This window comes from Altererythrobacter sp. (assembly GCF_050299635.1).
Classification (GTDB): Bacteria; Pseudomonadota; Alphaproteobacteria; order Sphingomonadales; family Sphingomonadaceae; genus Erythrobacter.
Genome location: NZ_JBNKWF010000020.1, coordinates 1 through 57671, shown reverse-complemented (window position 1 = coordinate 57671; position 57671 = coordinate 1). Strand labels below are relative to the sequence as shown.

The window sequence follows — 57671 nt, the reverse complement described above, 5'->3', positions numbered from 1 at the left end:
GGGTGGCGAAACGGACGCCAGTGAGGGGAACCGAAAATGCCGCGATCAGAACTCAAGCGGGCCTATGCGGCTCCCGCGGTCGAAAAGGCCTTTGAGGTAATCGAATACCTGGCCGCCCACCCTAAGGGGGCTCTAATTAGTGAAATTGCGGCTGACCTCGGGCGAACGGTAGGCGAGCTGTTCCGAATTGTCGTGGTGATGGAAAACCTCGGCTATCTGCGCAAGTCCCGCACAACCGACCGCTACACGGTCACCTACAAGCTCCTCGATGTCGCCTTCCGCGCAACGCCTTCGCAAGATCTTGTCCGTGCTGCTCTCCCCGAAATGCAGGCACTGGCGCTCGAGACGGGTCAATCCTGCCATCTGGTCGTACCAAGCAAGGGACACGGGATGGTCGTCGCTCGCGAGGAACAACCGGGCACGCGCGGCTTTTCCCTGAAAGTTGGCGCACGGGTCGATATCATCAACAGCTGTTCGGGTCAGGTTATCCTGGCCTTCTCCGATCCCATGCGGGTGGAACGGATCGTTGGCGAAGCCGAAGAAGAAGGAAGCCAGAAGGTCGATCTGGAGTGGCTGAACAAGAGGTCGGAGGCAATTCGCAAGGCAGGCTTCGACCGCCGGAAGAGCCCAATAACTTATGGCGTGACCGATATCAGTTTTCCCGTTTTCGGTTTCAAGCAGGACGTGCAGGCCGCCCTGACCATCCCCTTCATGTCCATGATCGACGGTTCGCAAAAGGTCGAGTTGGACGAGGCATGCGAAATCCTGCGCCGCACAACCGAGCGAATTTCAGACCGGCTAGGTTATCAGGCCTGACACCCGTCTCACAGCAGTTCGGCTGCAATCGTCAGTCGCAGTCGACGACCACCTGACGCTGGACACCAAGCCCGGCGATTCCCAATTCAACCACATCGCCCGGCACAAGAAAGCGCGGTGGGTTTAGACCCATTCCAACCCCGGCCGGCGTCCCGGTGGTGATCACATCGCCCGACTGCAAGCTCATGAACTGCGAGACATAGCTGACGATCGCAGCGCAATCGAAGATCATATTGGCACTGGTACCATCCTGGTACCGGGTTCCGTTGACCTCCAGCCACATATCAAGGTTGCCGGGATTGCCGACTTCGTCTGCAGTGACCAGCCAGGGACCGATCGGACCAAAGCTGTCGCAACCTTTGCCCTTGTCCCATGACCCGCCGCGTTCCAGCTGGAACTCGCGCTCGGACACATCGTTGCAAATACAGTACCCGGCAATCGCGGAACGCGCCGTTTCGACATCGGCGTAGGATATCGGCGAACCGATCACCAGGGCCAGTTCGACCTCCCAATCCAGTTTGGTGCTACCACGCGGCCGAATGATCGGATCGTTCGGACCGCTGACAGCGCTCGTTGCCTTGGTGAACATGATCGGCTCGCTGGGCGGAGTCGCGCCTGTTTCGGCTGCGTGATCGGTGAAGTTGAGCCCGATGCACAGGAACTTGCCGATGTTCCCGACGCAAGGGCCAAGGCGCGGGTCACCTTCAACCAGCGGCAGTTTCGACGGATCGAGTTCGGCCAGCCTGGCAAGACTTGATGGAGAAAGCACCGCCCCATCGATATCTTCGATCACGCCGGAAAGGTCGCGGATCCGGCCATCTGCGTCCAGCAGCCCCGGTCGTTCCGCGCCGCGATCCCCAAAGCGAAGCAATTTCATTCAATGTCCTTCCGCAAGTGTTCAGCCAGCATGAAGATGCACTCGGCTGGTTGCCATTTCACGCCTTCAGCAGCGGATGGAACGGGTTTCTGGAACCGGTCCATCTGCGCTTCCCAGGCCTGCGATTCCGCACTCCCGGTGCGGTCCTGCGGCTGGGCGTTCCCTTCAGTCTCGGTAATCATGACCAGCCGATCGCCGGTCCGATAGATCTCCATCACCAGATTGCCGGCATCGACGATATCCTGCAACACCCGCGCTGGAACGTTGCCCGGTCGATGCCATTGTTCGTACTCCTCGGCCAGCGTCTCGTCGCTGAGATCGAGCACATAGACCTGCCGCGCCATCAGGCAACCTCCCTCGATGTGTCGAGACTGACGCGGCGGCCAAAGTGTGCGACAACAAGGAAGCAGACCAGTGGCACGATCATCGCCAGGGAAAGTGATTGGAGCCGGTCGGCCAGCAGGCCTGTCAACGGCGGGAAGATTGCCCCGCCAATGATGGACATGACGATCAGCGAAGAGGCCATTCGTTTACTTTGCCCCAAGCCTGCAAGGCCAAGGGTGAAGATGGTCGGAAACATGATCGACATGAACAGGCTTGTCAGCCCCAGCGCGACCACCGCGACCATACCGCCAGCGACCATCGAAATGCCGCAGAGTACAGCTGCGATCAGCCCGTAAGCGGTCAAGAGCAGCGGCGCCCTTGCAAAGCGCATCAACCCTGCCCCCGCGAAGCGCCCGACCATGAACAGGAACAGACTGAATCCCAGCCATTGCGCGGCCAGTTTTTCGCCGATCCCGGTCAGGTCCTGGGCAAAGTTGATAAAGTAGCTCCACACCGTCACCTGCGCGCCCACATAAAAGAACTGGGCCAGGATTGCCGCGCGCAGGCGCGGGCTACGCAACGCTGCGCGCAAGCCGCCAACGGCCGGCCCGGAGCCCTCTTCCTCTGCAATTGCCGGGAAGCGGGTCAGCGCGACGATTGCGGCAAGAGTCAGCACCACGCCAGCAAGCGCCAGGTAAGGCAATCGCACCGCAAGCGCCTCAGTCGCGCGATAGGAATCTATTTGCTCGGGAGTCATGGCAGCCAGATCAGCCGCGCTATGATCGATGCCAGAAAAGATCAGTGCACCGCCAAGAAAGGGCGCGACCACACCGCCAAGGCCGTTGAAGCTCTGCGCAAGGGTCAGACGCTGCGCCGCACTTTCCTCGCGCCCCATGGCGGCAATCAGCGGGTTAGCTGCGGTTTCGAGAAAGGCCAGGCCCGCGGCGATGACATAGAGCGCAATCAGGAAGAACCCGAACTCACGCACTCCGGCCGCAGGCCAGAACAGCAAGGCGCCTACCGCATAGAGCCCCAACCCTGCGATGATCCCAGCCTTGTAGCCGCGCCTGGCGATGAACCACCCGGCGGGGAGAGCGAAAGTGAAATAGCCAAAATAGAATGCAGTCTGGATCAGGCCCGACTCCATTCGCGTCAATTCAAGCGCCTTCTGGAATTGCTTGATCAGGATATCATTGAAATTGTTGGCTATCGCCCACATGAAGAACAGGCTGGTGACAACCGCGAAGGCCACCAAAAAGCCGCGCTCCACCAATGGTGCCCGATCTTCTCCGGCGACTTGCGGCGCATCCGCTGTTTCGAAATGCGTGGGTGTCACTGCAATCCCCTCCCCTTTTAATGATCCGCAGCCATCAGGCGTTGGACCAGCCCCCGTCGATTACTTGGCATTGCCCCGTCACGAAGGCTGCAGCATCGCTGGCCAGCCACAGCACCACAGCCGCCACTTCTTCCGGCGTGCCGAGCCTTCCGAGCGGCTGGCGCGCAGAGAACCGGGCCAGCGCTGCTTCGAAATCGCCTGTCTCACGCAGTCGATCTTCCAGAGAAGGCGAGCGAACCGTGCCCGGACAGACCGCGTTGCAGCGGATCCCCTGGGTCACATAGTCCACGGCAACGGCCTTGGTCAGCCCGACCACAGCAGCCTTGGTCGTGTTGTAAACGAACCGATCGGGCACACCGATGATCGCACCTGCAACCGAAGCGATATTGACGATGGATCCGCCGCCCGCATCGATCATGCCCGGCAGGAGTGCGCGGATCAGCCGCGCCATAGTCGCGACATTGATCGAGAATGCCTCGTCCAGGTCGGCGTCGGCGCTGTCGAGCAGTGCGCCCCCATGGACCTTGCCGACGCTATTGACCAAGATCTGATAGGATGAACCGTCTTGCGGGACGAGCGCCGCGATTTGTGCAGGATCGGTCATTTCGACAATTTGGGTACGGCAACCGGTAAGCGCATCCAATGTCTCGGCATTGCGATCGACGGCGAGAACGTCCGCTCCCTGCGCGGCCAGCAGCTCGGCGCAGGCCTTGCCGATCCCTTGTCCGGCGCCTGTTACCAGCGCACGCTTGCCGGTCAGATCGAATGGGTTGGTGGTCATCTCTGGCTCCTGACCGGCAGGCAGGCCGGGCCAGCCGGTTCGAATTGCTTGTAAGTCAGGACGAATTCCTGATGGCCCATTTCCTCTGAAAGGCTACGCGCTCCGCCAGCGACATTGATGACGGCCTCGTAGATTTCTCCCGCGACCTGATCGAGATCGGCTACGCCGGTCAGAATGCGACCCGCATCGACGTCCATATCGTCGGCCATGCGGGCATAGGTTTCCGGGTTCGCACAAACCTTTATGACCGGGCTGATAGCCGATCCGACTACCGAGCCCCGGCCTGTGGTGAACAGGATCACGTGGCAACCGCAAGCGATCAGTTCGACGATTTCGGCATTGTCCGAGATATTGGGAAAGCCGAAACGGACCTCTCCATCGGGCACCACATCAAGCAGATAGAGACCGGGGCCGGGAGGCTGATCGCCAGGCTTGAGCAAGCCGGAAATCGGGCTGTCGCCGGATTTGGAATAGGCACCGAGCGACTTTTCTTCCTGCGTCGTAAGCCCGCCTTCGGCATTGCCGGGCGAAAAGCTGCCGTAACCCAGAACGGTATAATAGCGCTCGGCCTTCTCCACCGATTGCTCGATCAGCGCGCCCAGCTCGGGCGTGATTGCGCGATCTGCCATGACCTGTTCGCATCCGATCAGCTCGCCGGTTTCTTCGAAGATGCAAGTTCCACTTTCGGCGATCAGCCGGTCAAACGTGCGGCCCACGGCCGGGTTTGCAGTGATCCCGCTGGTCCCGTCCGATCCGCCGCAAATCGTTCCGACAACAAGATCGGCAACGCCCATGGATACTCGGGGAGTGTTCTCGGCGCTTATCGCCTGCAGCTCACGAACCTTGGCCACGCCAGCCTCGATCGTCTTGCGAGTGCCGCCCTGCTGCTGGATGACCAGCGTTTCAACCGGGCGGCCCGAGTTTGCAATGCGCTCTGCCAATCCTTCACGATCGAACCCTTCACAACCCAGCGAGAGCAACAGCACGCCACCCACATTGGGATGGGTCGCCAACCTTTCCATCATCGTATCGGCATAGACGCTGGGGAAGCATCCCGGGAACCCGATCAACTGGACATCGTCGTCAGCAATTTCGGTAACGATCCGGCGCGCCACGTGGTGCGCACATTCGACCAGATAGGCGACCAGAAACACATTGCGGATGCCCTTTCGCCCATCGGGACGGAGGTAGCCGTTCCATACGGCGAGATTTTCGTTCATTTCGTATCTCCGCCGCGCAGGACATCGCGTTCATGCGAAGGAATGTAGTCGCTGCGCAGATTGTGCCGGTGAACGTGTTCCCCGCGGGCTGCAGGGCTGACCATCGTTCCTATCGGGATGCCATGGCGCAGCACCTTGTCCCCGCACGCAAGATCGCGGCGCGCCAGCTTATGGCCAATGCCGATTGAACTGGCCGCGATCACTTCTTCGCCGTCGAACGCGACCCGCATTCCCGCCTCGACCGGCGCAATGCAGATAACCACGTTGTCAGCAGGGTGCAGGGCAATGGCCTGCGCGATATCAGTCATGGTCGATTCCGTAAAAGCGTGCAGCATTGCCGCCAAACACAGCGGCGCGCTGAGTGGAACTCAGATCATCAAACAGCGCCAAAGCCTGATCGAGCCAGGCCTGGTAGCTGCCAGCAAGGTTGAGGACCGGCCAGTCGCTGCCCCACATCAATCGCTCCTCGCCAAAGGCAGCGCGGACAGTGTCGACATATGGCTTGATCGCAGCCGGGGTGCAGTCTTCTCCCGCTTCGGTCCAGAGGCCGGAAACCTTGCAATGGACGTTGGGGTGTGCGGCAAGGTCCGTGATCGATTTCTGCCATTTCGCAGGATCGCTCTCGGCAATCGCCGGCTTGCCGCAGTGGTCAAGAACGATCGGCAAATCAGGATGGCGCGCGGCCAGCGCGGCGATATCGCCGATCTGGTCTTGGCGGACCAGCGCATCGAAGCGCAGGCCGACGGCAGTCATCGCTTCGAAGACAGGCTCAAAAGAGGTCTGCAAGATCCAGCCCGGTTCCGGCTCGCTCTGGATCATCGGGCGCAATCCCTTGAGCCATGGATTGTGCGAGAGTGTGCCCATCTGCTCGATCGCATCTGCGGCAGCGAAATCGATCCAGCCCACCACAGCTTTGACGTGAGCGGTTCGCTCGGCAAGTGCCAGAATATAGCGGGTTTCCTCAACTGCCGGAGCAGCCTGGACCAAAACGGTCCCGGTAACGCCGGCCTCAGCCAGCAGTGGCTCAAGATCAGCCGGACCGAAATCCCGGTGGATTGCCTCGAGATCTGAGGTCGGCCAATCGGCAAACGGATTGGCGAGAGACCAGAAATGCTGATGCGCGTCGATCATGCCGCATCAATCCTGCCGCGCGACAGGCGCCGGAACAGGCGCATTGTCCGCTATAATATGTTCGGACTTGAGCGAAGCCCAGAACGATTCCGGGATCGGCGTCCCAGCCAGAGCCAATGTGTGGTCGACCAGCTCCGCGCTACCCAGTCCCACCAGGGCCGTGGCCATGACAGGATGCGCCCGGGCGAATTGCAGAGCGGCGGCAGCCATTGGCACTCCGGCCTCGCTGCACAGCGCCTCTATCCTTTCGACCCGCGCAATGACTTCGGAAGGCGCAGGTTCATAGTTAAAATAGACCGGCTGACCCGTGCCTGTCCCCGTCGCCAGAATGCCGCTGTTGTAGACTCCGCCGGCCACGATCCGCGCGCCATGATCCGCAACTCGATCGAAGAAGCCGTTCAGCGGATCCTGCTCGAGCAAGGTGTAACGTCCGGCCAGCAAGAAACAGTCGAAACTTCCGATGGCCATGGCCTGGTCGATCACGGCAGTCTCATTGACACCAAGCCCGATCGCATCGACTGCGCCGCTGCTGCGCAGCTCGTCCATCGCCCGGTAGCCACTATCCGCAAACTGCTCGAAATAGTGCAGATGCATCTCGCCATGAGTCAAAGCCCCCAGGTCATGGGCGTAGAGGATCTCGATCCTGTCCACCCCCAGTCGGTGCAGGCTATCCTCAAATGATCGCATCACTCCGTCGTAGCTGTAATCAAGGCGCACGGTGTTCGGCAGGGGATCGGCAAAGCCGTCACGCATCTGAGGCAAGACTTCGCTGGTCGGGTCAAGCAGACGGCCTACCTTGGTCGAAATAGCGATGTCGCTGCGCGGCAGATCGCGCAGGCCTTCACCCAGCCGTTTTTCGGACAGGCCCATGCCGTAAAATGGCGCGGTATCGAAATATCGCACACCGCAATGCCAGGCACGGTGCACTGCCTCGATTGCTTCGGATTCTTCGATGGACTGGTAGAGATTGCCGAGTACCGACCCGCCGAAACCCACTGGCGCATGTCGTACGCGTCCCCACAGATCTCTGGCTTCTCCCATAGGCGGCACGTAGGATCATCCTTTCCATATATGCAAGTTCATTTTTGCATTAAACCATGAATATCTATCAGGCGACAGACAGAATCCGGGCTGCTCGACGAACCCGAATGGGGCGATGCAAATCGCATGCGATCTCGAGAACGCCAGACTCTTTTTGTATGAGTTACTGATTCGGGTCTCGTCAACAGTTATGCAGTCCAATCTCATCACCGGCAGCCTCAAAACCAAGGTTCTATACCATCGGTACCATACGCCGGCGATCTCCATATCCTGTTGTTTTGCAGTTGTTTGATGGGGAGTCTCAGCGAACCTCTGTTTGCGGGAATGCTTTTTCATTTTTACTTATAAAATATTCTTGTTAGTGGAGCTCTGAATCCCAGACAGACGTCACCCGTCCACCGGACCTCAACCACCGATATTCGGGGCGCCTGAGAATAGACCAAGACAAGGAGAGCATGCGTGAAGCTGGCGAGACGTGAGATTATTGTTTCGGCAATTGCATTGGCTGCCACTGGATGTGGCGGCGGTGAGGGATCGACCTCCTCCTCACCTCCACCTCCTCCGCCGCCTCCCCCTCCGCCGCCGCCTCCGCCGCCGCCTCCTCCGCCATCCAGCCTCTATCCGAGCTACAACACGGACCCGATCGCAGACATTTCCACGAACATGGGAACGGCCGTCGAGGTCGCCGGAAAGTTCACTCTCGGCTTGAACATCGGCAACACGCTGGAGGCCATCGGTGGCGAAACCTTCTGGGGCAATCCGATGATTACCCAGGCTTTCGTAGACAAGGCCAAGGCATTGGGATTTGACGCGATCCGACTGCCATGTTCGTGGGATCAATATTCGGACCAGGATACGGCCGAAATTCAGGCAACCTGGCTCGATCGCGTCAAGGAGGTGGTGCAGTACTGCATCAACGCCGACATGTACGTGTTCCTGAACATCCATTGGGATGGCGGCTGGCTGGAAAAGAATGTCACTGAGGACAAGAAGGACGCCGTGAGTGACAAGCAGAGGGCGTTCTGGGAACAGATCGCCACGCATCTGCGCGATTTCGATGAGCGCCTGCTGTTCGCCAGCGCAAATGAACCGAATTGCGATACGGAAGAGCAGATGGCCGTCCTGTATGAATATCACCAGACCTTCATCGACGCCGTCCGTTCGACTGGCGGGAGAAACGCCTATCGCGTCCTGGTTCTGCAATTGCCGAACACAAACATCGATCTGTCCAGTACGCTCTGGACCAAAATGCCCGACGACACAGTCCCTGACCGATTGATGGTCGAGCCGCACTTCTACTCGCCGCCGAACTTCTGCATTCTCACCGAGGACGCGAGCTGGGGCAAAATGTTCTTTTATTGGGGGAAGGACTACCACTCCACAATCGAACCGGATCGCAACGCCACCTGGGGTGAAGAGGACCACATCGACCAGCAGATGCAGCTGGCAAACGATCTGTTCGCCAGCAAGGGCATTCCCATGCTGCTTGGCGAATACGGGGCGCCGAGGCGTTCCAACCCGCTCGACCTTGATCTGCACCTGGCGTCGCGCGCGCACTGGATGAAGTATGTAACCCAGAAGTCTCTCGAGAATGGGCTGAAACCGTTCTTCTGGGACATTGGCGATCTGATCGATCGCAGCACCTTGGTGGTCAAGGACCAGCAGGGCCTCGATGCCTTGCTGGAAGGTGCCGGCAAGAAATAAGCAAACACTCCGCCGGGGTTGAGGGGCAGGTGGCGGGCGACCGGCACCTGCCTCTTCGTATCTGGGCATCAGATTCGTACCGCCACCGGGATTCAGACAACCTGAGTCCGGAAATTTCCTTTTTCGCAAGCCAAGAGTGAAATCCGCGCCTATGGGAGGCGGCAATCACCCAAACCGGATTGCGTCAGCGCTCCAATCCCGACCCGAATTGCGCAGTTCGCGCCAATTCGGCGCGCCCCTCTCAAATCAGGCTAATGCCATGAACTTTCCTCCCCTTCCCTCCAGCCTAGAAGCTGCCCTTGCCGAACGCGGCTATTCAACGGCCACCCCCGTGCAAGCTGAAGTCATGCAACCGGAAGCATCCGGCCGCGACCTGATCGTTTCCGCCCAGACCGGCTCAGGAAAGACGATCGCCTTCGGATTAGCCATGGCAAAGGAATTGCTTGGCGAAAGCGATACGATCGGGTTCTCGGAAAAACCGCTCGCCCTTGTCGTAGCGCCGACACGTGAACTGGCCCTGCAGGTAAGCCGGGAATTGGCCTGGCTCTATGGCAAGGCCGGCGGACGCATCGCGACTTGTGTTGGCGGCATGAACCCTTCGCAGGAGCGCAAGGCCCTGCGCAGCGGAGCAACCATCGTCGTCGGCACGCCTGGCAGGCTCCGTGACCACCTCGAACGTGGCGCCCTCGACTTGTCCAGCCTTGCAGCAGTCGTGCTCGACGAGGCGGACGAAATGCTCGACATGGGTTTTCGCGAGGAGCTTGAAGAGATCCTCGACGCAACGCCGGAAACACGCAGGACGCTGCTATTCTCCGCCACGATGCCCCGCCCGATCGAAGCGCTTGCCCGCCGCTATCAACGCGATGCCTTGCGTATCGCCACGATCAGCGACGGGCGCGGCCACGGCGACATTTCCTATCAGGCCGTCACCGTCTCGCCGCCCGAAATCGAGAATGCGGCTGTCAATCTCTTGCGCTATCATGAGGCCGAGACCGCCATCCTGTTCTGCGCAACCCGTGAGAAGGTTCGGCACTTGCACGCAACTCTGCAGGAGCGCGGCTTTGCAGTCGTCGCCTTGTCGGGAGAGCATTCCCAGTCTGAAAGGAACCAGGCACTTCAGGCCTTGCGCGACCGCCGGGCCCGCGTGTGCGTCGCCACTGACGTCGCTGCACGCGGCATCGACCTGCCATCGCTCAGCCTGGTCATCCATGTCGAGATTCCGCGTGATGCCGAAACCCTGCAGCACCGTTCAGGGCGGACGGGCCGCGCGGGCAAGAAGGGCACGGCTGTGCTCATCGTCCCGTTCTCACGGCGCAAGCGTGTCGAATCGATGCTGCGCCATGCGAGGATCGCAGCCGAATGGACCGATGCGCCTGATCGCGACGCCATCAAGGCGAAGGATCGCGGACGGTTGCTGGAAAAACTGCTGGAGCCAGTCACTATTGACGATGACGACCGCGAATTGGCTGAACGCCTCTTGGCCGAGCGCACACCCGCCGAAATCGCCGCCATGCTCGTGCAGGCTCATCGCGCGAAAATGCCGGAGCCGGAAGATCTGATCGCAAACACGCCCGAAGCGCGGCGAGAAGCGCAAAAGGAACGCCACCGGCCCGGTTTCGAGGATATTGTCTGGTTTCGAATGGACCTGGGCCGGCGCCAGAACGCAGATCCACGCTGGATCCTGCCGCTGCTCTGCCGCCGCGGGCACATCACGCGCAATGAAATCGGCGCAATCCGGATTGGACCTGACGAGACGTTCTTCCAGATTCCGCGACAGATCGCGGACAAGTTTGCCGATGCATCTGCGCGCTCAGCCCAAAGTGACGGCGACGAAGAGCCAGTTGCGATCGAACGATCGGAAAGCGGGCCGCGCGAAACCGCCCGCGTCAATCGCAAGCATCGCTCCGCGCGGAGCAATGCGGATGGGCCGCGAGTACGTGCAAAACCTGGCTTCAAGAAGTTCGACAAGAGCAAGGGCAAGAAGCGAGACGCTGGCAACAAGGCGAGCAGACCCCGCAAGAGCGGAAAGCCACCAGCTCACGACAAGCGCAAATAGCCAAGTGTACAAACCAAAGCGATGACGGCGCGGGAATGCGCTTTGACATAGCAATGCGCCCGCAATCGACAGCACTGGCCGTGAATGATGCAACTCCCATCGGGGCTTTCGCCCCCCATTTTGCGCTGATCCCTATCCTCAGGATCGATGAGTGGAGCGCTCGACCTGTTGCGCAGCCCCAAGTGCGCACCGACTGACATTTCGCGGGAAGCCATTGACATCCTGACATGACAATTTAGTCAGACAAATAAAATTGAAGGGATGAGCATGATCATAAGTCGGCGAGGTTTTATGGCAGTCTGCGGATTGGCGGCGCTGCCTTTCAAGCTCGGCGCAACCACGCGGCCCGGCGCTCTGGACCTGATTTACGGCAAGCCAGCGGGCGAATGGGTCGAAGCGCTGCCCGTGGGGAACGGCCGGATAGGCGGAATGGTCTTCGGCGGCGTTCTGCAAGAGCGGATACAGCTCAATGAAGACACGCTTTGGGCAGGCTCGCCCTACGACCCGAACAACCCCGATGCTGCGGAAAATCTCGCCCGGGTAAGGGAGCTGATCGATCGCGGCGAGTTCAAGCAGGCCGCGGACCTGACGGCTGCGGCACTCATGGCGAAGCCGCTGAGGCAGATGCCTTATGGTACGGCGGGAGATATTTTGATCGATCTTCCCGGCACGGAAGCCCCGCGCACTTACGAGCGCGGCCTTGACCTGCACGAGGCGATCCAGCGCACGTCCTATCGCAACGGCCAGGGTGCGTTCCTGCGCGAAACATTCGTGAGCCCGGTCGATCAGGTCCTCGTCGTCAGGCTTACGGCGACCGATGGTGGCAAGCTGGACCTTAACGTCCGGTACCGGCATCCCGGACCTGCTCAGTACGGGCTGGTCCGGTACGATGGAAGCTCAGGCGAATTGAGAGCGGCGGGTGCATCGTGGGACCACCGCGAGCCATTGCGGAGTGCCGAGCGGCCCGCCGATATCGCTATCCAGCCAGATGGAGCCAGCGCGCTGCTGATCACCGGCAAGAACGTCTCGGCCGAGGGCATACCGGCTGGCCTCAGCTATGCGGTGAACCTTCGGGCAGTCGCCGATGGCCGTGTCGCGACTGATGGCGAAACGCTGCAAGTGCGCGGCGCGGAGACGGTCACGCTCTATGTCAGCGTGGCAACCAGCCATGTGACCTTCAAGGACGTCAGCGGCGATCCGGTATCGCGCGTTCGACGCGACACAATTGCCGCGGCACAGCGGCCCTACGCCGAATTGAAAGCCGAACACGTCCGCAGCCATCGCGAGCGATTCGACCGCTTCGATATCGAACTTGGCGGAGGCGCGTCACCCGCTGGACCGACCGACCGGCGCATCATCCACGCCGCGCATCGGGACGATCCCGCGCTCGCCGCACTCTATGTCCAGTATGCGCGCTATCTGCTGCTGTCTTCCTCGCGCGAGGGCAGCCAGCCGGCGAACCTCCAGGGTATCTGGAACGAAGGCAACTTCCCGCCTTGGGGCAGCAAATACACGATCAACATCAATACCGAGATGAATTACTGGCCGGCTGCCCCAGCCAACCTTACCGAGTGTTTCGAACCTCTCTTGCGCATGGTCGAGGATCTGACCGTGACAGGCGCCGTAACGGCCCGCGAGATGTACGGCGCGCGGGGCTGGATGGCGCATCACAATACCGATCTGTGGCGCGCCACGGCGCCCATCGATGGCCCGATGTGGGGCATGTGGCCGGCAGGAGGCGCATGGCTCTGCACCACGCTATGGGACTGGTACGATTACACCCGAGACCCACAGGTGCTGAAGCGGCTCTATCCTGTGATCCGCGACGCGGCGCTGTTTTTCGTCGATGCGCTGGTCGAGGATCCCCAGGGCCGAGGGCTGGTCACATCGCCCTCGATTTCGCCGGAGAACCCGCACCCCTTTGGAGAGGCGATCTGTTCAGGCCCGGCCTGCGATCGCCAGATCCTGCGCGATCTCTTCGATCGTGCGCGGATGGCCCATGACGCTGTCGGCCAGCCCAAGAAGGACCGGAAGATCATTGCCGAGATCGCAGCAGCGCGCAGCCGACTGGCACCAGACCGGATCGGTGCGCAGGGCCAGCTTCAGGAATGGCTCGAGGATTGGGACGCACAGGCGCCTGACCAGCAGCACCGCCATGTTTCGCATCTCTACGCGGTCTATCCGAGCATGCAGATGAACCTTCGCGACACGCCGGATTTCATCGAGGCCGCCAAGGTGACGCTCAACACCCGCGGCGATCTGGCGACCGGATGGGGCACTGCCTGGCGGCTGTGCCTCTGGGCGCGGATGGGCGAGGCCGAGCGCGCCTACAGCATCCTCAAGGGGCTGCTTGGCTTCGAACGCACTTATCCCAACATGTTCGACGCGCATCCGCCATTCCAGATCGACGGAAACTTCGGCGGCGCAGCGGGAATCCTCGAGATGATCCTGCAGAGCTGGGGCGGCGAAATCCACCTGCTGCCCGCTTTGCCTTCGGCCTGGAACCGGGGTCGCGTTCGGGGAATCCGCGCGCGCGGCGGAGTGGTGGCGAACCTCGCATGGGATCAGGGGCGCCTTGTCTCCGCGAACTTCAGCGGCCCGAAGGGCAGTGAACTCAAATTGCGCTATGACGGCGCGGTTCATCGGTTGAAGTTGGCAAAGGACGGCACCGGCCAGCTCTTGCTGCCGTAGCAAGGGGGCACCGTTAGCGAGGAACATCCGGCGTTTCTTGTAGTGCTGCCGGGTTTGACAGCCGAGCCCAAGCGTTGGCCCGAACTTCCGATGCCGAAACAGGAACGTGATCTAGCCGCGTCCTGGCCCCGACACCTTGGCAATTTTCTGGTCGAGCGCACCGAAAGGACCCCCGGGCACCTGCATTTGCACGCGATCTCCGAACCGCAGGAAGGGCGTCGTTGGTGTACCGGACACGATCATTTCGATCGCGCGACGTTCGGAGATGCAGGCGGAGCCCACGTTGGCATAATCGGCATTGGAAACGGTGCCGGAGCCGATGATTGTTCCCGCCACCAGATCGCGGGTGCGGGCGGCATGGGCGATGAGTTCATGGAAACCGATTTCCATCTCGCCGCCATTGGGGTTGCCGAACCACTGGTCGTTGAGTTCGACTTCGAGCGGCAAATAAACTCTCCCGTCTTTCCACGCATCTCCCAGCTCGTCGGGCGTCACCGCAAATGGAGCGGCGGAACAGGCGGGCTTGGCCTGCACCCATCCGAAGCCGGTCTTCATCTCGACCGGGGCAATGGCCCGCAGCGACCAGTCGTTGATAAGAATGATGAGCTTGATGTGCTTCATCGCCTCCTCTGCGTTGGTACCCATGGGCACCGCGTCGGTGATGACTCCGAACTCGCCTTCGAAATCGATGCCGTCCGCCTCGCTGGGCAGGGGCACATCGGCATGACCCGGGAGGAAACGGTCCGACATGCCTTGGTACATGAGCGGACGGTCCGTTTCGATCGGCGGCAGGCCGAAAGCGCGCTGCATGAGCTCGCCATGCTGCGGAAATGCCGACCCGTCGAGCCATTGCCAGCTGCGCGGTAGCGGCGCGAGCAGACGGCCATGATCGAGTGCTTCGCCCTCGCCCTGCACCAGCCGCGCATCAATGTCTCTCAAGCCGGCTTCCGCCTTGTCCCATTGCTCGATAGCCTGTTGCAGCGTGTTGGCGATACCTGCTGCGGCGAGGCAGCGCCTCCCGTCCGCCGAGACGATCACAAGCTGCCCATCGGGCCGACCGTTGTCGAGGGTTGCAAACCGCATGACCCTATTCCTCAAAAATGGCCACGGCACGGGTCCATCCGGCCGATGCGCCCTTTATCTTGTGCGGGAAGCAGCTGACGGTGAAACCGTCGGGCGGAAGGACTTCCAGATTGTGCAGCTTTTCAAGGTGACAATAGCCGATGTCGCGGCCCGCCTTGTGCCCTTCCCAGATAAGCGATGTGTCGCCTGTCTCCTTCACCTTTTCCGCCGTGTGGACAAAGGGCGCATCCCAGCTCCATGCGTCCGTTCCGGTCACGCGCACACCGCGAGAGGTGAGATACATCGTCGCTTCATAGCCCATGCCGCAGCCAATATTGACAAAATCCGGATTACCGACGGCCTTTCCGGCCGCCGTGTTCACCAGAACGATCTCAAGTGGCGCCAATTCATGGCCTATCCGCTTCAGCTCATCTTCCACGTCCTGTGCCGTAACCACATAGCCATCCGGGAAATGGCGGAAGTCCAGCTTTACGCCTGGCTGGAAGCACCAATCGAGCGGCACCTCGTCAATTGTCATGGCAGGCTTTCCGCCATCCTGCGTCGGATGGAAGTGCCACGGTGCGTCGAGATGGGTGCCATTATGCGTGGTCAGCGTTACCAGTTCGGCCGCCGCGAATCCCGCCCCGTCCGGAGTGTCGGCAACGGTCACGCCGGGAAAGAAGAAGCCCAGTTCGGCGATCGTCTCGTCATGCGTCTGGTATTCAATCTTTGGCCGCATGAACGGCGGATCGGTGATTACGTCGTTTTCAAGCAAGATCGACAGATCGACGAAGCGGCGGGTCATGCGGTGCGTCCTCCCAGTGTCTCGGCGAACCAGTCTGCAATGCAATCGCGGCCATAGGACATATTGTCCGCGCCCACATGTTCGACTCCGCCCTCACGTGCGGTGAAGATCACCTTTTCGCGCCGGGGCGAGTTCTCCAGCTGCTCATACAGATCCTCGGCATAGCTGACACTGATCTGACGGTCCTGCGCGCCGTGGGCAACCAGGAAGGGCACACGGATGCGGTCCATATGTCCATTGAGGTTCATGCCCTTCGACTTTTCAAGAAACTCGTCCATATTCTTCGCCCCAAAGGCCCACATAACATGCGCCCAATAGTGCGGCACCGGATTTTCACCTTCGCGCTGTAGCCTTCTGTCCTGCACTTCGCGCCAGTTATGATTCGCACCCCAGGCAGCGCCTGAAGCAAAGCGAGGCTCATAGGCAACCGCGCGCGGAGCAAAGTGGCCGCCGAGTGATATTCCGGTCATGCCGATCCGCTTTGGATCGACATCCGCTTGTTGCTCGAGCCAGTCCACCGCCTTCGATGCCCAGCTTTCGCTGTGCGGATCGACAGGCAGATCCTGCAGGCGAAGCGCCTCGCCGCTGCCCGGCTGATCGACGCAGAGCGTGGAAACCCCGCGCCGGGCCAGTGCCTCGGGCAAGCGTGACCAGTAAAGCAGTTCCTTGCAGCTATCGAGGCCGTTGCAATAGACCACTACCGGATGCGGCCCTTCGCCCGGCGCGCGGGTAAAGAGCGCCGGCATGGTGCCCTTTTCAAGCGGTATTTCCGCCCGCTCGCGGTTGATCTTTCCCAGCACGGTCGAACGGTCGAAAGTCTCGCGCGCCTTTGCATAGGTGGCCTGGCGCCCCGGATGTCCATGGCCCTGCATCCGTTCGGCTGTGAAAAGGTAGAGCGCCGCGCGTTCCAGCTTGTTCGACGCCGAAATTGCGCGCCCCTTCGCCTCATCTTCGCCGGCAAGTTCGATCAGCTTGTCTCCCATCGCCACCCATTGCGACATAAATTGCGGCGTGCCCGCATCCGCGCCGCTCGCGGCAGCGTCGCGGATGGGCTGGCACATATCTACGATCTCGCCGATCCGGCCGCCGCTCTCCATTGCGATCGCGACCGAGAGGTTCCAGATATAGTTGGGAAAATATTCGAACAGCGCCACGCGATCAGGCCTCCACCGCCACGAACAGCCCTGGGTTGGGTGCCGCATGCGGCAGGGTCTGCGGGCCGCCGACGCCAATGCCCCATTGATCCATGACCATCGGCGCAGGAGTATAAACCGTCGGCTCGCGCGCTTCGAAGTCCACCTCTTCCAGTTCCGATGTATATTCGGTGACAAAGCCATTGGGCGTCACGAAATAGCTGAATGTGTTGTTGCCGGCGGTATGACGGCCAGGTCCCCAGCCCATGTCTACATTCTTCAACTTCAGCCGGTGCGCGCCGCGCATCATGTCGTCGATCGAAAGCATGTCATAGGCCACATGATTGAGACATGGCGGCCCCGGAAGAATTGCGATCCGGTGATGCGCAGAATTGCAGCGCAAGAAGCACATGAAATCGCCCAGCCAATCGGAGATCCTGAAACCCAGCACATCGGTGAAGAACTTCACCAGCGCCTGATGGTCGGGCGAATGCAGCACGATATGACTGATCTTGACCGGCAGGCCTTCCCAATGTGTGAGCTCGCGCGCCGGGCCAACTGCGACATCGCTCGAAATCTCAAACTGAAGGCCGTCGGGCGAGAAGAACCGAAAGCCATAGCCGCCGCCGGGAGTCGCAAGATCGCGCGGTTCATGAATGATTTTCGCGCCCGCCGCCGTCACTTTGCCATGCAGTGCATCAACGTCGGCGCGGTCGTCTGCTGCAAGGGCAATGACATCGACGCGGTTTTCGTCGGCCTGCCTCAGCCGCACGACATGATGCTCGGCATGGCCAGGAGTCTTGAACCAGGCCATGTCATCGTCCGACGGCACAGGATCGAGCCCGAAGACCTCGCCATAATAGTGCTGCTCGGCCTCAAGATCAGTAATGCCGTAGCCGACATAGCGAATTTCGGTAACGCGGCTCATTGCTGGATTCCTTGTCGAAAGATTGAATTCATATGGCCTGCGAAACCACGGCGAACATTTCGGCCGTGGCCTTGTGGTTGTCGACTGGTGGCCCCTTGCCCAGCTGACCGTGGCAGATGGCGAGGCTGCTTTCGACAATGTAACGACAGCGTTCATAACGGCGGCCGCGGTAGGCCTCCAAAGCGACCTCGACGTCCTCGTGCTTTCCGAGTTCGTTGGCCAGCACGATTGCATCCTCGACCGCCATGCCTGCCCCCTGACCCAGATGGGGCGTCGTGGCGTGGACGGCATCGCCCAGCAGACCGACACGCCCCTTGCTCCACGGGCCATGGACCATCATGCCTTCCAGCGGCCGGTAAACAACGCCGTCGTCATCTGTAATCTGTTCGGCCAGGGCGCGGATTGCAGGTGCACATCCGGCAAGCTTGCCGCGCATCGCCGCCGCCAGCCCTTCGCGCGGATAGCGTGGGTTGTCCGGCTCCGCTGTGGTCACGTACATATACATTAGTTCCGGCCCGATCGGCACGAGCCCGGCTCCAGTGGGGCCGTTATAGACCTGCAATGCGTCAAGGTCTGACGGGCGCGGCAGGTTGTAGCGCCACACGGCCTGGCCGGTGAAAACCGGACACTCGGCATCGGGCAGGATGAGGTCGCGGATCTGCGAGTAAACGCCGTCCGCACCGACCACCATATCGAACGCGCCCGCCGTCCCATCGGAAAAGGCCACATCGACCTTAGTTCCGTCATCCGACAGGCTTTCGACCGTCACTCCAAGCCTGATTTGCGCGCCCAATGCCTTGGCGCTGTCACCCAAAACGGCCTGCAGGGCCCGCCGTCCGATCCCTACATTCGCGGGCTTGCCCTTAACCAGCCGGGGCGATGGAACACGCGCCACCATGGTTCCATCGGGCGCGAAAACCTCGACGGCGTCGAAACCGCAGGCGGCGTCGAGAAACTTGTCCAGCACACCGAGCTGATCCATGGCGCGCAGAACATTGGATTGCTGAATGATACCGACGCCATAGACCGACCATTCAGGATCGCGCTCGATCACCAGCACTTCATGACCGGCACGGCGCAATGCTATAGCTGCCGAAAGACCGCCAATGCCTCCGCCCACAATCAGGACATTCAATTTCGCCATTCGCGCACCGTCTTGTCTGTCGCCTCCTGCCCTAGCTTGAAACGACACATGCGCAAAAATGACTCTCTTTATACCTATTGATCAATTTCGTGAATAATTGGCAGCGACTTCCATAAGGGTGCCGATAAGCCAGCGCAGACCCGCATCATCAGCCCGCGCGCGATGATATTGCGCCATTTCGCGCATCCGTGGCATGGCGAATGGCAAGGGCACATAGGTAATCGGGTAATGGTGGGAGGCCTTTTCCGCGAGCCGTCGGTGCATGACGGCAAGGCGTCCTGTTCCAACCAGCAGTTCGGGAATGAGGGTGAACGAGGAGACGCGAACCTCGATGCTCCGCTCTATCCCCCTTGAGCGCATGAACGATTCCGCAAAGGAGGCAGGATTGACCCGACCGATCTCGACGGCAACATGCCCGGCGCGCCTAAACACTTCCGCGTCGATTTCCCCCGCGAACAGCGGGTTCTCGCGCCAACCGGCCACCACATGTTCTTCCTCGAACAACAGCTCGGCCGGATGATCGTCGCTGATGTAGGCTTCCGGCGTCAGCAGCATGTCGATCTCACCGCGATCGAGTTCCACTGTGGCATCATCGTCAAGCGGCACCAGCTCGATTTTGATATGCGGTGCCAATGATTCCATCCTGGGCAGCAGAGGTGAGATCAGCACGCTGGACAGATAATCCGATACGCAAAGCCTGAATGTCCTGTTGCTCGTGAGCGGATCGAAATTGGACGAAAGACTGATAAGCGCATCAATATCGCCAAGAACGCCCGCGATTGCTGGGCGAAGCCGCATTGCATAGGGCGTAGGCAACATCCGCTTGCCATGGGCCACTAGCAGCGGATCATCGAAAAAGGTCCTGAGACGGGTGAGAGAAGCACTGATCGCCGGTTGACTGAGGTTAAGACGCTCGGCCGCGCGGGTCACGCTGTGCACTTCCAGCAACGTGTCCAGGCAAACCAGAAGGTTCAGGTCCAGCCCCTTGTAACGCATTCTCGCCCCTCACCTTTCATAATCAGAATTGTTCTATACTGATAAAAACAAATCATTTCCATTATGGAGATTCCGCGGGTGAAATCGCAGAACAGTGCGGGACGATGGGTGAAACCGATCCGACAAAAAGAGAGCCCGATATGAAAGAACTGCATTCTGATTCAGGTCTGCCCCCGATCCAGCGCGTCGTTACCGGGCATGACGCCGATGGACGCGCGATCTTCAAGTCCGATGACATCTTGCCAACACGGACGATCCCGTCCGGCGATGCGGCATTCCTGCTTCTGTGGACGACCTCAGCGGTTCCTGCCGACAACAATGACGAAACCGACGGGCGCGAGCGGGACGCCGGACTGACGCTGAACGAAGGCTCTGTCCTGCGCATCGTCGACATGTTGCCGGGGAAGGAAAGCCCCATGCACCGGACGAACAGCATCGATTATGGCATTGTCCTCAGCGGCGAGGTTGAACTGGAGCTTGATGACGGTCGCAAGACGACGGTGCCTGAAGGTGGTGTCATCATCCAGCGCGGAACCAGCCATCTCTGGCGAAACAATACGGACAAGCCGTGCCGCATCGCCTTCGTCCTGATCGAAGCCGCGCCCTATTTGCACCAAGGCGTGCCCCTCGACGAACTCAAGCCGTAGTTCCGCCATCGGCACCTTCGGACCGCCCGGTGCAGAGTTATTTCATCTTGCTGATATTGCGTCTGGCCATCGGGGGTGCTCAGCGGCATGACGCCCGTTGCGCGATCAAAACTATCATCCCGATCCGCACAGATGGGCACAAATTAGGTCGGAACGCGAAAGACAAAGCCTTGTCATTCGGTGTCTGCAATTGCCGGATCATAGTCATAGAGCCAGGCAAGACTTTCGAAGCTGTCTTCGGCGGTGCGACCCGAAAGGAAGCCGGTGGCGAGTTCGCGCGTCACCCCTTCAGCGTGATAAAAGGCACCATAGACTCGTGCCATGATTTGGCATCGACCGGTGCGTAGATAGCGCGCCTGCGCATAGTCTTCGAATGCCTGTGCGATGTCGGAGGTGCATTCGACCGAGCGGGCGAGAAGGACCGCATCCTCGAGCGCCATGCACGCACCCTGCGCCAGATATTGCAGCATGGGATGGGCAGCATCCCCCAACAAGGTCTGCCGACCTCGGCTCCAATCGCGCACCGGTTCCCTGTCGCACAATACCCACATGCGCCAGGTTTCGACCTTCTTCAGCAGACTGCGCACCACCTCGCAATTTCCGGCAAAGCGCTCATGCAATTCGGCGGGGTCGCCCTGCCGATTCCACCCCTCGACATATTTGTCGGAATGGAACACGGCGACCAGATTGAACAACTTCCCTCCGCGCAGGGGATATTGGACGAGATGGTTGCGCGGCCCGGCCCACAAAATCATTGCATTGTGGCGAAAGCGTTCCTCCACCTCCTCTATCGGCAGAACCGCGCGATAGGCGATATGCCCCGAAACGCGCGGCTCGCCATCCCCGACGATCGTTTGGCGGATCCTGGACCAAAGGCCATCCGCCCCGATTAGCGCCGCACCCTCTATCCGTTCGCCGGACGCCGCGATCGCTGTGACGCCGTCCCCTTCGTCGATGACATCCTCAATCGTGACACCCGTGCGCAATGTGATCGCCGGATCGGCCATGCATGCTTCCAACAGGGCATTGTGCAGATCGGCCCGGTGTACCAACGCGTAGGGGTAGCCGAAGCGCTTGCGGAAATCGCCAGAAACGGGGATGCGGGTCACCTCTTCGGCGGTCACTCCGTCCATCACCACCAGATCGTCGGGAAATACCGCGACAGGATCGATGGCATGGCGCAGCTTGAGATGTTCCAGCATGCGAAAGCCGTTGGGCCCCATCTGGATACCCGCGCCGATCTCTCCGAAAGAATCGGCCTGCTCGACCACTATGACGCGGCGACCGATGAGCGAAAGGGCGCGTGCCGCGGCCAGGCCACCAATACCCCCACCCACTACCAAAAAAGGCTCGCTCATGCTTCCTGGACCCCCACCGTCAGCGTTCCTATTCCGTCGATCGATGCGGCAATCCGCTCGCCCGGAAAGATCGGGCCGACGCCTTCGGGCGTGCCGGTGAACAGCACATCGCCAGGATGCAGCGTATAGTAGGAGGAGGCGAACTCGATCAGGGCCGGTACGTCCATGATGAGGTCCCGCGTGTTGGCACGCTGGCGCACCTCCCCATTCACTGTCAGCAGCAGATTCCGCCCAGACGGATCGCCAAACTCGTCAGCAGTCGTCATCCAGGGACCCAGCACCGAATAGCTGTCGAGTGACTTGCGCAGCGATCGCTCTTCGGGGCCCCGGATCGTGATATCCAGTCCGATGGTATAACCGGCAACATAGTCCAGCGCCCGCTCCCGCGAGACAGCACGGCATTGCTTTCCGATGACCACTGCCAGTTCGATCTCATGGTCCGTGCGCCGGTCGGGATGGCGGATCTCGATCGCCTGCCCCTGGCCGATGAGCGAGCTGGTGGCCTTCAGGAACAGGCCGGTTTCCTGGATGCGGCGGACATGAGCCCTGCTGAAGGTTTCCTCGTCGGAAATCGCTTCGTCCAGATGGGCCTGATAATTGACAGGAGCGGCGACCAGCTTGCCTGGGTTGGCGACTGGGCTGTGCAACTGCACATCGGCAAGCCGGTGACGTGGCGTGTCGCTCAGGTCTTTGATCGCCCGGCACACCACTGGCAGATCGGCAATCATAATGTCATGGGTGGGCAAGGGGTATCGCGCTTCGGGCAAGTCGCGAAGCGCCGCTGTGACATCCAGCACTTCGGCACCCTCGACCACGCCCAGACGAGCCCCGTTGAACAGGCATAGTCGCATGGTCAGTCAGCCCCCTTTACGTTACCATCGCGGCGTTCTTCACGCCAGAAACCCAGATAGCGTTGCAGCGCCTCGTCAGAAAAACTGAAGAGGACCAGTTCGCCGTCACTCTCAAAGCTGGTCCACGTCCAGCCGGGTGCAACGAAGACGTCGCGCGGGCCAATTTCCCAGCTTTCGTCGCCAACCGTCACCCGGCCCTTGCCTTCCACCACCGCAAAAACGCTGCCCGCCGTCGATCTGTGGAGTTGCCCGCGAAAGCCGGGCGGGAACAACGACATGGACGCCGTCATCGTCCGGATCGGCGACTGCCCGGTCGTGGGATCGGTATAGTTCAGGCACACGCCGGTTGCGTCGTCCACCGGGCCACTGCGCGCCACTGTACGAAGCGCCTCCAGCGTGCGGGCATAGGGCCAGCAGAACAGGGAAGATCGGGTTGGTGCCTGCCCCTTTGGCAGCAGGCCCTGGCCATAGCGCGCAAGGGAATCCCCCAGTGGACGCATTATTGGCTGACGCTTTTCAGGATGCGCCTCTCCAAAGGCCGCATTGAGCAGATTGACCACAAAAACATCGAGCCCGTCCAGCCAGATAACCGCCTGATCGGAATCATTGCCATGGTCGTGGAATGTGCCCGAGGGGGTGACTATGAAATCGCCAGGCGACATGATGACCCGTTCGCCATTCACCGCCGTATAGCTCCCCGTGCCTTCCAGCACGAACCGCAGCGCCGCCGCAGTGTGGCGATGGCTGGGTGCGGTCTCGCCCGGCAAAACCAACTGGATGCCGGCATAGAGAGAAGAGGTGATCCGCCCTTCCCCGCGGAACGCGGGGTTTTCGAGTACGAGAACTCTGCGCTCAGCCTCCTCCGCCGATATCAGCCTACCGGCTTGCTCAACCAGGGGTCGCAGATCGCTCCAAGTCCAGCGGAATGGCTCACCTCCCCTGGCGGGCTCCAATGGAGCCAGCTCGCGCATCAGATCCCAGAGCGGACGCATGCTCGCCGCCTCCAGTTCTTCGCGAAATCCCTCCATGGCCCCCGCGCGGTTGGCACCGCCGAATGCTTCATTCCCATCGCTCATGGGGCATAGATATTCAGGACGTCTGGCCAAAAATCAAGCGTATTTTCCCATTTTTCGATAATTATAACGTATCTTTTATAGCAGCATATCACAATATTGCGGAGGTCTATGCCACCATCTCCACCAGCAAAGGAGGAACGATGGCAAACCGGGAGGTGCTAGCTAACGCTGCGGCAGACGTGCTCCAGTGACAGTCCCAAACGCGCTGGATGCGTACCGTTGTCTTACCAAGTAGACCGTCGGGAGGTTCCCAACGCGCCGATCATGACAATCAGGGTTGCCCGCCCTGCGAAAAGCGACCGGTCATACTGTTCAGCACGCCATCGCTTCGCACCCAACCATGGCGCAACGCCGCCCCCACGTGACCCACGATCAGGACCATAAACAGCCAACTCACCAGACCATGTACGCTGCGCAGCAAGCCATAAAGGCGGATGTCCGGCTCCACCAAATCAGGAAGGACCCAACCGCCGGGCAGGACGACCGGCACGCCCGCCGCCCCCTGCATCATCCAGCCGCTCAACGGCATGACGAGCATGGCGCAATAGAGGGCAATCATCATGACCCTGGCAGCAAGCACCTGCCAGCCCGGCAGATCCGCAGGCAGATCCGGTGCGCGGAAGCGCAACCGGTTTGCGATGCGTATCATTACCAGGATCAGCACCAGCAGCCCGGTCCATTTATGCCAGCGCAGCGCCTCCGCCCGCCAGATGCCAAGGCTATCCACCATTGACGCACCCAGCAGCAGCATGGAGACGACCATTACTGCAAGCGTCCAGTGAAGCAGACGAGCGCTACGGGGATAATATTCGCGACCCATCACTGCGCACCTTCCAGCATTTCGATTGCGCGGCGACGGTAGGATTCCGCATAGGCCCCGCCGCGCGCTTGCAGTATCGGATCGGCGGAAGGCCGAATGCCGTCCACAAGCACCAGCGGATCATAGGTAATCTGGTCGCATGCTCCCCCCTGCTGCGGAGTCGTGCGGTCCAACGTGATTGTCCCAGCGTCGATCCGGGGGCGCGAAGCCGGCCAGGGCCTGGTCGGATCGTCGACCGGATCGCCCGGGGCCGCAACGACAAAGACCAGGCGAAACCGGATGGGCCCCTGCTGCAACCTGTCGGCAAGCTCGGAAAACAGGAAATCGGGCGGGCCGTCGGCGGGCGCGTCTGCCCGCGCCGCGTCTATCGGCTCAACCTGCCACCGCACAGGATGCTGTCTCCCCTCGCCATCGACGAGCAGAAAGGCGTTAATGCTGTGGTAGATTTCCGTCGCGAAGCTGGCGCTGGGGCGATAGGCTCTCTGCCACTCACCCATTGCAGCGCTTTCGGGATGCGTGGCAAAAAATTGCCCAAGCTTCGACATGTCGGGCTTTCCCGTTGCGGGATCAGGTTTCATCAGTGCCGCCAACTCATAAAATTCGGCAGGCGATGAGACCGGGAATACCGGCGGTGTGTTCATGGCTGTGCGCCATTGTTGGCCGTCAGGCTGGGTGAAGGCCAATGCCAGACTCCGTACCGGCACGCGCAGGTCCGGCGCTGTCGGGTCTCCATCCGCTGTAGCGAAGCGACCCAGCAACGGAACTGACGCCCCTTGCCGGAACAGGGGTGCCCTGGAAAGCGCGGAAAGTGCCCCGCTCGCCTCGAACCTCCCAAAGATGCAAACGCCCTTGGCATGCGCCCGTCTGTATCCCGGAAAACGCGTTTGCTCGCCGCCCTGGATGCGGTCGATGAACATGGCCGCGCCGGGAAAGCCCCCCATGATGAAGCGCGCGGAAAGAAACAGCCCGGCCAGCAGCGCAATTGCCATCCCGACCTTGATCCAGCCACGCGGGTTGTGAACAGGGGCGGGTTTCATTGCTTTCCTCTCCGAAGGCTTGAATTCAGGAATTTGCAGGAAGAAGCAGGTGGCGAATTTCACATACAACGATGTAATAACAACAACTTGTATTTCGCGGTCCGTGTCGGACTTTACTCATTGCGCCCTAACGCGGAGAAAGGGTCCTGGCCGATCAGAATCAGTTCTTCGGGCGGCACCGCATCCAGATCGACCCGCAGATTGATGCAGGCGGGCCTGCCGGATGAAATCGCGCGCTCCAGCGCGGCATTCAGGCCTTCTATGTCGCTCGCTTCGAAACCGTCCGCACCCAGAGCCGTAGCCACCGCATGATAATCTCCATTCTCCAGTCGCGTGCCCTTGATCCGATTCGGGCCGGCCACGAATTGCTGGAAATGGAGCGTAGCCCCCCAACTGCGGTTGTTGAGCACAATGACAATGACGGGAATGTCCTGCCGCACCATCGTGTCGAATTCGGCCAGGGCATAGCCCACCGCACCATCCCCCGTAATCAGGATCACCGGCCCCTTGTCCGCTCCCGTTACCACCCGCGCTCCCAGCGCGATGCCCATGCCGACACCCATCGACCCCAGATAGCCATGGCATAGAAAATCGCGTGGGCGCGCACCGGAAATCACCTCGCTCAGCCAGAGATAGGTGAGTGCACCGTCTGCAACTACGATGGTATCGCCATCAACATGCCCCATGATCGCCTCAACGGCCCGGAATGGGTGGAGCGGTGTGCGCCCATCGGCCTGCGCCGCCACCTGATCCAGCCGGTCGCGGACCAGCGCGGCACACTGTTCAGCCCAGGGCCGTCGGTCCGGCCAATCGCGCTGCAATGCGGCGGCAGCCATTGCCTCCAGCGTGGCACCGACATCGGCGATCAGCGGCAGCTCAACCTGTTGCAAACGGCCAAGCTCCCGGCTGTCGGGATCGACCTGCACTATGCGCGCATCATGAGGCAGCAACTGGCCTGATCCATGGCCAGTGTTCAAGCCGAACCGCGCGCCCAGCAACAGCACTGCGTCGGGAGCAGCCCCTTGGTCACCAAAGGTGTACAGCCCCTGCACCAGCCCACACGAACGCTCGCCCAGCCGGGATAACAGCCCCAACCCTTCAAAATCAGCAAAAACCGGAATTCCGCTGCGCTCGGCAAGCGTCGTCAGTGCCTCCCCGGCATCGGCGCGCTTGGCCTCCGATCCGACAACTATGACCGGCCGCTGTGCCGACGCCATGATATCCAGCGCGCGATCCACCATGTCGGGCAGCGGTGCAGGGCCGCCGATGGGTGGTCCGATGAGAGGGATCGGGAGATCCTCGCTCACCTGCTCTGTCAAAACGTCCCAAGGTATATCCACCAGAACCGGCCCGTATGGCGGTGACTGCGCGATCCGGATCGCCTGAGCCAGCAACCGCGGTATCTGATCGGTGGCGGTGATGCGAATAGCCCATTTGGTGACCGGCTGGGCCATTGCCACCTGATCGAAACCGGCCTGAAGGGTGTTGGTTTCCGTGTCGCGCAAAGCGCCCGATCCGGTAATGAACAGCACCGGCGTTCGGTCAAGAAAGGCGTTAGTGATAGGGGTCAGCACATTGGTGAAGCCACCGCCGGCCGTGACAAGCGCGACGCCCATGCGCCTTCCCGCCCGCGCATAGCCCTCTGCAGCATGGCCCGCCCCCGCTTCCTGCCGGGTATCGATAATCGGCAGGCCATGGTCGATGCACGCCTGGAAGATCGAGTCTATATGCGCGCCGTGCAACCCGAAGATATGCTCTACCCCCGCCGCCATCAGCGTGCGGACGGTCAGTTCGCCGCCCGTCATCATGCCCATGCTATTCCACCTCGCAATGGAGCGACCGCGCTCCCCTTCGGTCGCGCGGCCGCCACCTTGTTCCTCAACTTCAGCTTACTTGAAATCATGCCTGATGGAGAGGAGGAATGTGCGCGGCAAACCCACCTGCCCGACTAGCACGCCCGCGGAGTTCAGCTGATTGAACTTGTTAACGTAATAGACCTTGTCCGCGATATTCTTGACCTCCAGTGCCAGGGTCCAGTCACTGTCCGCATTTTGCAGCGCTAGGCGACCGTTGAACAGGGAATAACCCGGCGTCGAGGCAATTTCGCTGTTGAACAGGTCGTTGTACACCTTCGACCGGTAATTCCAGTCCAAACGCGGGGTCAACGACCCCATATCGCCCAGCGCAATCCTGTACTGGATACCCGCGCCGGCCTGCCAATCCGGCACGAACTGCGCAGTGCAGCCAAGACACGGACCATCGCCCACACCAGCGGCTGCGCCGAGTTCACGATATTTGAAATTGATGTGGCTTAACGTTGCATCGATTCTCAGATCGTTGACCGGTTCCGCCTGCAATTCGGCTTCGAATCCGGTGATCCGAACCTTGCCCGCGTTGGATACGGTAGTACCAGGACGATTGGGCGTCACAGTACTAAGCTGAAGATTGGTATAGTCGCTTCGGAAAGCCGACAAATTGAGCCGCAGGCGCCGATTAAACCATTGCGACTTCAGGCCAACCTCATAGGATTTCAGTTCTTCCTCCGCAAATGGCAGAACTTCGTCGATAGAGGTCGGACGCGGGTTGACGCCGGGCGCCTTGAACCCCGTCGAGAAGGTCGCATAGGTCATGAACTGCGGCGTCCATTGATACTGGGCAGCCAGGCGATAATCGACCCGATCTGTCTTGGACGTCACGCTCGGCTGGCCGGCGAAACCCGGCAAGACCGGCGAGAACGGATATCCGGCCGGGATGTTACGCACGAAGGTGTATTTCTTGGAAACGTCAGAATAGCGCAATCCGCCTTCGATGCTCAGTTTTTCAGACGGATGCAGCACGACATGCGCAAAGGCCGAGCGGTCCTTGTCCTTCACGGGATCCTTGCCATAGAAGACCAGGCCGGGATTGGTCGCTGTCGGATCAAAAGCGTTGAACAGCAAGAAGAAGGGCAGGTAGATGAAATCATTCAACTCGGTGTGGCCGTCGTAATAATAACCACCAACGGTCCAGTCAGCCAGACCTTCCGCCACCGATCCGGTCAATCGCAGTTCCTGGCTGAACTGGTGATGGCGCGGCTTGAAGTAATTGTCGTTGATATGAATGGGCGCATTGCCCCAGATCTCCGAATATTCGCCTGAGTAGGCGCGATAGCCGGTGATGCTGGTCAAAGAGATGTCCGCGCCGATCCTCCAATTGATCTTGCCGGAAATGCCCCAGGATCGCAGGTCGCTGGTTTTGGGGAAGCTCTGCCCCGTCCGGAAATCGGTATAAGTGGCATAGCTGGTGTAGGGGCTGTCGGTGATGAAACGACTGTCGAAGGGAATACCGAATGTCGTGACGGACGGATCTGCATAGCCCGGAATGCCAGGACCGAAGCCAGCCAGTGCGGAAGGCGGGTTGGTATTTACGGCCAACAGTTTTTCGCCGGTCGGCTGGCCATTGTCGTCGGTCAGATCGGCAATGATGTTAACTTCGAAATCGTCCGTCGGTGTGAAAAGCAAGTTTGCCTTGATCGCCTTCACGTCGCTGCCACCATTGCGACCGGTCACGCAATCGCCTGTCTCGCCCAGCGGCTTGATACGCGGCAGCGTTCCGGCCTGCGCCGGATTTTCGCAGACGAAATCAATCAATCTGACGTGGCCGTCATAGGAATTGACGCCGCCGGAAACCCTCAGCGCCAGCACATCGGGGACCAGGCCGATATCAAATGCGCCCTTGACCTGGATACGATTGAAGCTGCCCAGGCCCGCCTCAAGGAAACCGCTATTATCACCACGCGGGCGGGTTGAGCTGATGCGCACGGCACCGCCTTCGTTGTTCTTGCCAAACAGCGTTCCTTGCGGGCCGCGCAGAACCTCGACCTGACCCACATCGGTCAGTTCGAACAGCGCGCCTTGCAGGGTGCCCTGATACACGTCGTCGACATAGATGCCGACGCCCGGTTCGAACGCCGGCAGAACATCATTCTGGCCAACACCGCGGATATAGGCGAGCACCGATTTGCCAAAGCCGCCGGTGTTCTGCTGAAGCGTAACGCCAGGCGAAACCGCCGAGATATCCTCGATCCCAGCTGCCCCGCGGGCTGTCAGTTCATCGCTCGACAGGGCAGTGATGGAAAGCGGAGTCCTTTGCGCACTCTCCTCCCGGAAACGGGCGGTGACAACGATCTCCGGAATGCCCTCAGCTTCGGCCTGGTCAGACTCCGTGTCTTGCGCATAGGCAGGCAGGGCGATCGCCTGGGCCAAAGCGACCACCAGCGCGCAACGTGACACCCCATGACCGATATATCCGGCAACACCCAAGCTCTTTGATACAGCTTCCTGCATGTTTGATCTCCCCTCCAATGATCGGTCACTGCGCCTTTCGAGTTGACCGCCTTTGTGCATAATAGCTATAAATGAAGAAAATTAATGTCAATATGTTTCCATATAATGCGAATATATGTCCCTTTTTGGGCGCAGGTGGAGGGAACGGGTGAGGTCTCTTGAGGCAGATTTATCAGAAACGCAGGCTGCAACAGCGTCTTCTCAGGGCGCGCGACATCGCATGAAAGGATATGAAAACCGGCTGGTCGCCATTCTCGCGCTGGCAGGCGGCGTAGCGGCGCTGGATGCGCAGGCAGTCTTCTATCTGATGCCGTTCATCGCGGTTGACCTGCATCTCGACAATACCCGCATCGGCATTATCAGCTCGGCGGTACTTATCAGTTGGTCGTTGGCGGCCTTGCTTGTCGCACGACTGTCGGATCGGGTCGGACGACGCAAGCCCTTCCTCATCGGTTCCTTCCTGCTCTTCGCGCTGCTCTCGACCATGAGCGCCTATGCCGGAACCTTCGCGGTCATGTTTGCAGCCCGCCTGTTGATTGGCGTGGCGGAGGGCCCCGTCATCCCGATGCAGCAGGCGATCATGCTGGCCGAATCCTCCCCACACCGTCGCGGCCTCAACATGGGGATTGTGCAAAATTTCGGCGCGCAGCTCATCGGGTCGATGCTCGCTCCGCTGTTCCTGGTCTGGCTGGCCACACATTACGACTGGCATTCTGCCTTTTTGGTTGCCGGCGGCCCGGGTCTGCTTGTGGCGGCGTTGATCGCCTGGCTGGTGCGCGAACCGATCGCAAGTGTCAGGCCGCAGGCGCATGAGGGGCCGTCCTGGGCGCTATTGCTCGCTGATCGCAATATCAGGCTGTGTATCCTGATCGGCACCGCGTCGGTCGCATGGTTCTTCCTGCTGCTCAGCTTCCTGCCGCTCTGGTCGATCCAGAAACTGGGACTGACGCCTGCGGAGATGAGCGTCGTCATGGGCGCCATCGGCGCGGCGGGCGCCAGCTCTGCCATATTGGTCCCCGGTCTTTCCGACCGGATCGGGAGACGCCGGGCAATTGCCGGCTTTGCACTTGTGGGGGCGATAGCTCCAATCGGGGCACTGCTGGTTGGACCGCATCCAGTGCTACTTTGCATCGCCATGCTTCTTGGCTGCCAGATGCTGGGGACCTTTCCGCTCTTCATGGGGGCCGTACCGCTTGAATCAGTGCCAGCGCGTCACGCCGCGTCCGCATCCGCTCTGGTCATAGCGATCAGCCAGATCGCCGGCGGCGTATGCGGGCCGCTGATAGGAGGAGTGATGGCGGACCGCTTTGGCCTGGCGACCCCGCTCTATGCCAGCATTGCCCTGGCGCTGCTGGCGGCGGTTCTCGCGACAAGGCTGAACGAAACCGCAGGCACACGCCAGAAGAACGGACAAATGGAGGGAGACAAGCCATGACGGCATTGTTGAAGGACAAGCTGATCGTCGTCACCGGCGGTGCAAGCGGCATCGGCCGGGGTATCGCTCTGGCGGCGGCGCGCCACAGTGCACGCGCCGTCGTCATAGCCGATCTGCAACCCGACCCGAAGGAAGGTGGCGCGACGACCACTTCGCTGCTCGAGGAAATGGGAACGATTGCCCGCTTCTGCCGAGTAGACGTTACCAGCCGGGCGGATATGGACGCGCTCGTCGCGGACACGCTTGATCTGGGCGGCGTGGACGTGATGGTTTGCAATGCAGGCATCGCCCTTCCCCGTGACGGCTGCGACATTAGCGAGGAGGATTTTCACCAGCTTCTGCGCGTTAACCTGGACGGCGTACTTTTCAGCGCCCAGGCCGCGGCTGCCCAGATGCGGTCACTTGGCAAGCAAGGCAGTATCGTGATGACCGGTAGCATGGGCGGAATTCGCGGGGCCGCAGTTACGGTCGGCTATTCGACGACAAAGGGCGGCGTATGCTTGATGGCGGCCTCGCTGGCCGATGCGCTTGGACCTGATGGCATTCGCGTCAACGCAGTTTGCCCCGGTCTGATCGACACCAGCCTCATCAACGCTTCACCCGGCGTGGCCAAGGCGGCGCAGGGCCTGGTCGATCGCATGCCGCTGCGACGGCTGGGACAGCCTTCGGAAGTCGGAGATGCCGTCGCCTGGCTTGGTTCCGACTGTTCCAGCTTCGTCACGGGCGTATCGCTGGCCGTCGATGGCGGCCTGACGGCCATAATCTAGGACTGCTCTATGACAGACTTATCAGGCAAATCTGTGCTGATTACTGGCGCCGGATCCGGTATCGGACAGGCCAGCGCGCTTGCCTTTGCTCGCGCTGGCGCGGGCGTGACGATCGCCGATAGAGATGCGGCGAGCGGCAACGTAACGCTGGAGATGATCCAACAGGCAGGCGGTACCGCGCAATTTGTCTGCACCGACATATCCCGCGCGGACGAGGTGACGGCGATGGTCGCCGCCGCCGTCGCTCGCTTCGGACGGCTGGATTTCGCACACAATAATGCAGGGGTGGAAACCGCTCTCGCCCCCATTGCGGAGGCGGACGAGGCGGATTGGGATCGGTCAATGGCGATCAACCTGAAGGGGGTATGGCTGTCAATGCGAGCGGAAATTCCGCATATGTTGGCAGTAGGAGGCGGCGCCATCGTGAACACCGCCTCGGTCGCCGGATTGACTGCCGCCCCGATGGCCGGTGCCTATGCCGCCGCCAAACACGGGGTCGTCGGCATCAGCCGTACTGCAGCCGTTGAATATGCCGAGCAAGGCATACGGGTAAATGCCCTGTGCCCCGGCCTCACCCGAACGGGCATGACGGACCGGCTCAACGCCCTCGCACCAGGCATGCTGGATAGCCTGACACCGGCGATGAACCGGTTTGCCAGCCCAGAGGAAATTGCAGCGGTCGCACTATTCCTGTGCAGCGACGCAGCGTCCTACCTCACCGGACAGGCGATCGCGGTGGACGGCGGTGCAACAGCAATTTAAGGAGAAAGAGATGGACGTAACACCTTTGATTGCCGTCGATGAAGCGCCGCCGCCGCCCCCACCTTTCGACTTGCGGAACCATCATTGCGGCATCAGCGTACCCGATCTGGAGGCGTCTATCGCATGGTATCGTGACATGTTGGGATTTGCCGTCGAATTGCGAACCGACATGCCCCAGGTGCCCTTTAGCGGAGCGTTCCTGAAACGCGGGTCGACGCGTATAGAATTGTTCGAACGACCGGGCGCCGCACCACTGCCGCCCGATCGGCGCGATCCCGATGCCGACCTGGCCACACATGGCACCAAGCATATGGCGCTCGAAGTATCCGATATCCACGGCGCCTTCGCCTTCCTGACCGAACGGGGGGTCGAAGTCGCAATGCCGATCTTCAAATGTTGCGGCATGTCTGCCGGTTACATCCGGGATAATGCAGGCAATCTGATCGAGCTGATCGAACATGAAGACGGGCGTCGCGGCCTATGACCACATCAGACAGAGTTCTAAACATCCTTAGCCTGTTCAGCCTCGACAAGGGGATTTGGACCGTGGAAGAGGCCGCCCAGCAACTCGATCTGACAGTCAGCACCGCCTATCGTTACTTCAGAAGCCTTGTAAGTGCGGGATTGGTGGTTGCCGACGAACCGGGCCGATATAGCCTTGGTCCGGCGATCATCCACCTTGACCGGCAGATGCGGTTGCACGATCCGCTCATCACGACAGCGCAGCCGATCATGGCTGACATGGCCTCGGAACTGGGCGAAAACAATGTGCTGCTGCTGGCACGGCTATACCGGTCGCAGGTCATGTGCGTACATCAGGAATTCGTGGTGCAACCGCGCCTGGCCGTAAGCTATGAGCGTGGACGGCCGATCCCCCTACATCGCGGCGCGGCCTCCAAGGCGATACTGGCCTATCTCCCGTCCCGCGCCATGAGGCAGGTCAAGGCAGATTCCGATGTGCCGGAAGATGTTTGGAAGGACCTTCAGCCCCAGCTTCGTCAAATCCGCAGTCGCGGCTACAGCCTCACGGAATCCGAGATCGACCCCGGAATGCGCGGTATTAGCGCGCCCATCCTGGCTCCGGACCAGAGCGTGATCGGCAGCCTGTCCATCGCTGCCGAAGCAACAGTGCAATCGGCGGAAGAGTTGGAGCGATCTATCCAATTGATCATCCGCGGGTGCAAGTTGATCGAAGCAGCATTGGCAGTGCGTGCGGCTTCCCGTGAGCACAACGAGGCAACGCCGTAGGCGGGCTGACCACTCTTCTAATCCTGCTCCGCTGAAATCACGATAGCCGGATTTGCCGCATTTTACGCCAGCCAATCTGCGCGTGTCGGAGACCTCCCGGTCTTCGCAGCAGAGGCCGAAACCCTGAATGCGCTGCTACACAACACAATCGGCCTACCGCCTGGCATCTGCCTCCCCTGCATATCGAATGCGGAGACATGATTGCAGCAACGCCCCTGTTGAATTATCGATTTAATTTAGATAATGGCCTTTAAACCGATTTTTTGAGACGGTCGCTGGTGGTCGAGTAATGGTCCAGCGGACGGGGGGTGAGGAGGCGTTATGAAAGACATCCAGGGCAAGGCCGCGTTCATAACGGGCGGCGCCAGCGGCATAGGTCTTGGCATTGCAACCGCAGTGGCATCGGCGGGAATGAAGGTAATGCTCGCCGATCTGCGGGAAGACAGTTTGGCTGAAGCTGCCCGGACCTTGTCTGCGAAGGGCGCAAATGTGGAGACCGTCGTTGTAGATGTAAGCGACCGCTCCGCTATGGCGGCAGCGGCGCAGGCGACCGTCGACCGCTTCGGCCCGGTAGAACTGGTCGTGGCAAACGCCGCAGTCGGTATGATCGGCCGTGTCCGTGACGCAAGCTTTGATGATTGGGACTGGAGCAATTCGGTCAACATCGGCGGCGTGGTGAACGCCATCCAATCCTTCCTGCCGATCCTGCGCCAGCAAGGCCACGGGCATTTCGCCGCGACCTCGTCCATGGCCGGCATCAACCCCCTCGCCCATGGCGGCCTCTATTCGGTCCAGAAGGCTGCAGTGATGGCCATGATGGAAGCGCTTTGCGCCGAGCTTGCGGACGAGGCGGTCGAGGTATCGGTAATCTGCCCCGGAATGACGCGCACCAACGCGAGAGAGACGATGAAGCTACGGCCGGAACGCTATGCCGATCATGGCATCCGCGTTTCCATTCCATCCGCGCCGCCACCTGACGCTCCGCCCATGCCCAATCCGATGGATTTCGCGATGGACCCTCTCGAATTGGGCCAGCGCGTTCTTCGCGGGTTGCTTGCCGGCGATCTCTATATCCTTACCCATGCCGAATTCGAGGACGAAATCCGGGACGGGTTCGAAACAATTCTGGCGGCCATGCCTTCGGATCGGTTCCCTGCCCCGCCTCCGGGTGCCAGCAGCCCGCCAGGCATGAATTTCGGCGTCTATGCCAATGCTCTTGCCCGCAGGAAGGCCGCGGCGTCATGAGCGTAGAGCTGTACCATTTCGAGCCCAATGCCAATGGCGGCAAGCCGATCATGGCGCTGCTCGAAAAAGGGGTGACATTTACCAGCCATTGGGTCGATCTGCTCAATTTCGAGCAACACCAGCCCGCCTATCTCGCCATCAATCCGAAGGGGCAAGTACCCACGCTGGTTCACGACGGGATGACGATCACAGAATCGACTCCAATGTGCGAATACATCGAAGAAGCGTTCGAAGGCCCCTCCCTTAGGCCTGCGGACGCGCTTGGCCGTGCACGCATGAGAGCATGGGCGCGCTATGGCGACGAATTTCTGGGCCCATCACTTTCGATGATCGGCTGGAGCACCTTTATCGCGCCGATGATGCGCGAACGCGAGAAGTCGCAGATCGACAAGGCGATGGAGGCGATCCCAACAGAAGAACGGCGAAGGGCTTGGGCGAAAACATTCGCGGGCGATTTTGCGCCTGAGGAAATCGCGGAATCCTTCCGTCGCATTGGCATCGCCGCGCTGCGAATGGAGCATCAGCTCTCACAAACGCCCTGGCTGGCGGGAGAAAGCTTCTCCATCGCCGATATCGTCCTGTTCAACATGTCGGGTGCGATGCCGATGATGCTGCCGGATACGGTCAATCCCGGCAAAACCCCCCACTTGCTCGACTGGATGCAGCGGACGGGCTCACGTCCGGCGATCCGGCAGGCCCTCGCCTATTCCCGCAACTCCCTGCGTGGACCTCAACAATGACCCGGATATTAATCCATGCCCCAGTGGGCAATTCCGCCAAAATCCTCATACTCCTCGCAGAAAAGCAGCTGGATCTGCCGGTCGAGAAGGTAACTGTTCCCGTCGATGCGGTGCTTGCTGAAGTCCATTTGGCCAGCCCCTCCGCGTCGCTGCCAGTACTCATTGAGGAAGATGGCTCCGCGATAGCGGAATCGAGCGTGATCTGCGAATATCTCAACGAGCGCTATTCCGATACGCCGCTCATGTCTTCCGATGTGGTGGGAAGATGGCGCACGCGAAGCTGGTTCAAGTTCGTCAACGAAGACCTGGCGCCCGCGACAGCGATCCTCGCCTGGCAGGCCTGGACGTTGCAGAGCCTCAAGGAGTCGGCCAGCATCGCCCTCGCCACGCGCCTGGCTCATCTGCCGGTCGAGCGGCGGCTGTTCTGGGAGGAAGCGCTTGCCGGATTCAGTGCCGCACGGATCGATCAGGCGCGATCCAAAATCGCGATGGTCGCCGGACTTATCGAGCAGGCTCTGGCTGACTCACCTTATCTCGCGGGCGAACTCTTTTCGCTCGCGGATATCGATGTCTGGCCTTTCGCCAGCGTCCTGCCCCGTCTCGTTCCCGATATTGTCAATGCCGACGCCACCCCACGACTTATGGCCTGGATTGAGCGCGTTGGTGAGCGCCCCGCAGTGCGCCGCGCTACGGCTGACGCGCAGGACACAGATTGGGTGCCCGGACCAGAGCCCATCCGATGGGGATGAAGAGGTGGAGCAGAACGCCAGGCGGTGTGCCTGCCCGCCCGGCCTCCCGTTCACAAACCGGCGGCGCGCAGCGTCTCAAACACCTTGTTGGGCATGGCCAGCGCCCGTTTCACCGCCGGCCGTTCGTCCATCGCGGACAGCCAGCGCATGACGTTGGGCGCAGCCTCGGGGTTGACCACATCCGGCATCATCCGCACCAGCCCCGGAACCACGGCATAAGTCGCGATATCCGAAAGGCTATATGTGTCGCCTGCGGTCCAGGTGTTGACGGCAAGGATCGCTTCCAGACGGCGAGTTCCCTCGGCGAGATAGCTTCGCGACTCCTCAATCTGTTCCGGCGTGAAGCCCTCGGCTGCAATCGTCGCCCATTTTTGCTGCCTGTCGGCCATCGGCACACGGGCGATCTTCTCCATCATTGCTTCAGTGCCCAGTTTGCGGGCGAGCGGGTGGAGCAGGAACTGCCAGCCGATGCGGCTTCCATGCGGACCAAAATAGTCGTCGCACCATTTGGTCCATATCCGCATCCGCGCACGGCCGAGCGCATCAGCAGGCTTGAGCGACGGGCCATCGAACGCTTCGTCGAGATATTCGTTGATCACCGAAGATTCAGTCAGGATCGCACCGTCATGATCGATCGCCGGCACAAGCCCGTCGGGATTGACCGCCAGATAGTCGTCCGAATGCTGTTCGAAGGCGAGCAGATTTACATAGTGGCTTTCGAAGGGGATGTCCTTTTCGAACAAGCAGATGAGAACCTTGACCGAATTGGCTATCGGTTCCGCGTGATAGACGGTCAGCATGCGAATTTCCTTTCCCGTGAATGTGGAGGTTGAGATGCAGGATTTTAAAGGCCGCACGGCTTTCGTTACCGGTGGTGCCAGCGGCATCGGACTGGGGATCGCGCAGGCGCTCGCCCGGCAAGGCGCACAAGTGGCGATTGCGGATATCAACGAGACGCATCTGGCGGAGGCGGTGGCCACCGCCGCCGATGCGGAAATCGTACTGCGGCCCTACAAGCTGGATGTTACCGACCGCACGGCCCATGCCGATGTGGCCGATGCTGTCGAGCGGGATCTGGGGCCGGTGACGATCGTCGCACTGAACGCTGGCCTTGGAGTGATCGGCCGTATCCAGGATGCCGGTTACGACGATTGGGACTGGATCATGGGCGTCAATCTGGGAGGCGTGATCAATGGCGTACGCACGTTCGTCCCGCGCATACGCGGGCACGGCCTGGGCGGTCATGTGGTCGCGACATCTTCGATGGGCGGCTTGGTTGTTGCCGACAGCGGCGGTATCTACTCTGCGGCCAAGGCTGGCGTTATCGCGATGATGCGCTGCCTGCGGGCGGATCTGGAAAAGGAGGGTATCGGCGTGTCGGTGCTGTGTCCGGCCGCGGTGAACACCAATATCCACCAGCATTATGACATGCGCCCGTCCAGCTATTCGGACGCGCATTATTCTCTCAGCCCCGAAGAGCTCGAACAGCTGAAGGCAATGTTGGCGATGGGGATGGACCCCGCCAAGGTTGGCGATCTGGTGATCGAGGGCATTCGCGCCAACGCCGAATTCATCATGACTCATGGCATGCTGGCCCCGGTGGTCGAGATGCGGCGCGATGCCATTCTCGCTTCTTTGCCCGACGAGCCAAAGAATGAGGCTCGTTGGCAGGCAGATCTCATGGCGCGGCGCTTCATGGATCAGAGCCTCGCATGAAGTTCCATCGGGCGCGCCCGCTCACGCCCAACGGCGGGCGCGCTCCACTTCCGTACCAAACGGACGCAGCCCCAATGAGATTGACAGCGCACCGAGTGTGCCGAGAACAGCACTCGTAAGCGCCATCGCCAGGCCCAACTTGGCCTCGCTGCCCAGCACGAAGTCGGTCAAAGTGGCTACTACCGTCGGACCTAGACCGAAGCCGATCACATTATACATGACGAGAAATAGCGCGGTCATCTGCGCCCGCATGCGATTAGGTGTAACGATCAAAAGCGCTGCATTCTGCGATCCTATCGCCGAAACGGAAATCCCCATTGCAAGCCCGAACATGACCAGTGCCAGTTGAGGGCTCGGCATGAGCGGCATGGCAACCGCAAAAGGCAGCGCAAGCCAATGGGCCCATGCCACAAGCCGCAGACTGGCGTCGTTCCGGCCCTGGCGGGCGAACATTTCGGTTACGCGGAAGCCAAGCATCAAGCCAACCGGCATGCAAACAAGGCTGGTAATGCCGGCAGCAGGGCCAAACTGGGCCGGCGACCACCCATGGGCTCGGGAGAAGAAGGCAGGCGTCCAGCCGGCAGCTCCCGCAGCGGCAATGCTGCTGAGCGCAAGCCCGATGAACATCGGCGCAAAAACCCGTCGGTTGTCTGAAAGATAGCGCAACACCTCACGCAGGCTGGCAGCCTCGTTCAAGGTTTCTGCAGGGCGACCTCTGCGAACAGGTTCCGGCACGGTTACATATAATGCCGCTGCCAGGAGGCCAGGCAGTCCGACCATGATGAAGGTTGCCTGCCAAGGGCGCACCTCTCCCAGCAAGGGCAGTACAATTGCCCCGCCTTGCGACAGCGAACCAATGATGAAACCGCCTAGCAACAGTGACAAACCGTTCCCGCACACGAATGCGAATGCCATCAACGACATCGCCCGTGGCAGCTTTTCGGGCGGAAAAAGATCGGACAGCATGGATGACATGGAAGGGGCTACACCCGCTTCTCCGGCCCCCACCCCGAAGCGAAACAGCGCCAGTTGCCAAAAGGCCTGAGCGGTCCCGCACAAGGCCGTGGACAGGCTCCAAACGACGACGCACACGCCCAGTATCAGCCGCCGGCTTCCCCGATCGATCAACTGGGCAAGCGGCAATCCAAGCACGAGATAGAAGGCAACAAAGGCGAAACCCATCACCAGGCTGATCTGGGTATCGCTCAAGGCGAGGTCTTGTTTGATCGGCTCGACCAGCAAATTCAGCAGGCCGCGATCAAGATAGCTGATCGTCAGGGTGATCCCGAAGACAAAGACAGCCCACCACGCCTGCCGGGGCGGCGGCCAAGGCGTACCCCCTTGGCCGACACTGCCTGTCTCAATGACCGACTGGTCCGGGTCGATGGATTGGCCATGCATCTCGAAATTGCGCATCTATGGCAGTCGCAGATTCAGAAGCGCTTGCGCAACGTCAACTGCCATTCGCGGGGACGACCCGGTTGGCCAAGCGCGATGCCGCTGATCGAAACCGTCTCGAACTTGTTCAGGTAATAGTATTTGTCGAACAGGTTGCTCACCGAAAGGACGAGATCGAGGTCTCGCGCTTCATTGCTCCAGGTGATCTGGGCGTTCGCCAGAGTATAGGAATCGATGGTGTTATATGGGTTTTGCACGGCACCGGTAAAAATCGAGCCCTGATAATAGACGTCGAAACGTGGCGTGATCGAACCGGCACTACCAAGAGGAAACTCATATTGTGCACCCGCATTCCATTTCCACTTCGGCGTAAACAGGCGGTTTGACTGCAACGTGATCCCTGTCGAAAGCGCGGCGGCGCTGATTTCCTTGTACTGGAAGTCGAGATAGCTCACCGAAGCATCGACACTCAGACCTTCAACCGGTCGCAGCACGGTTTCAAGTTCGAATCCCTTGATGTCAGCCTTGCCGCCGTTGATCACGACAGCTGAGGGAAAGGTGCCCGCCGAGGGATTGTAGGTGGGCGAGGTCGGGTCCTCGTCGATCGGCATATTGGGATTGACGTATGGATTGTTCGTTCCCAGCAGAATATTCTTGTATTTGTTCAGGAAGACTGCCCCGTTCAGCGTTATGGCGCGGTCCAGGAAGCTGGATTTGAAGCCGAGTTCAAACGCGTTCAGCGATTCGGGTTCGAAAGGCACGACCTGGTTGCTGAAGAAGGGACGCGGATTGATTCCGCCGCTGCGAAAGCCGGTCGAAAACTGACCATAGACCATCACATCGTCGGTGAAATGATAGTCGATGTTTGCCTTGTAATCGAAACGGTCGCCCTTGTAGATCGCGCCGACACCGTCGATGGCGGCCAGCGCAGGCGGTGGCAGACCGGTATTTGGATCGGTACGATTGTAGATGTAGGTCTTTCGCTCGTCCGAATAGCGAACGCCCGCGGTCAGATTGAGCTTATCCGTGACGTGCAGCGTACCATGCGCGAACAGCGACTGGCTGCGTGGACGGGCCGGGTCGTCCAGAAGCGTATCGAACACGGTCGGGAAATAGACCCGCCCGCCCGTGGTATCCTTCGCCTTGAAATAAAACCCGCCGATCGTCCATTCGAGCAAATCGCTGAAGCTTCGGCCGCTCAGGCGAAGTTCCTGGCTGAGCTGCCAGTGCTTGAAATCATTGGCGACCAGCTGGAAGTTGAAGGGGCTCGCATCGGCATCGTTGTTGAACGATCCTTGATATCGCCGGTATGCGGTAATCGATTTGAGCGATAACGAGTCCGATATCCGCCAATCTATCACTCCGGAAACGCCCCAATCCTTCAGGTCATTATTCCGTTGCAAGGCATAGGCACTTGGCGGCCTTGTAATAACCACCGGCCCGACCGGTGTCAGCGCGGTATATATCCCGCCAGGATCGTTGTAGGTTGCATAGTTGATATAGCTGCCGCTGGTCTCGAAGCGAGAATCGAATGGGACGCCATTAAGGAAAAAACGTCCCCGATTTTCGCCATGGGTCAAGATCGTGGCGCCGGGCTCCGATTTGTCGATGCTGAGGTCACCGGTAATAGTAACGGTCACATCATCGCCAGGCGTCCATTGCAGCACGCTGCGCAAGCCATAATATTCCTGCCCACCCTCGCTGCCGAGCTTACAGCTCTTCGACGTCACGAATGAGGGCACTCCCGAGGTTGGATTGAGACAGCCGTAATCAAGGCTGGTGATATAGCCGTCGCTATATCGCGCCACGCCTGACAGCCGCATTGCAAGCCGATCCTGCACGAGTGGAATGTTCACGGCTGCGCGAAGGCCGACCTTGTCGAACCGACCAATATTTGCCTCTACGCTCCCTTCGAAATCGTTCGATGGCTGCCGCGAGAAGAGTTTGAGCGCGCCGCCAATGGAGTTCTTGCCCGCAAGGGTCCCTTGCGGCCCGCGCAGTATCTCCACCCGGTCGATATCGACCAGATCGAAGATCGAACCGAACACGGTGGAATAGTAAACATCGTCGATATAGACGCCTACTCCCGGTTCCAGCGCAAAGTTGGTGTCGCCCTGTCCAATCCCGCGAATGAAGACCTGCGATGCCGGCCCATAGACTGCGCCAGCCGGCTTGATGGTGACGTTCGGGGCCTGTTCGCCCACCTGAGTTACGGACGCGAGATTTCGTGCCTGGAGCATTTCGGAATTGAGCGCCGTGATCGCGAGCGGCGTGTCTTGCAGCCGTTGACTGCGGAATTGCGCTGTTACGATTATCTCCGGCACGCCTACATCGCCTGCCTGGGGCGGATCCGAAGGCGGCGGCGCCTCTTCCGCGTTGGCTGACTGACCAACAGCCAGAGATACACCAAGTGCCATCATCCCTACGCTGCACGCGCGCATACCGCCCATTATCCGCATCGGGTCTCCCTCCCTATTTGACGATAATTAAGTTATTTTGCCTTATAGATACATATTTTCAATCTTCGTCAATATTAATCGATTTTTTTGAACGAGGGCGTGGCGGAGGGTCGACGCACTCGTCGCACACAGTTTGATTGGAAATCTGACTACGGAGCTATTCGGCCTATCTGCACTCAGACGGCAGGTTGGCTGAAATAGCGTTGGACCAGTTCGGCCGTATGGCGAACGTGCGTCTGCGCCAACTCGATGGCTTCCTCAACGTGACGATTGATTGCAGCATCGGCCATGCTCGAATGTTCCGTGTCAATGTCACGCTCAGGCGCCTCGGAAACTCGCTGAGACAGCAACCTGTATCGGTCGGAGAAATCGAAAAGAGTATCCATGAAGCTCACCAGAGGTGGCAGTCCGCAAGCGGCAATGAGTGAGCGATGGAAATCACGGTGCGCCTCGCGCGCCGCGGGATTGAGGCGTGGGGGATCACCGATCATCCATTCCGCCCGCCTGAGACGATGCAGCGCAAGGACAACCCCTTCCTCCCAGGCAGCATCACCGCGCTCCAGGGAACGAGGGAGCAGCAGTTCATAAAGCGCGCAACGGGTTTCCGTAAGCTCCTGCAATTCTTCCAAGGATACGGGAGCAACGATGAAGCCGCGCTGATCGAGCTGCACGACCAATCGCTCCGTCGAAAGGCGATTGAGCGCTTCCCTGATGGGAGAAGTTCCCAAACCGTAACGCTGTTTGAGTGCGTCGATGCGCAGCTTTTCGCCGGGCGCCAGGCCACCCGCCACGATCTCGTCCCGCAGACGTTCATAGATCGAGGAAGCCAGAGTGGCGCGATTGTTTCCTTCGTTGGACAAGCCCCGTCGTCCCATAAGCCAAAAAATCTCCAAACTGCGGCGCAGCGTTTCACTGGCACGTATGAAGCACATTTTGTGTTGCCACACTACGAAATCCAATTTAATCGATATAATGTCAAATATCCAAATGTTATCGATCATTGGCGAAATCGCGGATATTCGCACTGAAGATCGGCTCGCAGGGAGTCCCCATGATTGAATTCTATACCGCCGCGACTCCCAATGGCTGGAAGGTGTCGATCGCGCTTGAAGAACTTGGCCTGCCCTACCGGCTTCACCCGATCAATCTGGGTGAAAATGAGCAGAAAACGCCGGAATATCTTCGCCTTAACCCAAACGGCCGAATTCCGACGATCGTTGACGACGATGCCGATGGCGAGCCTATGGCAGTGTTCGAATCCGGCGCCATCCTGCTGTATCTTGCGGAAAAGACCGGCGCGCTGATCCCTGCCGATAGCCGCGGCCGGTGGGAAACATTGCAGTGGATAATGTTCCAGGCGGCAGGGCTCGGCCCCATGATGGGGCAAGCGGCCGTGTTCCTGCGTTACGCGCCGGAGCGTCTCGATTACGCCATCGAGCGCTATCAGCGCGAATCTCGCCGCCTTCTGGAAGTGCTCGATTCACGCCTGGCAGATCGCGAATGGCTGGTCGGAGATGATTTCTCTGTAGCCGACATCGCACATTGGAGCTGGGCACATACATATGAGTTCATTGGCCTCGACATTTCAGGACTCGACGGGCTCGCTCGATGGATTGAGCGGATCGGTGCCAGGCCCGCCGTGCAGCGCGGCATCGCCATCCCCCAGTCCATCGACCTGACCCAGATCGACGAAGCAGAAATCGAACGCCGGCGCGGAGCGTTGGCATGAAGTCCCATCACCTCAAGCAGAGAGAAAGATTAACCCTATGAAATTGGCCAGATTTTCCAAGGATGGACAGACCCGGATCGGCAAGGTTGTGGGAGATCAGGTGATTGACCTGTCGCAGGTCGAGGGCGTCACCCAATCCATGCGGCAACTGCTGACTGACCTGCCGCGCCTTCGGGAACAGCTTGAGGCTACAGAAGGCCCGTCAATACCGCTCTCCCAGGTAAGGCTTGAAGCGCCGATCGACGATCCGCAGAAATTTCTCGCCATCGGGATGAATTACCAGGCGCACGCCGATGAGGCCGCCGCTGCCGGGATTCCTACCCCAACCAGCCAACTCTGGTTCAACAAGCAGGTGAGTTGCATCGCCGGGCCGAGCGATCCGATCGTCCTGCCAAAGGTATCGGACAAGCTCGATTACGAGGCAGAGCTGGCCTATGTGATCGGCCGCAAGTGCCGCCATGTTCCGGCTTCCGAAGCCCTCTCGGTGGTGGCCGGTTACCTTGTCGCCAACGATGTCTCGGTTCGCGACTGGCAGCATCGTTCCCCCACCTACACTCTGGGCAAGTCCTTCGACACCCATGGCCCGATCGGCCCCTGGATCACGACTGCCGATGAGATTGCAGACGCCGAGAATCTGGAGATAAAGCTTACGGTAGACGGAGTGACCCGCCAGCAGGCGCTGACCAATGACCTCATCTACAAGATCGCCGAGCAGATCGAATATCTGACCACCGTGATGACGCTTTATCCGGGTGACATCATCGCCACTGGTACCCCCTCCGGCGTGGCGGCGGTCGATCAGAATTGGCTGAAGCCGGGCCAGATCGTGCGCGTGGAAATCGAAGGACTTGGAGCGATAGAAAACCCAGTTGTCGCCGAGTGACCATCACCCGTAGCAGGCGATATCGAGGTCTGGTGCAAAGGGAGAGACACAATGCGTTTCGTCAATAACACCTGGTATTGTGCAGGATGGTCGGGCGAACTTGGCGACACCCCCTTCGGACGCACCTATAACGACAAGCCGATAGTGTTCTATCGGGATGAGAGCGGTGCGCCAGTGGCGCTCGGCGGGGCATGCCCACATCGGTTTGCCCCGCTGGCGCAGGGTCGCGTCACCGGCGACCGGATCGTATGCCCCTATCATGGCCTCGAATTTGATCGAAGCGGTGCCTGTGTTCACAATCCGCACGGAACCGGAGCTATCCCTCCCAACGCGCGGGTCGAAACCTATCCGGTCATAGAGAAGAACGGTGCAATCTGGCTGTGGCTCGGCGATCCCGCGGAGGCCGATCCGTCCCTGCTCAGTGATACGGACTGGCTGCTTTCACCGGATTATGCGGTGATTACCGGCTACCTCAAGGTAAATGCCAATTACCAGCTCGTGACCGACAATTTGCTTGATCTCACCCATGCGCCTTTCCTCCACCCGGATACACTTGGAGGGAGGCCCGAGGATTCATTTGGAGACAGGATGCACCATGATTTCCGAATGGAGGACGGAAACGTCATTCATTCCGACTATCATGTTTCCCCCATGCCGCGTCCGACACCACAGATGATGCCGCTGTGGGGCGATCGACCGAGTCTGTTCAGTTCGAAGATGACATGGCGCCCGACCGCGCGGATGGAACTCGACATCAACTTGCGCAACACAGACCCGGCGAGCGACGAGGAAATCCATGTGCCGAGCCTGCACTATCTCGCGCCGGAAACGCAAACCAGCACACATTATTTCTTCGCGATGGGGCGCAACGTGAAGATTGACGATAGCGAGCAGACCGAAATCATGGCGCGTTTCGCTCGCATCGCATTTGAACAGGAAGACGAGCCGATGATCCGGCAGGTCCAGGAAATGATGGGCACGACCGACCTGTTCAGCCTGCGCCCGGCAATTCTCGAAACCGACATTGCCGCAGTGCAGGCGCGGCGCATCGTCGAGAAGATGAGGAAAAGGGAAGTGAGAGCATAGCCGGTCCCACGAAGCAAATCCATCGCCAGCCATAATGACTAGACATTCTATTATTGACTGTTTAGTCTACCAAAGGGCAGAAGCCGACGATGTGCGGCGCGGTTAGCCACCGGTAGAAGCAAGACTGCACGATACGAGAGGATGGTCAGTGAACTTGAAGGCGTTGAGACTGAAGGCAACCCTGTTCGTCCTGCCACGTATCTTCGCGCTCAAGGCAAAATCGAATCCGGCTTTTCGCGCTTTCCTCTCGCAAAAGAAATGCGTGGTCCAGCTGCGCCTCGCCGACGATAGCATCGCACGCTACTTTGCCTTCGATCATGGCCGGATCGAAACCACCAAAGGCCGTCACCCCGCCCCGGACATGACGATGACCTTCAAGGACGTGGACACCGCTGCAACGCTGCTCACACCGCCAATCGATTATGGCGAGGTGATCCACGCGGGCAAAAATTTTCGCATCATCCTTGAAGGCGACGACGAAATCATCGGTTGGTTCGCAATGCTTGCTGCAAGGCTGGAATCCGATGGCTGGGAAATGGGTGTCAGGCAGAAGGATGGCTCCACCCGCTATACGCAGATAACCAATGGCGGGCCGCTTCACGTCTATGTCAAGGACGGCCGCATCCTGCGCGCGACGATTATCGAGTTCGACAAGGACGACCCCGAAACCTGGACAATGGAGGCGCGCGGAAAGACCTTCAGCCCGCGCCGAAAGGCCTATGTTGCGCCCCATGCGCACGCGCTGAAATCCGTGGTCTATTCCGATGATCGCGTGCTCTATCCAATGAAGCGCGTCGATTTTGATCCAAATGGCGATCGAAATCCGCAGAACCGCGGGACCTCGGGCTATGAGCGGATCAGTTGGGACGAGGCGCTGGACATTGTCGCCTCGGAGATCCTGCGGCAAAAGCAGGTGCATGGCCCCGGCGCCATCGCCCTCGCCCATCCGTCGCACCACCAATGGGGCAATATCGGCTATTACCTGTCGGCCATGATGCGCTTTGGAAACGCCATCGGCGTAACCAGGGTGCTGCTGAACCCCGACAGTTGGGAGGGCTGGTATTGGGGCGCTATGCACCATTTCGGCAATTCGATGCGACTGGGTGCAACCTCCGGCTATGGCACGCTGGAGGATGCGCTCAAGGAATGCGAACTCATCGTCTACTGGTCGAGCGATCCGGAATCGCAGTTCGGAGCCTACGGCGGAACCGAAGCGAGCGAACGCCGCCTGTGGGCCAAGGAGCTTGGGATCGAAGCGGTCCACATCAATCCGCACTACAGCCCAACGGCTGCCTTCACGGGCGGAAAATGGATGCCTATCCGGCCGGGGACCGACACCGCACTCGCGCTCTCCCTCATGTATGTGTGGATCGTCGAGGACACATATGACCATCATTTCGTAGAAAACCGTTCGACCGGCTTCGACGAATGGAAGGCCTATGTGCTGGGCGAGACGGACGGCCAGCCGAAAACCCCCGAATGGCAGGAAGGAGAAACCGGCATCCCTGCGCGCGAAGCCCGCGCTCTTGCCCGGCTATGGGCGAGCAAGCGGACTTACCTCGGCTGCGGCGTGAACGGTGGCGGTTTTGGCGGCGCCTGCCGCAATGCCAGCGGCATCCAGTGGGCCCGCGCGATGGTGATGCTGATGGCAATGCAGGGATGGGGCAAGCCGGGTGTCAATTTCGGCAATCTCACTACCGGCACGCCGGTCGACCTGGAATTCTACTTTCCCGGCTATGGCGACGGCGGCATTTCCGGAGAGCTGATGGCGACGGGTTCGGCGACCAACAATTATGTGCGCATGCCGCATCTGCTCTCGATGAATCCGGTGTCGCAGATCGTTCCGCGGCAGCGCCTGCCGGAGGCGATCCTCGAAGGGCACGCCGAAGGCTACCTGCTTGAGCCGACAAGCCTGGAGATTCAGTTTCGCCCCTATTTCTATCCCGCACCGGGTCATTCGAAAATCCACATGCTCTATCGCTATGGGGGATCGTCCATGGGCACGATCGCGGACTCCTCCCGCTTTGTTGAGATGTACCGGTCGAGCGAACTGGAATGCGTCGTCGCACAATCCATATGGATGGAGGGCGAGGCCAAGTTCGCCGATATCATCCTGCCGGCCTGCACGCAGTTTGAACGGTTCGACATCGGTGAATGGTCGAACACCTCGGGATTCGGCTACCATTGGCAGGCGCAGCTCAACCACCGGATCATCGCGCTGCAGCACAAATGCATCGAGCCGCTCGGGGAATCCAAGTCGGACTATCAGATCTTCTGGGACATCTGCAAAAGGCTGGGCCTGGGAAATTACTTTTCTGAAGGTTGTTCGGAACTGGATTGGGCCAAACGTGTCTTCGACTCCTCCGATCTGTCCCGGCACATCAGTTGGAAGGAGTTCATAAAGAAAGGCTATTTCGTCGTTCCGCCCGAAAAACCGGCGCTCAAGACCAAGGTTGACATGCGCTGGTTCTATGAAGGGCGCGCGAAGGATTTGCCGGAACCCTTCCCTCTCCCCGGCGCCTATAGCCAGAAATATCTTCACGGGCTCCAGACCCAATCCGGCCTGTTCGAATTCATTCCCAATTCGCTCAAGCGCCTCCAGCCCGAACGACCCGACAGGCCGGCACTGATGCGTTACACCCGCCCCTTCGAAGGGGCCCGCGAAGGCGAGGCTTACAAGCGATTACCCATCCAGCTTATCACGCCCCATCAGCGTTTCAGCTTCCACACTTCGCAGGACGGCAAGGGCGGCGCGATTAGCGATGTGGCCGATCACCGCGTCCGCATCGACGGGCATTATTTCTGGATCATCCGCATCGCCGAAGACGATGCAAAGGCACGCGGAGTCGCCCATCACGACCTGGTGCGGGTATATAACGATCATGGCAGCGTGATCTGCGCGGCCGAAGTCACCAACCGCCTCGCGGCCGGCGTCGCCCATTCCTACGAATCCTCGGCGACCTACCAGCCGCTGGGCGAGCCCGGCGCATCACCAGAGATTGGCGGGTGCGTGAACATCCTTACTCCGAACCGCATGCAGGCGGACGGCACGGTTGCGTCCTCCGGATCGCTTTGTCTGGTCGAGATCGAAAAATGGGATGAGAGCCGAACATGGCTGGAGGCAGCCGAATGACAAAGTGGAACCTGATCTTCGACGTCGCGCGCTGCAACAACTGCAACAACTGCGTGCTCGCGACCAAGGACGAATATCTCGGCAACCGTTTCGACGGCTATTCCGAGCCGGCTCCGAAGCTCGGCGATCTTTGGCTGACTCTCAAGCGGCATGAGCGCGGTGCCGCGCCGATGATCGATGTGTCCCACTATATCGAGACCTGCCAGCAATGCGATGATGCACCTTGCATCAACGATGCGACGCGCGATGCCATTTCCAAGCGCCCTGACGGGATTGTCGTGATCGATCCGGAAAAAGCCAAGGGACGCAAGGATTTCGTCCAGGCTTGCCCTTATGGCCAGATCTTCTGGAATGAGGAACAAGACCTGCCGCAAAAATGGTCGTTCGACGCCCATCTGCTCGATGCGGGATGGGCCGAACCGCGTTGCTCGCAAGCTTGCCCAACTCAAGCGCTGACCACTGTGCGGCTGAGCGAAGCGGAAATGGCACGGAAGGCGCAGGCCGAGGGGCTCGTCAATCTGCACCCAGAACTCGGGACAAAACCGCGAATCTGGTATCGAAATTTTAACAGAGTGACACACGCGTTCCTGGGCGGAACCGTAGTGACGATGAGCGACAATTCAGAGGATTGCGCCGAAGGCGTGACGGTCGAGCTGTCACGTGACGGAGCCGTCGTGTCAACATGCCTGACTGACGCTTTTGGCGATTTCAAGTTCGAGCCGCTGGAAGCGGGTGGCGAAAGCTACCGGCTGCGGATTCTCGCAAAGGACGGCACGGAGCTCGCCATTCGTGACGCTCCGCTCGAAACGAGCCGCCACATCGGCGTGATCGCCATTTCGTCGCAATGAGACTTGCCCGTTTTTGAAGGGAAAACACCATGACCGTCACCGAAGAAACCGATCGCGCCAAACTGCTCGAACAGACAGGAACAAGTCCCGAAAAGCTTGCCCACATCGTTCTGCGCACGCCCGAATTCGAGAAGATGCGCGACTTCTATCTCACCTTCCTGAACGCGCGCGTCGCCTATCAGAACGACTTTGTATCCTTCCTGCGTTATGACGACGAGCATCATCGGATCGTTATTATCAGGATGCCGGACCTGGCACCGGTGCAGCATCGGGCAGCCGGCCTCGAACATTATGCCTTCACCTATCCGACGATGGGGGCGCTGCTGGCCAACTATGTCCGGTTGAAGGCGATCGATATCCATCCGTGCTGGTGCATCAACCACGGGTTCACGACTTCTATCTACTATCGCGACCCTGACGGAAACATGGTCGAGACCCAGTTCGACAATATGGATGTCGCGCAGGCCGATGCCTTCATGACGGGCGATTATTTCGACAAGAATCCCATCGGCGTCGATTTTGACCCGGAACTGCTGCTCGCACGTTATCGCAATGGCGATCCGCTGGCCGAATTGGTCAAGCTAAAGGCAGCCCCCTATGCAGCGGGCGTACCCCATATCCGCCCAGAAGGCGTTCCTCCCTATGACGCTGATGGCGAGCTGCTTTAGGCGATGCAAACCCTTCGACGTTCAGCCGAATACATATGTGACCGCATCCTCTGCTGTATTCGCCGCCAGATCGTCTGGCACGCCAAGCGCGCGCAACATCACAAAGGCAATCTGCCGCCCGATCTCCCTTGCGGCATCATCGCCCTGAGGCGCAGAAAGGTGATCAACCGCCGTCGCGATCAGGCCAAATACGGCAAGAACACCCGCTTCCACGGAAATCTTGGTGAATTGACCCGAATGGATGCCGGACTCGATATCGTGTCTCACGCCATCGTTGATCGGATCATGGATATTCACCCGACGACGGGTGAGATTGACCATGGCGTGATAGCGGTCGGGATGCTCGATGGCGTAACGGATTACCGTGACGACAGCGCGGGCAACCCGGATGGAGGCGTCAGTAACGTCCGCATTGGCCGCATAGACCTCCCGTTCGCAATCTCCCTGCACGAGCGCAACAATCGTTTCAGCAAGGCCCTCCTTACCTTCGAAGTGGTTGTAGAAACTTCCCTTCGCCACGTCGGCCGCATCAACGATATCGTCAATGGTCACGCCGTCGACAGACTTCGCAGCAAAAAGTTGCTGACCTGCGCCGATCAGCGCCTTCCGCGTCCGCGCCCTGCGCCGATCCACTCGCTTTTCACCATCGGCCCGGCCCGGCTCCGCAGTCATCTGGCAGCACATCCAATCACTATTGTTCGTTCTAGTCACTATTATACAATGTGGTTCGCAATATTCCAGAAAATTCGGGCAGCGGCCCGTGCCTGAACCGGTCATCATCACCTGCGCAATCACGGGATCGCTACATGTCCCTTCCATGTCGCCCTATCTGCCGCTCACGCCCGAGCAGATCACGCGAGAGGCGATTGCGGCAGCGGAAGCAGGCGCGGCGATCCTGCATCTTCACGCGCGCGATCCGGACGATGGCCGACCGTCACCGGATCCGGACGTGTTTCGCCAATTTCTGCCACGCATCAAGCAGTCGACCGATGCAGTGTTGAATATCAGCACCGGCGGAGCCCCGGGAATGACAATGGACGAGCGCCTTGCCGCGGCGGAATGGGCAAGTCCCGAAATGGCTTCGCTCAATATGGGGTCGATCAATGTTGGCCTTTATCCTGCTCTCGACAAGATCAAGGATTTCCGTTTCGACTGGGAACGCGGCTTCCTAGAAGCTTCGCGCGACAACGTGTTCAAAAACACGTTCAAAGACATTGAAGACATCCTCAACCGCCTTGGCAAGGGGCACCACTGTCGCTTCGAATTCGAATGCTACGACGTGGGTCATCTCTACAACCTGGCCCATTTTGTCGATCGCAAGATCTACGATCCGCCTCTGTTCATCCAGTTCTGTTTGGGCATTCTGGGTGGCATCGGCGCCGAACTCGATCACTTGCTTCATCTCATCCGCACTGCCCAGCGGCTGTTCGGCAATCAATTCGAATGGTCCATCCTCGCGGCGGGGCGACATCAGATGCCAATGGCAACGCACAACGTCCTGCTGGGCGGCAATGCGCGTGTCGGGCTGGAAGACAGCCTCATGATCGAACGCGGCAGGCTGGCTGAATCCAATGCCGACCAGGTCGCCAAGCTGGCAGGCATCCTGCGTGCGCTCGGCCTCGAAGTGGCAACCCCGGACGAGGCCCGCGCACGTCTAGGGCTCAAGGGTGGTGATCAGGTCGGGTTCTGACTGGCCATCACAGGATCAATACACTTTTTCGATGACAATGACTATTTGGTATATTATTAGACTAACTATAACATTTCTAGCCGATTCGGACCACGAATGGACCTGGCAAAAGCCATGGCCGAGCGGATCTGGGCTTCTGGCCAATGAATAATCTAGAATGGGAGGGAAAATGATCAGGGAACTCAAAGGCTCGGTGGCGCTTGGCGTCCTGGCTTTCGCAAGCTTGCCCGCATTCGCGCAGGACCAACAAACCCCAGCGGCAGATGACGGATCTATCCATGACATTGTAGTCACCGCCCAGCGGCGCTCGGAAAGCGTCCAGAAGACAGCCCTGTCGATCGAGGTCTTCAGCGGTGATACGCTTTCCGAGCGCGGCATCGCCCGCCCCGACGACTTGACCAAGCTGGCCACGGGCCTGCAGGTCGGTGGCGGCACCACCACCCAGGTTTACATTCGCGGCGTCGGCGATTTCGGGGTGACGGCCACGGCCAATCCGGCGGTTGTCACAAGCCTCAACGGTGTCGCCATCGCGCGGCCCCAGGCGATCTCCGGCAACTTCTTCGACCTTGAGCGGGTTGAAGTCCTGAAGGGTCCGCAAGGCACACTTTACGGCCGCAACGCCAGTGGCGGTGCCCTGAACCTGATCGCAGCGAAGCCCAGGATCGGCGAGTTTTCCGGCTATTTCAACGGCACAATCGGCAATTACGAGACCTTTGCCGGCGAAGGCGCCGTCAATGTGCCAATGACCGACGTGGGCGCTCTGAGACTTGCCTATCAGTTGAGCGACCGCGACGGCTATCTCACCGATGGGGGCGACGACGACAAGCATCAGTCGGTCCGGTTGCAGGGATTGCTGGAGCCAAACGATGCGATGACGCTTCGTCTGGGCGCCGGCTACACACATCTCGGTGGCAACGGGAGCGGATTGGCGGTGATTCCGCGGATACCCGGACAATCGGCCTGGACCGGTTCGACGTCGACAGCTGCGGCCGACTATCACACGGCACTTGCAACGGCGATCTTCATGGCATCAGGGGGCACCTCGGTTCCCCCCGCCCTGCTCGATCGCCCCGATGCGTTCGATCTGCACCAGAACGTGCAGAGCTGGAATGTCGATGCCCAACTCGATTACGATTTTGGCGGTGCGACGCTGACAGTCATTCCGGCCTACCGCCGGACCACAGCCAAATTTTCAATTCAACCAAGCTTCAACTATTCGCTTGGCGACGGAACCGACGGCGAAACGTCGGACCAATATTCGCTCGAAGCCCGGCTTGGCCACACCGGTGACAAACTGAAATGGGTGGTTGGCGCGTTTGCCTTCAAGGAAGATCAGAGTACGGACTTTGCCGTCAATTCCGGTTTGATCCAGCGTATCAGGGTCGCATCAGACCTTTCGACCAAGTCCTATGCGGCCTTTGGTGAAGCAACCTATTCAATCATCGATGCGCTCCGGCTCATCGCCGGGCTTCGCTACACTTCCGACCGCCGCGAACAAACGGATTTCCGGAAGTTCGCGATATCGCCGACAGTAACCGGCCAACCTCCGCTGGCTATCCCATGCTTGCCACCTGCATTCCTTCCTGGAGAGCAGTGCAGCCTTCTCCCGCCCGGATCGTTCGACACCAGCAAGACGTTCAAGAAGGCGACATGGAAAGCCGGTTTCGAGGCTGATCTTACGCCGCAGTCGATGCTTTTCGGAACGGTGAGCACAGGCTTCAAGGCGGGCGGCTTCAATCAGGCTATCGACCCGGCCAATCCGGCCCAGACCCTCGCCTTCGCTCCTGAAACCATCACCGCCTATACGGTCGGTCTGCGCAATCGCCTTTTGGACAACAAGCTGCAACTGAACGTAGAAGGGTTCTATTGGGACTATAAGGATCTCCAGCTCACATCGCTGCTCCTTGACGGTTCCGGCAACATCTCGCTGGCGACACAGAATGCCGGCAAGGCCCGGCTCTACGGCTTCAACGCCGACGTCATCGCCAAGCCAGCGCGAAACACGACGCTGCGCGCCGCGCTCGAATATGTGAACTCCAAATACAAGGATTTCTCCTATGTTCAGGCCGCTGCGTTTACGCCGCCCGGATCGACCGGTTGCGCGGTCACACCGTCCAGCCTCGCTCCAGGGCCGCTGGGCCCGTTCGTCAATATCGACTGTTCAGGCTTTCGGCTTGTGCGTTCTCCGAAATGGTCGGGCAGCGTCGGCCTTGCCCAGATCATTGATCTGAACAACGGTGGCAACTTCACCTTCGATACCGATCTGGCATTTGCGAGCAGCCGCTACACATCCACCAGCTTCATCGCAAACTCGAAGGTCGCCTCCTACACCAACTGGAGCGCTTCGCTGACCTATAACGCGCCGGGCGACCGCTGGTTCTTGGGCGCCTATGTTCGCAATATCACCAATGCAAAAATCTATACCGGCGGCGGCGGCGACCAGAGTCCTTTCGTGACCGGCTTCATCACCAGCTCGATCGGCGCACCACGGACCTGGGGCGGCCGCTTTGGAGTGCGTTTCTGAACCGGAAGCGGTCCCTCCGGCGAGGGGCCGCCCGAACATGAGCGAGACCGAACATGGGCGAGACCGAGCGACAGTTCCCGGCGAACGGGAGAATGGTTTTTTTGCAGGCTGGGTCAGGCTGCGCGTCCGGCTCAACCCGGCCAGTTATTTGAATCGATCGACCTGGAAGGAATGCTGATGAATTACCTACTCGATTGTTGGTACTGTGCCGCCTGGTCATCCGAAGTTTCGGACGCCCCAATAGGGCGGACCCTGCTCGAAACGCCAATTGTGCTTTATCGCGATTCGGCCGACAAGCTGATTGCACTCGACGGGGCCTGCCCGCACCGTTTCGCCCCACTTGCCGAGGGTCAGGTGACAGGCGATGAAATCATGTGCCCCTATCACGGTCTCCGCTTCGACCGAACGGGTGCCTGCACGCATAATCCCCACGGGTCCGGCGCGATTCCTCCCAATGCACGAGTCAAGTCCTACCCCATTGTCGAACGCAATGGCGTGATCTGGATCTGGCTTGGAAATCCCGATGCGGCCGACGAAACCCAACTTTCGAACCGCGACTGGCTGGTCAGCGGCGACTATGCCTGTGCCAAGGGGCATCTCCTGGTTCACGCCAACTACCAGATGGTCATCGACAATCTGCTCGACCTGACGCACGCCCCCTATCTCCACGCGGGCACGGTTGGCGGCAATCCGGAAGACTCGATCGGCGCGATCATGGATCACAAATTCCACATGGGCGACGGCAACGTCATTCATTCGGACTATTTTGTGGCGGGGATGCCTCGGCCGACGCCGCAGATGCTGCCGCTCTGGGGTGACCGGCCCGGCGATTTTCGGGCAGAGATGACCTGGCGCCCGGCCGCGACTCTCGAACTCGATATCCGCATGTCCCCTCCGAACGGGAACAAGAACGACGGCTTGCACCTGCCGAGCTTGCACTATCTCGTCCCCGAGAGTGAAACGAAGACACACTATTTCTTTGCCATCGGACGCAATGTCATGATCGATGATGAGGAGCAGACGGTGTTCATGGGCGAGATGGCGCGCCGCGCCTTCGAGGAAGAGGACGAGCCGATGATCCGGCAGTGTGCGGAACTCATGGGCACGACGGACCTGTTCTCGCTGAAGCCGACGATCCTGGAGACTGACATTGCCGGAGTCCAGGCCCGCCGCGTGCTAGCCAAGCTGATCAGGCAGGAAGCGGCAGCCGCGGCCTAGACCCGTCAATGAAACCTACTCGAGGGACAAAACAATGACCGTCAACACGATCCCCGGTGCGCGTTACCGGATGCCCACCGTATTTGGTCCTGCCATTGGCCCGCGGCAGCATCCCGATGGCAGAATGTGGACGCCCGAAGAAACCGGAACCATGAATTCCGACTGGATGCGGATCGCCTACCGCACGGACCCGGCAAAGCTTGAACGCATTTTGCCGCCGGGCTTCGAACTGCGGGGAGAGCCGATCCTGTCCGTTTCCTGCGCATGGTTTCGCAACCTCTACTGGATTGCGGGTCGCAGCTACGGCATCCTCTCGCTTGATTTTCCGGTGACCTACCGCGGCAAGGACGAGGTCATAGAAGGCAGTTTCTGCCCCATCATCTGGGAAGGCCGCCCGGATGCGATCCTGACGGGACGCGAGGAGCTGGGTTTTCCCAAAATGTTCGCTGAATTCCCGGAAATCGAATGGGACCGCGAATTGGGCACCGCGCGCTGTTCAGCAAGCTGGATGGATTTCACCTTCTTCGACATCGAACTGACCGGGCTGGTCGAAGAAGCAAACCCGAAAAAGATCCTGCCCGGTTCGGGCGGAGGACCGCAACTCTATTACAAGTACATGCCGCGCACGAGCCCGAACGGAGTCGAAGGCGCGGACATAGAATATGTCACCTGCGGAGCCCCAAAAGGCTCGACGGCGGCCAACATCGTGATGGATGATTTCGAATATCGGCGCTGGACCGGTGACGGTTCACTCAACTGGCACAAGGCAACCTTCGAACAGCTGCCGCTCACCTTCAATATCGTCAATACCGTGGCAGACTTGGATATGCTCGAGATCGTGGAGGTCGAGATGGTCAGCTTCGCCGGACCGGGGATCGCGATCGCCGTGAACTCGATGCGTGCCGTCGAGCCCGCCTGAACGTTCAAAAAAAGCCTTGGCCAAGGCGACGGCTTCGTTTGGTTGCCGAGATAACGCATCGTACCCAGACTCTGATGTGTCAATCAGCGCGCAAACGAGGCCGGATCAGCGTACAATGGGAATCAGGTGCTCGGTCAGACGCTCCAGTCATCCCGAAAATATCGATCTGCGCCAAGGCCTGGTTGGCGCCGACGTGCAATTGCTGCCCATCCAGAATGTGAGTTGTCCTGCCTGGGCCGGCTCGCGAGCCAGGTTCACCAATAGCCTGCCCGGAATTTCGCAAAAAGCTGGCTCC

50 protein-coding genes are annotated in these 57671 nt (G+C 59.9%); 24 read left to right on the top strand and 26 right to left on the bottom strand.

Annotation, left to right across the window (positions count from 1 at the left end):
• Positions 1–36 precede the first annotated feature (36 nt).
• Positions 37–816, top strand: a complete 780-nt coding sequence (locus ACQY6C_RS11320; RefSeq protein ID WP_427968782.1) for an IclR family transcriptional regulator — start codon at positions 37–39, stop codon at positions 814–816.
• Between the two features lie 31 nt (positions 817–847).
• On the opposite strand, the gene ACQY6C_RS11315 is transcribed toward ACQY6C_RS11320, so the two are convergent.
• Genes ACQY6C_RS11315 through ACQY6C_RS11280 form a run of 8 tightly spaced genes read right to left on the bottom strand, consistent with a single transcriptional unit; the run spans position 848 to position 7526 of the window.
• Positions 848–1693 (bottom strand): fumarylacetoacetate hydrolase family protein, encoded by an 846-nt coding sequence (locus tag ACQY6C_RS11315; protein WP_427968780.1) that lies wholly within the window; start codon positions 1691–1693, stop codon positions 848–850.
• Positions 1690–2037, bottom strand: a complete 348-nt coding sequence (locus tag ACQY6C_RS11310) for an L-rhamnose mutarotase (protein ID WP_427968778.1) — start codon at positions 2035–2037, stop codon at positions 1690–1692. Before ACQY6C_RS11310 ends, ACQY6C_RS11315 begins: the two co-directional genes overlap by 4 nt.
• Positions 2037–3353: an L-fucose:H+ symporter permease gene (gene fucP / locus ACQY6C_RS11305; RefSeq protein ID WP_427968776.1), complete on the bottom strand. Its 1317-nt coding sequence runs from the start codon at positions 3351–3353 to the stop codon at positions 2037–2039. The genes ACQY6C_RS11310 and fucP overlap by 1 nt, the downstream gene beginning before the upstream one ends.
• Positions 3354–3387: 34 nt before the next feature.
• A complete protein-coding gene (locus ACQY6C_RS11300; protein ID WP_427968774.1) occupies positions 3388–4134 on the bottom strand; it encodes an SDR family oxidoreductase in 747 nt (248 codons plus the stop codon).
• Positions 4131–5354, bottom strand: coding sequence for a UxaA family hydrolase (locus ACQY6C_RS11295; RefSeq protein ID WP_427968773.1), 1224 nt, complete (start codon positions 5352–5354; stop codon positions 4131–4133). Before ACQY6C_RS11295 ends, ACQY6C_RS11300 begins: the two co-directional genes overlap by 4 nt.
• Complete coding sequence (locus ACQY6C_RS11290) at positions 5351–5662, bottom strand: UxaA family hydrolase (RefSeq protein ID WP_427968771.1); 312 nt, start codon at positions 5660–5662, stop codon at positions 5351–5353. The genes ACQY6C_RS11295 and ACQY6C_RS11290 overlap by 4 nt, the downstream gene beginning before the upstream one ends.
• Entirely contained in the window at positions 5655–6485 is an 831-nt protein-coding gene (locus ACQY6C_RS11285; RefSeq protein WP_427968769.1) for an amidohydrolase family protein, read from the bottom strand. Before ACQY6C_RS11285 ends, ACQY6C_RS11290 begins: the two co-directional genes overlap by 8 nt.
• 6 nt (positions 6486–6491) lie before the next feature.
• Positions 6492–7526, bottom strand: a complete 1035-nt coding sequence (locus ACQY6C_RS11280) for an aldo/keto reductase (RefSeq protein ID WP_427968768.1) — start codon at positions 7524–7526, stop codon at positions 6492–6494.
• Between the two features lie 459 nt (positions 7527–7985).
• On the opposite strand from ACQY6C_RS11280, the gene ACQY6C_RS11275 reads away from it, so the two are divergent.
• The 3 genes from ACQY6C_RS11275 (at position 7986) to ACQY6C_RS11265 (ending at position 13977) form a co-directional block, all read left to right on the top strand.
• A complete protein-coding gene (locus ACQY6C_RS11275; RefSeq protein WP_427968766.1) occupies positions 7986–9230 on the top strand; it encodes a glycoside hydrolase family 5 protein in 1245 nt (414 codons plus the stop codon).
• A 259-nt stretch (positions 9231–9489) separates the two neighbouring features.
• The gene (locus ACQY6C_RS11270) at positions 9490–11286 is read left to right on the top strand and encodes a DEAD/DEAH box helicase (protein ID WP_427968764.1); all 1797 of its coding nucleotides are present in this window, start codon (positions 9490–9492) and stop codon (positions 11284–11286) included.
• A gap of 291 nt (positions 11287–11577) precedes the next feature.
• Positions 11578–13977: a glycoside hydrolase family 95 protein gene (locus ACQY6C_RS11265; protein ID WP_427968762.1), complete on the top strand. Its 2400-nt coding sequence runs from the start codon at positions 11578–11580 to the stop codon at positions 13975–13977.
• A gap of 111 nt (positions 13978–14088) precedes the next feature.
• Here the strand turns inward: ACQY6C_RS11265 and ACQY6C_RS11260 are convergent, their stop codons facing one another.
• The 6 genes from ACQY6C_RS11260 to ACQY6C_RS11235 all read right to left on the bottom strand — a co-directional run bounded on the left by ACQY6C_RS11260 (position 14089) and on the right by ACQY6C_RS11235 (position 20045).
• On the bottom strand, positions 14089–15060 hold the full coding sequence (locus ACQY6C_RS11260; protein WP_427968760.1) for a fumarylacetoacetate hydrolase family protein: 972 nt from the start codon (positions 15058–15060) through the stop codon (positions 14089–14091).
• Positions 15061–15064: 4 nt separating this feature from the next.
• Positions 15065–15844 carry a cyclase family protein gene (locus ACQY6C_RS11255; protein WP_427968758.1) on the bottom strand — a complete coding sequence of 260 codons (780 nt, stop codon included), beginning with the start codon at positions 15842–15844 and terminating at the stop codon, positions 15065–15067.
• Positions 15841–16998, bottom strand: a complete 1158-nt coding sequence (locus tag ACQY6C_RS11250; RefSeq protein ID WP_427968757.1) for an alpha/beta hydrolase family protein — start codon at positions 16996–16998, stop codon at positions 15841–15843. Before ACQY6C_RS11250 ends, ACQY6C_RS11255 begins: the two co-directional genes overlap by 4 nt.
• A gap of 4 nt (positions 16999–17002) precedes the next feature.
• Positions 17003–17905, bottom strand: coding sequence for a VOC family protein (locus ACQY6C_RS11245; protein ID WP_427968755.1), 903 nt, complete (start codon positions 17903–17905; stop codon positions 17003–17005).
• A gap of 28 nt (positions 17906–17933) precedes the next feature.
• Complete coding sequence (locus ACQY6C_RS11240) at positions 17934–19049, bottom strand: FAD-dependent oxidoreductase (protein WP_427968753.1); 1116 nt, start codon at positions 19047–19049, stop codon at positions 17934–17936.
• Between the two features lie 81 nt (positions 19050–19130).
• Complete coding sequence (locus ACQY6C_RS11235) at positions 19131–20045, bottom strand: LysR family transcriptional regulator (RefSeq protein ID WP_427968751.1); 915 nt, start codon at positions 20043–20045, stop codon at positions 19131–19133.
• A gap of 140 nt (positions 20046–20185) precedes the next feature.
• Between ACQY6C_RS11235 and ACQY6C_RS11230 the strand changes: the two genes are divergently transcribed.
• Positions 20186–20692: a cupin domain-containing protein gene (locus tag ACQY6C_RS11230; protein ID WP_427968750.1), complete on the top strand. Its 507-nt coding sequence runs from the start codon at positions 20186–20188 to the stop codon at positions 20690–20692.
• 173 nt (positions 20693–20865) lie between these two features.
• Here ACQY6C_RS11230 and ACQY6C_RS11225 read toward each other — a convergent pair whose 3' ends face one another.
• The 7 genes from ACQY6C_RS11225 to ACQY6C_RS11195 form a co-directional block, all read right to left on the bottom strand.
• On the bottom strand, positions 20866–22050 hold the full coding sequence (locus ACQY6C_RS11225; RefSeq protein ID WP_427968748.1) for a 3-hydroxybenzoate 6-monooxygenase: 1185 nt from the start codon (positions 22048–22050) through the stop codon (positions 20866–20868).
• On the bottom strand, positions 22047–22901 hold the full coding sequence (locus tag ACQY6C_RS11220) for a fumarylacetoacetate hydrolase family protein (protein ID WP_427968746.1): 855 nt from the start codon (positions 22899–22901) through the stop codon (positions 22047–22049). Before ACQY6C_RS11220 ends, ACQY6C_RS11225 begins: the two co-directional genes overlap by 4 nt.
• Before the next feature lie 2 nt (positions 22902–22903).
• Positions 22904–23977, bottom strand: a complete 1074-nt coding sequence (locus ACQY6C_RS11215) for a cupin domain-containing protein (RefSeq protein WP_427968744.1) — start codon at positions 23975–23977, stop codon at positions 22904–22906.
• Between the two features lie 271 nt (positions 23978–24248).
• Positions 24249–24797, bottom strand: coding sequence for a cytochrome b (locus ACQY6C_RS11210; RefSeq protein ID WP_427968743.1), 549 nt, complete (start codon positions 24795–24797; stop codon positions 24249–24251).
• Positions 24797–25834, bottom strand: coding sequence for a catalase family peroxidase (locus ACQY6C_RS11205; protein WP_427968742.1), 1038 nt, complete (start codon positions 25832–25834; stop codon positions 24797–24799). The genes ACQY6C_RS11210 and ACQY6C_RS11205 overlap by 1 nt, the downstream gene beginning before the upstream one ends.
• A gap of 113 nt (positions 25835–25947) precedes the next feature.
• Positions 25948–27642 (bottom strand): thiamine pyrophosphate-binding protein, encoded by a 1695-nt coding sequence (locus ACQY6C_RS11200; RefSeq protein ID WP_427968740.1) that lies wholly within the window; start codon positions 27640–27642, stop codon positions 25948–25950.
• 81 nt (positions 27643–27723) lie between these two features.
• Positions 27724–30159: a TonB-dependent receptor gene (locus tag ACQY6C_RS11195; RefSeq protein WP_427968738.1), complete on the bottom strand. Its 2436-nt coding sequence runs from the start codon at positions 30157–30159 to the stop codon at positions 27724–27726.
• Between the two features lie 220 nt (positions 30160–30379).
• On the opposite strand from ACQY6C_RS11195, the gene ACQY6C_RS11190 reads away from it, so the two are divergent.
• The 8 genes from ACQY6C_RS11190 (at position 30380) to ACQY6C_RS11155 (ending at position 37105) form a co-directional block, all read left to right on the top strand.
• Positions 30380–31594, top strand: coding sequence for an MFS transporter (locus ACQY6C_RS11190; protein WP_427968737.1), 1215 nt, complete (start codon positions 30380–30382; stop codon positions 31592–31594).
• Positions 31591–32361: an SDR family oxidoreductase gene (locus ACQY6C_RS11185; RefSeq protein WP_427968735.1), complete on the top strand. Its 771-nt coding sequence runs from the start codon at positions 31591–31593 to the stop codon at positions 32359–32361. Before ACQY6C_RS11190 ends, ACQY6C_RS11185 begins: the two co-directional genes overlap by 4 nt.
• Before the next feature lie 9 nt (positions 32362–32370).
• Positions 32371–33123, top strand: coding sequence for a glucose 1-dehydrogenase (locus tag ACQY6C_RS11180; RefSeq protein ID WP_427968733.1), 753 nt, complete (start codon positions 32371–32373; stop codon positions 33121–33123).
• A 10-nt stretch (positions 33124–33133) separates the two neighbouring features.
• Complete coding sequence (locus tag ACQY6C_RS11175) at positions 33134–33607, top strand: VOC family protein (protein WP_427968731.1); 474 nt, start codon at positions 33134–33136, stop codon at positions 33605–33607.
• Positions 33604–34371: an IclR family transcriptional regulator gene (locus ACQY6C_RS11170; protein ID WP_427968729.1), complete on the top strand. Its 768-nt coding sequence runs from the start codon at positions 33604–33606 to the stop codon at positions 34369–34371. Before ACQY6C_RS11175 ends, ACQY6C_RS11170 begins: the two co-directional genes overlap by 4 nt.
• A 321-nt stretch (positions 34372–34692) precedes the next feature.
• Entirely contained in the window at positions 34693–35616 is a 924-nt protein-coding gene (locus ACQY6C_RS11165; RefSeq protein WP_427968727.1) for an SDR family NAD(P)-dependent oxidoreductase, read from the top strand.
• Entirely contained in the window at positions 35613–36356 is a 744-nt protein-coding gene (locus tag ACQY6C_RS11160; RefSeq protein ID WP_427968725.1) for a glutathione S-transferase family protein, read from the top strand. Before ACQY6C_RS11165 ends, ACQY6C_RS11160 begins: the two co-directional genes overlap by 4 nt.
• Complete coding sequence (locus ACQY6C_RS11155) at positions 36353–37105, top strand: glutathione S-transferase family protein (protein ID WP_427968723.1); 753 nt, start codon at positions 36353–36355, stop codon at positions 37103–37105. Before ACQY6C_RS11160 ends, ACQY6C_RS11155 begins: the two co-directional genes overlap by 4 nt.
• A gap of 50 nt (positions 37106–37155) precedes the next feature.
• Here ACQY6C_RS11155 and ACQY6C_RS11150 read toward each other — a convergent pair whose 3' ends face one another.
• On the bottom strand, positions 37156–37905 hold the full coding sequence (locus ACQY6C_RS11150; protein ID WP_427968721.1) for a glutathione S-transferase family protein: 750 nt from the start codon (positions 37903–37905) through the stop codon (positions 37156–37158).
• Between the two features lie 34 nt (positions 37906–37939).
• On the opposite strand from ACQY6C_RS11150, the gene ACQY6C_RS11145 reads away from it, so the two are divergent.
• Positions 37940–38821, top strand: a complete 882-nt coding sequence (locus tag ACQY6C_RS11145) for an SDR family NAD(P)-dependent oxidoreductase (RefSeq protein ID WP_427968719.1) — start codon at positions 37940–37942, stop codon at positions 38819–38821.
• 21 nt (positions 38822–38842) lie between these two features.
• Here ACQY6C_RS11145 and ACQY6C_RS11140 read toward each other — a convergent pair whose 3' ends face one another.
• The 3 genes from ACQY6C_RS11140 to ACQY6C_RS11130 all read right to left on the bottom strand — a co-directional run bounded on the left by ACQY6C_RS11140 (position 38843) and on the right by ACQY6C_RS11130 (position 43679).
• Positions 38843–40237, bottom strand: coding sequence for an MFS transporter (locus ACQY6C_RS11140; protein ID WP_427968717.1), 1395 nt, complete (start codon positions 40235–40237; stop codon positions 38843–38845).
• 17 nt (positions 40238–40254) lie between these two features.
• Positions 40255–42678 carry a TonB-dependent receptor gene (locus tag ACQY6C_RS11135; protein WP_427968715.1) on the bottom strand — a complete coding sequence of 808 codons (2424 nt, stop codon included), beginning with the start codon at positions 42676–42678 and terminating at the stop codon, positions 40255–40257.
• 176 nt (positions 42679–42854) lie between these two features.
• Positions 42855–43679, bottom strand: coding sequence for a GntR family transcriptional regulator (locus ACQY6C_RS11130; RefSeq protein ID WP_427968713.1), 825 nt, complete (start codon positions 43677–43679; stop codon positions 42855–42857).
• A gap of 50 nt (positions 43680–43729) precedes the next feature.
• Here ACQY6C_RS11130 and ACQY6C_RS11125 point away from each other — a divergent pair, with 50 nt between their 5' ends.
• The 6 genes from ACQY6C_RS11125 to ACQY6C_RS11100 all read left to right on the top strand — a co-directional run bounded on the left by ACQY6C_RS11125 (position 43730) and on the right by ACQY6C_RS11100 (position 51025).
• Positions 43730–44407: a glutathione S-transferase family protein gene (locus ACQY6C_RS11125; protein WP_427968711.1), complete on the top strand. Its 678-nt coding sequence runs from the start codon at positions 43730–43732 to the stop codon at positions 44405–44407.
• A 37-nt stretch (positions 44408–44444) separates the two neighbouring features.
• Positions 44445–45290 (top strand): fumarylacetoacetate hydrolase family protein, encoded by an 846-nt coding sequence (locus tag ACQY6C_RS11120; protein WP_427968709.1) that lies wholly within the window; start codon positions 44445–44447, stop codon positions 45288–45290.
• Positions 45291–45341: 51 nt separating this feature from the next.
• Positions 45342–46376 (top strand): Rieske 2Fe-2S domain-containing protein, encoded by a 1035-nt coding sequence (locus ACQY6C_RS11115; protein WP_427968707.1) that lies wholly within the window; start codon positions 45342–45344, stop codon positions 46374–46376.
• Between the two features lie 148 nt (positions 46377–46524).
• Positions 46525–49509 (top strand): molybdopterin-dependent oxidoreductase, encoded by a 2985-nt coding sequence (locus ACQY6C_RS11110; RefSeq protein WP_427968705.1) that lies wholly within the window; start codon positions 46525–46527, stop codon positions 49507–49509.
• Positions 49506–50357: a 4Fe-4S dicluster domain-containing protein gene (locus ACQY6C_RS11105; protein WP_427968704.1), complete on the top strand. Its 852-nt coding sequence runs from the start codon at positions 49506–49508 to the stop codon at positions 50355–50357. The genes ACQY6C_RS11110 and ACQY6C_RS11105 overlap by 4 nt, the downstream gene beginning before the upstream one ends.
• Before the next feature lie 29 nt (positions 50358–50386).
• A complete protein-coding gene (locus tag ACQY6C_RS11100) occupies positions 50387–51025 on the top strand; it encodes a VOC family protein (RefSeq protein ID WP_427968702.1) in 639 nt (212 codons plus the stop codon).
• Positions 51026–51046: 21 nt separating this feature from the next.
• Here ACQY6C_RS11100 and ACQY6C_RS11095 read toward each other — a convergent pair whose 3' ends face one another.
• Positions 51047–51805, bottom strand: a complete 759-nt coding sequence (locus ACQY6C_RS11095; RefSeq protein ID WP_427968700.1) for a TetR/AcrR family transcriptional regulator — start codon at positions 51803–51805, stop codon at positions 51047–51049.
• Between ACQY6C_RS11095 and ACQY6C_RS11090 the strand changes: the two genes are divergently transcribed.
• The 4 genes from ACQY6C_RS11090 (at position 51786) to ACQY6C_RS11075 (ending at position 57376) form a co-directional block, all read left to right on the top strand.
• The gene (locus ACQY6C_RS11090; protein ID WP_427968699.1) at positions 51786–52715 is read left to right on the top strand and encodes a 3-keto-5-aminohexanoate cleavage protein; all 930 of its coding nucleotides are present in this window, start codon (positions 51786–51788) and stop codon (positions 52713–52715) included. The genes ACQY6C_RS11095 and ACQY6C_RS11090 overlap by 20 nt on opposite strands.
• Before the next feature lie 169 nt (positions 52716–52884).
• Positions 52885–55239: a TonB-dependent receptor gene (locus tag ACQY6C_RS11085; RefSeq protein WP_427968698.1), complete on the top strand. Its 2355-nt coding sequence runs from the start codon at positions 52885–52887 to the stop codon at positions 55237–55239.
• A gap of 177 nt (positions 55240–55416) precedes the next feature.
• On the top strand, positions 55417–56457 hold the full coding sequence (locus ACQY6C_RS11080) for a Rieske 2Fe-2S domain-containing protein (RefSeq protein ID WP_427968696.1): 1041 nt from the start codon (positions 55417–55419) through the stop codon (positions 56455–56457).
• Positions 56458–56491: 34 nt separating this feature from the next.
• Entirely contained in the window at positions 56492–57376 is an 885-nt protein-coding gene (locus ACQY6C_RS11075; RefSeq protein WP_427968694.1) for an acetoacetate decarboxylase family protein, read from the top strand.
• Positions 57377–57671: the final 295 nt, after the last annotated feature.

Coding starts and splice junctions, on each gene's coding strand:
- ACQY6C_RS11320 (WP_427968782.1), top strand. CDS start 37: ATGCCGCGATCAGAACTCAAGCGGGCCTATGCGGCTCCCGCGGTCGAA.
- ACQY6C_RS11315 (WP_427968780.1), bottom strand. CDS start 1,693: ATGAAATTGCTTCGCTTTGGGGATCGCGGCGCGGAACGACCGGGGCTG.
- ACQY6C_RS11310 (WP_427968778.1), bottom strand. CDS start 2,037: ATGGCGCGGCAGGTCTATGTGCTCGATCTCAGCGACGAGACGCTGGCC.
- ACQY6C_RS11300 (WP_427968774.1), bottom strand. CDS start 4,134: ATGACCACCAACCCATTCGATCTGACCGGCAAGCGTGCGCTGGTAACA.
- ACQY6C_RS11295 (WP_427968773.1), bottom strand. CDS start 5,354: ATGAACGAAAATCTCGCCGTATGGAACGGCTACCTCCGTCCCGATGGG.
- ACQY6C_RS11290 (WP_427968771.1), bottom strand. CDS start 5,662: ATGACTGATATCGCGCAGGCCATTGCCCTGCACCCTGCTGACAACGTG.
- ACQY6C_RS11285 (WP_427968769.1), bottom strand. CDS start 6,485: ATGATCGACGCGCATCAGCATTTCTGGTCTCTCGCCAATCCGTTTGCC.
- ACQY6C_RS11280 (WP_427968768.1), bottom strand. CDS start 7,526: ATGGGAGAAGCCAGAGATCTGTGGGGACGCGTACGACATGCGCCAGTG.
- ACQY6C_RS11270 (WP_427968764.1), top strand. CDS start 9,490: ATGAACTTTCCTCCCCTTCCCTCCAGCCTAGAAGCTGCCCTTGCCGAA.
- ACQY6C_RS11265 (WP_427968762.1), top strand. CDS start 11,578: ATGGCAGTCTGCGGATTGGCGGCGCTGCCTTTCAAGCTCGGCGCAACC.
- ACQY6C_RS11260 (WP_427968760.1), bottom strand. CDS start 15,060: ATGCGGTTTGCAACCCTCGACAACGGTCGGCCCGATGGGCAGCTTGTG.
- ACQY6C_RS11255 (WP_427968758.1), bottom strand. CDS start 15,844: ATGACCCGCCGCTTCGTCGATCTGTCGATCTTGCTTGAAAACGACGTA.
- ACQY6C_RS11245 (WP_427968755.1), bottom strand. CDS start 17,905: ATGAGCCGCGTTACCGAAATTCGCTATGTCGGCTACGGCATTACTGAT.
- ACQY6C_RS11240 (WP_427968753.1), bottom strand. CDS start 19,049: ATGGCGAAATTGAATGTCCTGATTGTGGGCGGAGGCATTGGCGGTCTT.
- ACQY6C_RS11235 (WP_427968751.1), bottom strand. CDS start 20,045: ATGCGTTACAAGGGGCTGGACCTGAACCTTCTGGTTTGCCTGGACACG.
- ACQY6C_RS11230 (WP_427968750.1), top strand. CDS start 20,186: ATGAAAGAACTGCATTCTGATTCAGGTCTGCCCCCGATCCAGCGCGTC.
- ACQY6C_RS11225 (WP_427968748.1), bottom strand. CDS start 22,050: ATGAGCGAGCCTTTTTTGGTAGTGGGTGGGGGTATTGGTGGCCTGGCC.
- ACQY6C_RS11220 (WP_427968746.1), bottom strand. CDS start 22,901: ATGCGACTATGCCTGTTCAACGGGGCTCGTCTGGGCGTGGTCGAGGGT.
- ACQY6C_RS11215 (WP_427968744.1), bottom strand. CDS start 23,977: ATGAGCGATGGGAATGAAGCATTCGGCGGTGCCAACCGCGCGGGGGCC.
- ACQY6C_RS11210 (WP_427968743.1), bottom strand. CDS start 24,797: ATGGGTCGCGAATATTATCCCCGTAGCGCTCGTCTGCTTCACTGGACG.
- ACQY6C_RS11205 (WP_427968742.1), bottom strand. CDS start 25,834: ATGAAACCCGCCCCTGTTCACAACCCGCGTGGCTGGATCAAGGTCGGG.
- ACQY6C_RS11200 (WP_427968740.1), bottom strand. CDS start 27,642: ATGATGACGGGCGGCGAACTGACCGTCCGCACGCTGATGGCGGCGGGG.
- ACQY6C_RS11195 (WP_427968738.1), bottom strand. CDS start 30,159: ATGCAGGAAGCTGTATCAAAGAGCTTGGGTGTTGCCGGATATATCGGT.
- ACQY6C_RS11190 (WP_427968737.1), top strand. CDS start 30,380: ATGAAAGGATATGAAAACCGGCTGGTCGCCATTCTCGCGCTGGCAGGC.
- ACQY6C_RS11185 (WP_427968735.1), top strand. CDS start 31,591: ATGACGGCATTGTTGAAGGACAAGCTGATCGTCGTCACCGGCGGTGCA.
- ACQY6C_RS11180 (WP_427968733.1), top strand. CDS start 32,371: ATGACAGACTTATCAGGCAAATCTGTGCTGATTACTGGCGCCGGATCC.
- ACQY6C_RS11175 (WP_427968731.1), top strand. CDS start 33,134: ATGGACGTAACACCTTTGATTGCCGTCGATGAAGCGCCGCCGCCGCCC.
- ACQY6C_RS11170 (WP_427968729.1), top strand. CDS start 33,604: ATGACCACATCAGACAGAGTTCTAAACATCCTTAGCCTGTTCAGCCTC.
- ACQY6C_RS11165 (WP_427968727.1), top strand. CDS start 34,693: ATGAAAGACATCCAGGGCAAGGCCGCGTTCATAACGGGCGGCGCCAGC.
- ACQY6C_RS11160 (WP_427968725.1), top strand. CDS start 35,613: ATGAGCGTAGAGCTGTACCATTTCGAGCCCAATGCCAATGGCGGCAAG.
- ACQY6C_RS11155 (WP_427968723.1), top strand. CDS start 36,353: ATGACCCGGATATTAATCCATGCCCCAGTGGGCAATTCCGCCAAAATC.
- ACQY6C_RS11150 (WP_427968721.1), bottom strand. CDS start 37,905: ATGCTGACCGTCTATCACGCGGAACCGATAGCCAATTCGGTCAAGGTT.
- ACQY6C_RS11145 (WP_427968719.1), top strand. CDS start 37,940: ATGCAGGATTTTAAAGGCCGCACGGCTTTCGTTACCGGTGGTGCCAGC.
- ACQY6C_RS11140 (WP_427968717.1), bottom strand. CDS start 40,237: ATGCGCAATTTCGAGATGCATGGCCAATCCATCGACCCGGACCAGTCG.
- ACQY6C_RS11135 (WP_427968715.1), bottom strand. CDS start 42,678: ATGCGGATAATGGGCGGTATGCGCGCGTGCAGCGTAGGGATGATGGCA.
- ACQY6C_RS11130 (WP_427968713.1), bottom strand. CDS start 43,679: ATGATCGATAACATTTGGATATTTGACATTATATCGATTAAATTGGAT.
- ACQY6C_RS11125 (WP_427968711.1), top strand. CDS start 43,730: ATGATTGAATTCTATACCGCCGCGACTCCCAATGGCTGGAAGGTGTCG.
- ACQY6C_RS11120 (WP_427968709.1), top strand. CDS start 44,445: ATGAAATTGGCCAGATTTTCCAAGGATGGACAGACCCGGATCGGCAAG.
- ACQY6C_RS11115 (WP_427968707.1), top strand. CDS start 45,342: ATGCGTTTCGTCAATAACACCTGGTATTGTGCAGGATGGTCGGGCGAA.
- ACQY6C_RS11105 (WP_427968704.1), top strand. CDS start 49,506: ATGACAAAGTGGAACCTGATCTTCGACGTCGCGCGCTGCAACAACTGC.
- ACQY6C_RS11100 (WP_427968702.1), top strand. CDS start 50,387: ATGACCGTCACCGAAGAAACCGATCGCGCCAAACTGCTCGAACAGACA.
- ACQY6C_RS11095 (WP_427968700.1), bottom strand. CDS start 51,805: ATGATGACCGGTTCAGGCACGGGCCGCTGCCCGAATTTTCTGGAATAT.
- ACQY6C_RS11085 (WP_427968698.1), top strand. CDS start 52,885: ATGATCAGGGAACTCAAAGGCTCGGTGGCGCTTGGCGTCCTGGCTTTC.
- ACQY6C_RS11080 (WP_427968696.1), top strand. CDS start 55,417: ATGAATTACCTACTCGATTGTTGGTACTGTGCCGCCTGGTCATCCGAA.
- ACQY6C_RS11075 (WP_427968694.1), top strand. CDS start 56,492: ATGACCGTCAACACGATCCCCGGTGCGCGTTACCGGATGCCCACCGTA.